Genomic DNA, 55,925 nt, shown 5'->3' with positions numbered 1-55,925 from the left:
GCTGCTGATGGACGATGATGCCGTGGTCGGCTATCTGGCCGCCGGTGCCAACACCCTGCCGCATGCGGATGCGCGCGAGGGCGACATCGAACTGAAGCGGTTCTACATCCTGGCCGCACACCAGAACGGCGGCCATGGCGCGCGCATGATGGACGCGTTCATGGCCTGGCTGGACCAGCCACACCGCCGCACCCTGTGGGTGGGCGTGTGGGAGGAGAATTTCGGCGCGCAGCGCTTCTACTCGCGTTATGGCTGCAGCAAGGTTGGCGAGTACGACTTCATCGTCGGCGACAGCCGCGACCGTGAATTCATCCTGCGCCGCCCGTGATCACGCGCCTTTTGTGGAGTCGAGCGCAGCTCGACTCCACAAGTTAGAAATCGAACAGCTCGGAGAGGAAGCTCTCCTTCTTCTTTTTCTTGTAACCGTGGCCGTGCTGTTGGCCGCGATTGTCCTCGTAGCGCTGGCCCAAGTGGCGGGTATCACGGTGCATCACCGGCGGCGGAGAGGATGCCGGATGCTGCTGCACAGGCGCGGGCGGCGGCACGGCCGCACCGGCACCGGCGCGCTCGATGATCTTGTCCAGTTCACCACGATCCAGCCACACGCCTCGGCAGCCGGGGCAGTAGTCGATCTCGATGCCATGGCGCTCGGCCATCTGCAGGGTCTGGGTCTTGCACACGGGGCACAGCATCGGCATTGCTCCTGTCGGTCTGACCTCGACTGTACCTGCGCGGTGATGACTGTGCGGCAACGCATGACCGATGGCACAGGGACTTCCGACGCGTGCCGGTATTGCCGAAGGGCCCGACACTGCAGGCTTGTTCCGCAGGGAGTGCGTACATGACAATTCTGTCCCGCTTGCCCTCCGCCACACGCCTGTTGCTGGTCCTGCTGGGCGTTGGCCTAGGCCTGAACCTGCGCGATATCGCCGCAGCCGCGGGCACTCCGATTCCTGCCCTGCCCATGCCCTACGGCGGCAGCCTGCTGGACAACGCACTGGCAGTGCTGGTGGCGCTGCTGCTGGCCGCGCTGCTGCGGCCCCGTGGCATGGGCCTGCTGGCCAGCCTCGGCCTGCGTGGAAACGGCTGGCGCGGTCCGATGTGGGTGCTGCTGGCCAGCCTCCCCTGCTGGCTGGGACTGGCGCTGCTCGGTACTCCGAACACGGCGCTGACCGCGCTGGACGCCACAATGCTGGCCGTACTGTTCCCGCTGGCCGAGGAAGTGCTGTTCCGCGGCCTCGGCTTCGTGCTGCTGGTGAAGCTCGTGCGCGGCCCGTGGCCGCTGCTCGCGCTGCCGCAGGCGCTGCTGTTCGGCATGGTGCACTGGCTGGGCTTCGGTGGGTTCGACGGTGGCGGCATCGCGCTGTTCATCGGTGCGATCATCGCATTCGGCGGCTTCATCTTCGCCTGGCTCGACCGCCTCGACGGTGACACCCTGTGGTGCGGCCTGGTGCTGCACGTTTCGATGAACCTGGCCTGGAACGTGTTCAGTCTGGATGACGCTGTTGCGCTGGGCTGGCAGGCCACCAGCCTGCGCATCGGCACGACCCTGCTGGCGGTTGCGGTACTGGCCTGGCACGTGCGCCGCCAGCGCCGCAACCGGGTGTAACGCCCACTTAGCTTGCCGTGCACGCCGGGATCACCCCCGGCTTGCGCATACTTGCGCGCCTTCCGCTCCCCCTGTTGTCCGGAGTTGCCGCGTCATGTTGCTGTCCAAGCGTTTTGTGGAACCGCGCGTCCTGCTGATCGAGGACGCCGAGGAAACCCAGGAACTCAGTCGTCTCGCCCTGGAAAGCCAGGCCTGCCAGGTCACCGCTGTCAGCAGCGCCGAGGCCGCACTGGGCCTGCTCAACGCCGGCGAACCGTTCGACCTGCTGTTCACCGACGTCTGCCTGGGCGGCATCAGCGGCATCGAAACCGCCAACCGCGTGCGCGAGCACCTGCCGCAGCTGCCGATCCTGGTCACCTCCGGCATGGACCAGCACCGCGTGCTGCCGCAGCTGCGCGCCGGCATCCACTTCCTGCCCAAGCCGTACAGCATGAGCGAACTGCTCGATGCCATCCGCCTGTGTTTCCGCCATGCGGCGGATGCCACGTTGATGCCGCCGCCGCAGGCCAGCGCGGCCTGAGGCAATCATCCACGCATGGCGTGGATGCGACCGGCCATCAATCGCCGGTGTACGGCCCATCGCCCGGCATCACCTCCAGCAGTGCACGAGTGATCACCCGCGGGTAGACCGTGAGATGGTCCTCGCCGTCAATCACCACGTTGTCCACCTGCAGCTTGCGGCCACTGCGCTGCAACTGGGTGGTGAAGTCCGCGGTCTGCCGCAGCATGTCGTTGCCGGTTGAATAGCGCGGCCCTGGCTTGTCCGTCTCGTAGCTTCCTACCGACAGCAGCACGCGCGTAGGCTGCGAGGGAATCACGGCGGCATCCTGCATGCGCGGCAGCAGAAGCTGGTCGAACCACAACGAAGGACTGGACAGGATGTAGGTACTGAACAGGTCCGGCTGGGTGGTCAGCACGTAGGTACCGAACAGCGCGCCATAGGAATGACCGGCGAACACGCGCCGGGCCGGATCGGTGCGGTAGCGCGCATCGATCATCGGCAGCACCTGTGCGGCCAGGAAATCGCGGTAGTGTGCGGCGCCGCCGTAGGTGACGTCATCGCTGTAATAGCCCTCGGCGGTACGCGCCGGATTGCTGGGCGTGTAGTCGCGCGAGCGACTCTGCTTCGAGGTCAGGCCTTCCTGTGGAGGCAGCCCAACCAGGATGAAATTCTCGATGTTGACGCCCTGCTGCCCCACCAGATTGCGCACGCTGCGCACCAGCGGGAAGCTGTACAGCGCATCGGTCACGTACAGCACCGGGTAGTGCTTCTCAGGGTGCGCGGCATAGTCGGCCGGCAGCGCCACCCATATCGGGTAATCGCGGCCCACAGGATCGTGCACGCGCAATGCTTCGGTATCCGGCAGCACCACGCCCGGCGCAGCGGTGGCCGCGCTTTCCTTCGCTTCATTCTGCGTTGCCGGTGGCGCCACCGACATCGCGCAGCCACTCACGGCCAGGCAGGCCGCCACACTCCATCCACGCACACGCTGCATCCGCGCTCTCCCGTTGCGGGCGGCGCACCCGGGTGGCGCCGCTACCGCATCCTCACACGTCGTGCGATGCAGTGCCACGCCAGGTCAGGGCGAGGCCGGCGGCGCCGCAGGGAACAGCGTGCGCAGCGCCTGCAGGGCGGCCGGGTGATAGATCGTGGCGTGGGTTTCCTCCGGCAACGGCAGGTACTTCACCAGCGGTGACGGCGAGGCCTGCTGCAGCAACGCGGCCAGTCGTGCAGTGGATGCGGCCAGTTCCGGCTGTCCGCTGCTGGCCAGGAACACACGGGTCTGCGCCCGCGTCACAGCCGGCAGCTGCTTGGCCGCAGCGGCCAGCATCGTGCCCCGGTTCCACCACAGACTGGGGTCCAGCGCGATGTAGCTGTTGAACAGTGTCGGTTCCTGCAGCAGCGTCTCGATCACGAACAGGCCGGCCAGCGATTCACCGATCAGCGCGCGCTCGTCGGTGGTCGGGTAGCGCTGGCGTACCTGCGGCATCAGTTCATCGCGCAGGAAGCTGCGGTAGGCCGCCGATCCACCGATGCGCGGCGCGATCTTCTGGTCCTGCGGGTCGTTGCTGGGGCCGGTCATGTCGCGACGGCGCTCGGTGTTCTCGATGCCAACCAGCAGGAACGGACGCATGCTGCCGTTGCCGCTCAGCACCTGTACCAGCCCGGCCACATGCAGGAAATCCTCGCCGATGCCGCCATCGGCCATGTACAGCACTGGCAACGGTGCCTTCGGGTCCAGGCCCCAGGGTTGCGGGCGGTAAACATTGATGCGGCGGGTCTCGCCCAGCGCCTTCGATTCGATGGTGAAGGTCTCGCCGATGACCAGTGAGGTTGCCGGCGCAGCCTGCGTGGTCGTTGCCCGTTCGGCGGCCATCAACGGGGAGACGGAGACAGCGGACAGCAGAAGCGACAGCACGATCAAGCGCATGGGGCGGCCCATCTAGAGAAAGTGCCGAGCATAGCGTCAGGGCCTCGAGCCGGGTGGGTCGCACTGCAATGCGATGGATTCACGTGAAGGCACATCCCTGCCGAATGCTCGATTCTGGTCCATGCCTGCTGGAACCATGATGATCCCGCCGAACGACGACGGGCCGGGATGGCGCTATGCTCGAACCTGGCAGCCCCAGCCGCCCTAGCCGACCACTACAAGGAGGTTTCGATGTTGAGTGCATTGATTGCTGTTGCCCTTGCTGCAGGCTCACCGCAACCCACAGGGAGCCAATCCACATCTGCGTCGTATGCGGACTGCCTGCTGGGTCATATCCAGCCGGGGTTATCCGATCACGCAGTGCAACTGGTGCAACAGGCCTGTGCGTCGAAGTATCCGGAAAGCTTCGTCGCATCGATGGAACTGGAGCGCAGGATGAGTGCACAGCGCCTGGCCGCCTTCGAGGCGGAACGCGTCGCGATCGAGCGCTCTGCGAATGCGGCAGCAACGGCCGCACAGGAAGCTGCCGACGCAGCATCCGCAACGGCAAAAGGAGCGCGGACGAAGTAGGAGCCCGACGCTGGAAGCAACAAAAAAGGCACCGCTGAGCGGTGCCTTCCTGAATGACCTGGGTCATTGAGTGCAATGGTGGGCCGTGAAGGATTCGAACCTTCGACCAAAAGATTAAAAGTCTTCTGCTCTACCGACTGAGCTAACGGCCCATTGCACTGCCCCGGCCTTTCGGCGGGGTGGGCATTCTACCCTACTTTGCCGGGCGGGGTGAAACCCCGGCGTGTCGAGGTTGCCGGCCAGCGGCCGGCACTACCCGATCTGGTGAGCCCGCTTAAACCTTCCGGGCCTCCGTCGCATCCCATCTGTGATCCTTCCCCGGAGCCACGGATGCGCCTGCCCTTCTGCCTCATTGCCGCCCTGCTGCTGCCCTGTGCAGCACTGGCCGCCCCGCCCCAGGTCGTCACTGAAGATATCGGCCGCTTCTGGGCCACCTATGACGCGGTGCGCGCCGAGCCTGATGCCGAGCGCCAGGTGGCGCTGGTCCAGCAGCACTACATCGATCCGGGCAGCCCCGGTCTGCACGCGCTGATGCAGGTCCGCAACTACACCGCCCGCGAGTACGCCGAAGCGATGCGCTCCTGGCCGCGCTTCTGGAACTCGGTACGACCGCTTACCGCCAACGCGCAGCAGGCCAGCGCCACGCTGGAACGGGATCTTTCCGACTTCCGCGCGCTCTACCCGGCTTTGCGCCCGGCCACCATCACCTATGCGGTAGGCGTGCTGCGCACCGGCGGCACCACGCTGGGCGACAAGGTGCTGATCGGGGCGGAGATGGCGTTGGGCGATGAGCGCGTGGACGTGAGCGAGCTGCCGGAACCGATGCGCAGCCGCCTGCGGATCTTCTACGACAGTCGGCCCGGTGCGAACAACGCGCAGAACAACCTGCACGAATACGTGCACACCCAGCAACGCGAGACCACGGGTAGGCTGGCCCAGTACGTGGTGCGCGAGGGCGTGGCCGAGTATGTGGCGGAGCGCATCAGCGGACGCCGGCCGGCGTTGCCTCTGTACACCTACGGGCCCGCGCACGAAGCGGAAATCCGCACGCGCTTCATTGCTGAGATGGATGGTGATGACCTGGACAACTGGCTGTACAACAGCGCCCGCAATCCGTTCGGGGTGAGTGATCTGGGCTACTACGCTGGCTACCGCATCGCGCAGGAGTACATGCGGCAGCAGGCCGATGAGAAGGCGGGCATCGCGCGGATGATCGAGCTGGACTATGCCGATCCGAAGGCGGTGCGTGCCTTCATCGAGGCGTCGGGGTGGTTGCGGGAGCGATAGCGCCGAGTCGTGCCCGGCGAGTCAGGCAGTGCGAACCAACGGTTCGCACCCACCAGAGTCAGACCTTCCCGGTAGCGTCGGGCCGTGCCCGGCGAAGAGCGTGCGAACCAACGGTTCGCACCCACCATGCCATGGGCCGTCAGGCGTACAGCGTCGGGTCGGCTACGCCGGCCTCGGTGAAGCCCTGCGCGCGCAGGCGGCAGGCGTCGCAATGGCCGCAGGCGGCGCCGTTGGCGTCGGCGTTGTAGCAGGACACGGTCAGGCCGAAGTCCACGCCCAGGCGCACGCCTTCACTGACGATCTGGCCCTTGCTGAGGAACTGCAGCGGTGCATGTACCTTGATGCCCGCGCCCTCCACGCCCGACTTGGTAGCCAGGTTGGCCAGCGCCTGGAACGCGGCCACGAATTCGGGGCGGCAGTCCGGGTAACCGGAGTAGTCCACGGCGTTGACGCCGCAGAAGATGTCGTTGGCGCCGAGCACTTCGGCCCAGCCCAACGCCAGCGACAGCATGATGGTGTTGCGCGCCGGCACGTAGGTGACCGGAATACCAGCACCGCCGGCCTCGGGCACGTCGATATCGTCGGTCAGCGCCGAGCCACCAATGCTGCGCAGGTCCACGTCCACGGTCTTGTGCGCGATTACGCCCTGGGCCTTGGCCACACGGGCGGCGGCGTCCAGTTCAGAGGTGTGGCGCTGGCCGTAGCGAACGCTCAGGGCATGCACGGCAAAGCCCTGTTCCTGGGCCATGGCAATGACGGCGGCTGAATCCATGCCGCCGGATAGAAGCACGACTGCCTTCTTCATGGGTCAATCTTCCGGTTTGGGGGAAAAGCCAGCACGCTGTCCCGCGCCGGAGCTACATCAGGGAACGCTGCGTGGGCTCATCGGCCCGGCTCGTCGTTCCACAGGATTTTATGCAACTGCATCTGGAAGCGCACCGGCAGCCGGTCTTCGACGATCCAGTCGGCCAGCTGGCGCGCAGTGATCTCGCCTTTGCTTGGCGAGAAGAACACGGTGCAGCGCTTCACCAGGTCGTGTTCGTCCAGCATGCCCTTGGCCCAGTCATAGTCCTCACGGCTGCAGATGACGAACTTGATCTGGTCGCGGGCGGTCAGCAGCGGCAGGTTTTCCAGGCGGTTACGCGCCGCCTCGGCCGAACCGGGCGTCTTGATGTCGACCACGCGCGACACGCGCGGGTCCACTGCGCTGACGTCCAGTGCGCCGGAGGTTTCCAGCGAGACGTCCATGCCGGCATCGCACAGCTTCTGCAGCAGCACCAGGCAGCGTTTCTGCGCCAGCGGCTCGCCGCCAGTAACGCAGACGTGGCGCACGCCCTGGGCCAGCACCTCGGCCACGATGTCGTCGATGTCCCACCATGTGCCGCCGTGGAAGGCATAGGCGGTGTCGCAGTACTGGCAGCGCAGCGGGCAGCCGGTCAGGCGCACGAACACGGTCGGCCAGCCGGCGGTATCGGCTTCGCCCTGCAGCGAGGTGAAGATCTCGGTGATCTTCAGGCGTGGCAGCGGCGACTGCACGATCTCGCTGGGTGTGGCGGCGGCGCTGGACGGGGTAACGGCGGTCATGGCGGGGACTTCTTGGTGGGGCACGTGGCGGGTGGGCTACCGTGGCCGGTAACGAAAGCAGCCGAGCATGGCTCGGCTCTACAACAGCAGCCGGTCGGGTGTGGCCCAGCCGGAAATGCACGCCGCCGGGCATGGCCCGGCGCTACCGGATCCGGGCGGGTTTGGCGGTCCGGAAACGAAAGCAGCCGAGCATGGGCTCGGCTCTACAGGACACGTATTGTACGCCCGGTCAGCGGATCAGCGGATCTGCTTGCCGAGGCGGATCGACTGCAGGCGGTCCTGCGCGGTGCGTGCGGCGTCCGAGCCGGGGTACTGCGCCACGACGGCCTCCAGCGTCTGCTGGGCCTGGTCGACCTTGCCCTCACCGTACTGCGAGAGGCCGACCTTGAGCAGGCCGCCTGCGGCCTTGTCGTGGGTCGGATAGCGCGAGAGCAGTTCACGGAACTGGGTCTCGGCCATCGGGAAATTGCGGGTGGCGTAATAGCTCTCGCCCAGCCAGTACAGCGCGTTCGGCGCATAGACGCCGTTCGGGTATAGCTGCAGGAAGCTCAGGAACAGCTGCGCCGAATCATCGTACTTGCCGGCCTTCAACGAATCGAAGGCGACGTTGTATGTGGTGCGCTCGTCGCCGGTGGCGGCAAGGCTGCCGGCATCACCATGGACGGAAGGCGGCCGCTCGGAAGTGGCCGCCGCTGCGGGTTTTGCCGGGGCCGGAGCGGCCTTCGGCGTGCTCGCCGGAACGGGCGGCAGGGCCGGGGCGGCATTGCCCCCTTCCAACCGGTTCAGGCGGCTGTCCAGATCCAGGTACTGGTCCTGGGCGGACTGCTTGAGCTGGGCGTTGTCGTGCTGCAACTGCTCGATCGAGGCCTGCAGGCTGGTGACCTGCTGCCGCAGCTGGTTGATCTGGTTCAACAGGTCCTGGTTGGCACTGTTGTTGTACATCTGCTGCTCGATCGCGCCGACACGGTCGGCCAGACTCTGTCGCTGTGCATGCGCCGGTGCGGCAGCCACGAGGGCTGCCGCAACGACCAGCATCAGTTTGATGCCAATGCGCATGGATTACTGCGCGGTGTAGACGATTTCGACGCGACGGTTCTGCGACCAGCAGGACTCGTTCGACTCGGTGCAGACCGGACGCTCTTCACCGTAGGACACGACGGTCAGCTGCGAAGCCGAACCACCGTTGGCCTGCAGGGCCGAGTTGACGCCGTTGCCACGACGCTCGCCCAGGGCCTGGTTGTACGCGCGCGAACCGCGCTCGTCGGTGTGGCCCTGCAGGGTGATGCGCGAGGACGGACGGTCACGCAGGTACTTGGCGTGGCACGCCATGATGGCCTGGAATTCCGGCTTCACGTCTTCCTTGTCCAGGTCGAAGTAGACAACGCGCTGGCGCAGGCAGGCATCGGTGTCCAGGTCGCCCGGGCCGTACAGGCCGGAGGTGGACGGACCGGTCGGGGTGGTGGTCGAGGTGCCGGTATCGACCGGAGCCTGCGGCTCTTCCTTGACCTTCTTCGAGCAACCGGCCAGGACGGCCACAGACAGCAGGGAAACAAGCAGAACGCGGGTGGACTTGTTCATGGCGATACCTTTGTGGCTCCTAGGCCGATGAGGGGATCAAGACAGCGAAAATATTAACACTCTTTTAGCGCTGGGTACGGTATGGGGACCATGCCGGTTCGCGCACATCTCCGTCAGCCAGAACCAACCGCTGGCGCACGCGCGCATCGGCGGAAACGGCGTACAGGACACCACGGCCACCCTCGCGGGCGGCGTACAACACCATGCTTGCGTTGGGCGCAAAGCTCGGAGACTCATCCAGCGAACCGGGGGACAGCGTGCTCCAGCGGGGCGAACCCAGCGAGCTGTCCATCATCGCAATCTTGTAGCTGTTGCCGGAGCCCTGGGCGACGGCGATCTTCTTGCCATCGTAGGACACCGAAGGCTTGGCGTTGTAGTTGCCCTGGAAGGTCACGCGCTCGGCGCTGCCGCCGCCCGCACCCACCTTGTAGACCTGCGGACGGCCACCGCGGTCGGAAGTGAAGTACACCGCGCTGCCGTCCGGTGCCCAGGTCGGCTCGGTGTCGATGGCGAAGTGGTTGGTCAGCTGGGCCAGCTGCTTGCTGCCCAGGTCCATCACGTAGATTTCCGGGTTGCCCGAACGCGACAGGGTCAGGGCCAGCTTGCGGCCATCCGGCGAGAACGCCGGGGCGCTGTTGATGCCACGGAAGCTGGTGACCAGCTCACGCGCGCCGGTGCCGATGTTCTGGATGTAGATGGCCGAGTTGCCACGTTCGAAGCTGACATAGGCCAGCTTGCTGCCATCCGGGCTCCACGACGGCGACAGCAGCGGCTCGGCCGAACGCACGATGGTCTGCGGATTGAAGCCATCGGAGTCGGCCACCATCAGCGCATAGCGCATGGCATCGCCCTTGCCGCTGGCGGTCACGTAGGCGATGCGGGTCCAGAAGGCGCCGCGCACACCGGTGATCTTCTCGTAGATGGCATCGGCCATCTGGTGGGCGACGTCACGCATGGCATTGCCACGGGCGGTCATCGCCAGACCCAGCAGGCGCTCGCCCTTGGGCACGTCGAACAGCTCGTACTCGACGCGGTAGGCGCCGGCACCGGCGTCGAGCACGCGGCCGACCACGATGTAGTTCTGCTTCAGCGCGCGCCAGGTGGCGAACTGGATGTCGCCGCCGCGCACCGGCTTTTCGACGATCTGCGCTTCCGGCAGCGTGCGGAACTGGCCCGAACGCTCAAGGTCGGCACGGACCACGCCGGCGACGTCGGTCTGCGGTGCGGCCGAAGACCCCTGGTAGGGCATCGGCACGATGGTGATCGGCAGCGCGGAGGCATTGCCGCCGATGATGTCGATATCCAGCCCCTTCTGCTGCGCAACGGCAGCAAAGGGCAGCAACAGGGCCGCAAACACGGCAAGCCAGCGAGGCATCTTTTTCATGGAGCGCTCAATAGGGGGAAACCGGAACGAGGGATAGCAAAGCGGAAGTGAACCGCTTCGCAATCATGAACCAAGGGTACGTGAATTCCGGGTCAGTTCCAGCCCGTCCTCTCACGCACCGTTAACGTCGTGGCTAACATCGCACCGCCTGCCCCGGTCACACCGCCCCATAGAGGGGTGTTCGACAGCAGCCCACAGCCTGCCCGGTCGAAACCGAGTACACCAGAGGCAAGAGCGACAGCCGTGGGCGTGGGCGGCCTGATGACCGCCCTGCCCCGCCCGATCAATCCTGCGCGGTAAAGGTCAGATTGAGCGTGCGGTTGAACACTGACTCGAAGCCCCGGTACGGCAGCGGCTGGGCGTTGAGCACGGCGGCCTCGATCGAGCGCTTGCCAGCCTCGTCATAGGGGCAATTTGCACCGACCTTGGCCTGCAGCACCTGTCCACCCGGGATCTGGGTGATGGTCACCTGGCACCTCTGTCCCAGCGGTACGCTGTCCGGGCGGGTCCACGTGTCGCGCACCTTGGCCTGGATCGCCGCAGCGTACTTGGCAGTCAGATCATCGCTGGTGCCACCACCACCGCCAGCCGGCTGTGCCGCACTGCTGGCACCGGCGGCGGCGCTGCCGGCGGCATTGCGCGCAGCGGCGACCTGGCGCAGCTTCTGCTCGGCCAGCTTGGCTTCCTTCTCGGCCTGCTCACGGCGGGCGCGGATCTCGGCGATCTTCTTCTGCTTTTCGGCCTCGGCCTTGTCAGCGGCCACGCGCTCCTGCTCGGCCTGCTTCTTCTTCTCGTCCGCTTCCTGCTGCTTGGCCAGGCGCAGCTTCTGCTCCGCTTCTTCCTGGCGCTTGCGTTCGGTGAGGTCGATCTGCTCCTGGCGGCGCTTGGCTTCCTGTTCCTGCTTGGCCTTCTCCTGCGAGATGGCCAGCGCGCTCACGGCGTCCTGATCCTTGGTATCGGGCTGCGCGACACGCTCCTGCGCCTGTTGCTGCTGCGGCGTCGGCGCGTCCTGTGGGCGCGGCTCGGGAATCGGCTGCGGCGGCGGAATGGTGTCTTCCGGCACCGGGATCGGCTCGGCGACCGGCGGCGGCAGGTCTTCCAGCTTCTCCGACTGGCGCAGGGCCTGGCGCGCGGCAGCGGCCTCGGACGAGGACAGCGCCAGGCTGGCCTCGACCGACGGATCGCCGGCGGCAGCGTCGGTGTTGCGCTGGGGCGACCACAGCCAGGCGCCGATGAAGATCAGCGCGACCAGCAGGTGCACCAGCACGGCCAAGGCCAGGGGCAGGCCCCAGCCGGGTTCGCGCTGATGCGGGGGTGGCAGGGCGTCAGCGTGCATCGGTGGCCAGGCCTACCTTGTCTACCTTGGCGCGCTTGATCACATCCATCGCGGCAATGACCTTTTCATAGGCCACGGCACGGTCGGCGGCGACGATCACGCGCACACCCTTGTCCTGGGCGGCGATGCCGGCCAGGCGGCCTTCCAGTTCCTCGGCCGACACGGCGGTCGGCTCCTTGGCGTCAGGCAGCTTCAGGCTGAGCTGGCCGTCCTGGCGTACCGAGACGATCACCGGGTCCTGCTTGCTTTCCAGCGCCTTGGCGTTGGAGTTGGGCAGGTCGACGTCGAAGCTCAGGGTGAGCAGCGGTGCGGTGACCATGAAGATGATCAGCAGCACCAGCATCACGTCGATGTAGGGAACGACGTTGATTTCCGATTTCAGCTTGCGGCGCTTGCGGCGACCGATGGCAGCGGACATGGCTTGGACTCCCGGGTCGGTCGCTTACTCGTCGCCAGCGCTCTGGCGCTGCAGGATGGAGCTGAACTCCTCGGCGAAGGTCTCGAACCGCACCGACATGCGCTCCACGCGAGTGGTGAAGCGGTTGTAGGCCCACACCGCCGGAATCGCCACGAACAGGCCGATGGCGGTGGCGAACAGCGCTTCGGAAATACCCGGGGCGACCGCTGCGATACCGGCCTGTGCACCGCTGCTGATCATGTCGTGCATGGTCACCATGATGCCGAACACGGTGCCGACCAGGCCCACGTAGGGGGCGGTCGAGCCGATGTTGGCCAGCAGTTCCAGGTTGCGCTCGAGCTGGTCGACTTCGCGGGTGTAGGTGGTGCGCATGGCACGCTGCGCGCCTTCCAGCTGCGCACGGCCGTCCAGCCGGCGCTTGTCGCGCAGGCGGCTGTATTCGCGGAAACCGGCTTCGAAGATCGCTTCCAGGCCGCCGACATTACGGCTGCGGTCGGTGGCCGAGCTGTACAGCTTGCCCAGGTCCGCACCGGACCAGAAGCGGTTCTCGAACTCGTCGGCTTCGCGCGTGGCCTGCTTGAAGATGCGGGCCTTGCGGAAAATGATCACCCAGCTGACGAACGAGCCGACCAGCAGCGCCAGCACGATGATCTTCACCGGCAGGCTGGCCTTGGCCATCAGTTCGAGGTAGTTGATGCCGCCGCCGGTGGTGGCCTGGGCAAGGGTCTGTGTCGCGGCGTTGCTGACGTCGGCCGGCAATGCCTCGGTGACCGTGGCCTGCAGGGCCAGGAGCGTTGCGATCATCCGTTGTTCCTCAATGTTCGGATTCGGGGTGGAGGTGGGGTTTCAGCACGGCAAGGACGGCTTCGTCCATGCCACGCGGGCGAAAACTGGCCGCTTCCAGTGCGGCGATGCGGACCTGGGCCGACAGCAGTAGTTCGCCGTCGCGCAGGATCTGCTGGTCGAAGGCCATGCTGGCCTTCTTCAGCTGGACCAGCGTGGCGCTCACCTGCAGGGTGTCATCCAGCCGTGCCGGCTTGATGAAATCCATCTGCATCGAACGCACCGCGAAGACCATCCCGTGCTCGGCACGCATGCGCTCCTGGCCATAGCCCAGCGCACGCATCCATTCGGTCCGGGCCCGTTCCATGAAGGCCACGTAGCGGGCGTGGTAGACCACGCCACCTGCGTCGGTATCTTCCCAGTAAATGCGTGTCGGCCAACTGAATCGGGGCTCAACCGACATCGGGAACCTCGGCGAACAGGTCCTGCGGCGGGTTCTTGGGCTTCAGGCCCATGTGCCGGTAGGCCTTGTGGGTGGCCATGCGGCCACGCGCGGTGCGCACCAGGAAGCCCTGCTGGATCAGGTACGGCTCGACCACGTCTTCCAGCGTGCCGCGCTCTTCAGACAGCGCCGCAGCAAGCGATTCGATGCCGACCGGGCCGCCATCGAAGTAGTCGACCATGGTCTTGAGCAGGCGACGATCGAGCTCGTCGAAGCCTTCCGGGTCGACCTTGAGCATCTTCATCGCAGCCTGGGCCACGGCCTCGTCGATGTGGCCGCCGGCCTTCACCTGCGCATAGTCACGCACGCGGCGCAGCAGGCGGTTGGCGATACGCGGGGTGCCACGCGCGCGACGCGCGATCTCCCCTGCCCCATCGGCGGTGCAGTCGATGGCCAGGATCGCAGCCGAACGGCGCACGATCCGGGTCAGCTCCTCGACGCTGTAGAACTCCAGGCGCTGGACGATGCCGAAGCGGTCGCGCAGCGGCGCTGTCAGCAGGCCGGCACGGGTGGTGGCACCGATCAGGGTGAACGGCGGCAGGTCGATCTTGATCGAGCGGGCGGCGGGGCCCTCGCCGATCATGATGTCGATCTGGAAATCTTCCATCGCCGGGTACAGCACTTCCTCGACCACCGGCGACAGGCGGTGGATTTCGTCGATGAACAGCACATCGTGCGGCTGCAGGTTGGTCAGCAGCGCGGCCAGGTCGCCGGCCTTTTCGATCACCGGGCCGGAGGTCACCCGCAGGGCCACGCCCAGTTCGTTGGCGATGACATGGCTGAGCGTGGTCTTGCCCAGGCCGGGCGGCCCGAAGATCAGCACGTGGTCCAGCGCGTCGCCACGCCCCTTGGCCGCCTGGATGTAGATCTCCATCTGCTCGCGCACCGGCACCTGGCCGAGGTAGTCGGCAAGGCGCTTGGGGCGGATGCTGGCGTCGGCGGCGTCATCCTCGCGGGTGGCGCCGGCGCCGATGATGCGGTCGTCGGTCATGTGCTGATTATGCGGCAAAAGTACGGGTTTCGGCCGGGCCGCGCCCGGCACCCGCAGATGCAACGGCAACATCCAAAGCAACAGCCGAAGCGGGCATGCCGTGGGATGGTGGGGTGGGTCCGGTTGAGGGGGACGCCGTAAACCCATCCATGGGGGCTTGGTCGCGGCATCCATGCCGCTCACACCCCCTCAACCGGACCCACCCCGCCTTCGACAGTTTCCTGCGATCTGCGGAAACGGCGTTCTGCTCGTGGGTGTCGACCTTGGTCGACACGGTAGATCCACGCCATGCGTGGATGGAGCCATGGCGGTATCGAAGAAGGGAAAGGACCTAGATCTCGACCTGGGCCCCGAGCTCCACCAACCGATTGCCCGGAATCCGGAAGAAGCCGGTGGCCGGGGCGGCGTTGCGATGCATCAGCGCGAACAGCTTGTCGCGCCAGATCGGCATGCCGCGGTTGGCGGTGGCGACGATGGTTTCGCGGCTGGCGAAGAAGGTGGTGTCCATCGGGTCGAAGTAGATGCCGCCGTGGTCGCACGAACGCATCAGCGCCAGCGGTACGTCCGGAGTCTCCATGAAGCCGAAGCGCACGTAGACCCGGTAGAACTCGTCGCCCACCGATTCGATCTTCAGCCGCTGCCCCTCCGGCGCATACGGTACCGGCAGGGTCACCACGTGCAGGAACACGTTGCGCTCGTGCAGCACCTTGTTGTGCTTGAGGTTGTGCATCAGCGCGTGTGGGGCCACGGTCGGGTCGGCGGTGAGGAACACCGCGGTGCCCGGCACGCGTACCGGCGGTGCCAGCATCAGGCCCGGCAGGAAGGTATCGATGCGGATACCGTCCTTGCGGATTTCATCGCGCAGCAGTTCGCGGCCACGACGCCAGGTACGCATCATGGTGAACAGGAAGATGCCCAGCACCACCGGGAACCAGGCGCCCTGCAGCAGCTTGGCGCCGTTGGCGATGACGAAGCCGAGGTCGATGACGAAGAACACCACGCAAAGCGGCAGGATCCAGTTGCGGGCCTTGGGCCACAGCGAACGCGCGACCAGGGCCAGCAGCAGGGTATCGATCAGCATCGTGGCCGACACCGAGATGCCGTAGGCCACGGCCAGGTTGGACGAGCTGCGGAAGGCCAGCACCAGGCCGATCACCATCACTGCGATACCCCAGTTGATGCCTGGGATGTAGATCTGGCCGATGGTGTCGTGCGAGGTGTGCTTGATGCGCATGCGCGGGATGTAGCCCAGCTGCATGGCCTGGCGCGAGACCGAGAACGCGCCGGTGATGACCGACTGCGAGGCAATCACCGCTGCCATCGTGGCCAGGATGATCATCGGGTACAGCGCCCACGACGGCACCGCTTCGAAGAACGGGTTCTTCACTGCCTCGGGGTGGTTGAGCACCAGCGCACCCTGCCCCAGGTAGTTCAGTACCAGGCACGGCAGCACGAAGAAGTACCAGGCGTGGCGGATCGGCTTGGCACCGAAGTGGCCCATGTCGGCGTACAGCGCCTCGCCACCGGTCACTGCCAGCACCACCGCACCCAGGATGAAGATGCTGTGCCAGCCATGTTCCATGAAGAAACGGATTGCCCACCACGGGTTGAACGCCTTCAGCACTTCCGGTGCGTCGACGATGTTGTAGATGCCGATCGCGGCCAGTGAAATGAACCAGATCGAGGTGATCGGCCCGAACAGCTTGCCGATCTTCGCGGTACCGAAGCGCTGTACCGCGAACACGGCCAGCAGCACCACCACGGTGATCGGCACGATGAAGGCATGCAGCCCCGGCGCAGCGACCTCCAGGCCTTCGACCGCACCCAGCACCGATATCGCCGGCGTGATCACGCCATCGCCGAAGAACAGCGAGGCACCGAAAATGCCGAGGATGCCGACCACATAGGCCGAACGCGACCCATTGCGCAGCGTGCGCTGGGTCAGCGCCATCAGCGCCATGATGCCGCCTTCGCCGTCATTGTCGGCGCGCATGATGATGGTCACGTACTTCAGGGTGACCACGATGTTCAGGGCCCAGAACGCCAGCGACAGCACGCCCAGCACGGTGTCATGGTCGCTGGTGAGCCCGTAGTGCGGCGAGAACGCCTCCTTCAGGGTGTACAGCGGGCTGGTGCCGATATCGCCGAAGACCACGCCGATCGCACCGATGATCAGCGCCAGGCCTCCGGCTGGAGGGGCGTGACCGTGGCCGCCGGGGGCAGCTGCGTGCGGGGTTTGACTGCTGGACATGGGACTCCTGGCGGGGCTCAGGCGGTTCGTTGGAGGAAAGGAAAGCGGGTCAGCGCAGCGCCGACTGCAGCGCCTTGCGGATCACGGTGGCCACTTCATCACCTTCATTGAAGGCTTCGCGGGCCATCCGCGCCGCTTCAGCCGGCTTGTAACCCAGCTGCTGCAGGGCCACGGTGGCATCGGACAGCGGATCAGCCGGGGCCGGGCCACTGCCGGTCGGCAGCGCGCCACCGGCACCGAACTGGGCAGCGCGGTCGCGCAGCTCCAGCACCATGCGCTCGGCGGTCTTCTTGCCGATGCCGGGGATGCGGGTCAGCGCGGTGATGTCGCCAGCCTGGACCATGCGCGCGAACTCCTCGACGGTGACACCGGACAGCACGGCCAGCGCGATCTTCGCGCCGATGCCGCTGACCTTCTGCACGTCGCGGAACAGGCGCCGCTCGCCCTCGCGCAGGAAGCCGTACAGCGAGACGCTGTCTTCCTTCTGCGAGTAATGGGTGTACAGGGTGACCTCGCGGCCGAGTTCGGGCAGGTCGTAGAAGGTGCTCATCGGCGCCTCCAGCTCGTAGCCCACTCCGTTCACGTCCACCACCAGCCACGGCGGCGCCTTGTAGGCGACGATGCCGCGCAGTCGACCGATCATTGCGTGCAGCTCCTCATTTGCGGCCCCACGCCTGGCGGGCACTGAGCCCCAGGCGGTTGGCCGTTGCCCTTACGTGGGCATGGGTGATCGCCACTGCCAACGCGTCGGCCGCGTCGGCCTGCAGCTTGGTTTTCAGGTTGAGCATGAGCCCGACCATGTGTTGAACCTGTTGCTTTTCGGCGCCGCCGCGCCCGACCACCGCCAGCTTGATCTCGCTGGCGGCATATTCGTGCACCGGCAGGTCGCGCAGCACCACGGCCGAAATCGCCGCGCCACGGGCCTGGCCCAGCTTCAGCGCCGAATCGGGGTTGCGTGCCATGAACACGCGTTCGATGGCCACTTCCTGCGGTTCGTACTCACGGCAGAGGTCGGCCAGGCCCAGCACCAGCAGCTTCATCCGCTGCGGGAAGTCATCAGCGCCCAGCAGCACCAGCGGTTGATGATGCACATGGCTCACCCGGCCGGTGGCATCGACATCGATGATGCCGACCCCGGTCCGCTGCGAACCCGGGTCGATGCCAAGAATGCGGGTCATGCGGCACACACGCGGCTGCCGAAGGCCCGGGACGGACGCTGGCAGCGGCAATGGCAGGAAACGGCTGGGGTCATCATGGTGCGCATTGTCCGCTCACCGGCCGCCAAAGGCGACCGGTGATGCGTCCGTTCAGGCGTACGCGTCCGCGCCGAGATCGGCGTTGGAGTACACATCCTGTACGTCGTCGAGGTCTTCCAGCATGTCCAGCAGCTTCTTGACCTGCAGGACGATGTCGCCTTCGACCTTGATGTCGTTGTCGGCCCGGAAGGTCAGTTCCGCATGATCCGGCGTGCGTCCGGCCGCTGCCATCGCTTCCTTGACCGCGTGGTAGCTGTCGGCGGCGGTGAGCACGTCGATCGCGCCATCTTCGGGATAGACCACGATGTCGTCCGCACCGGCCTCGATGGCCGCTTCGGAAATGGCGTCCTCATCGGCACCTGCGGCGAAATGCAGCACGCCCACGCGCTTGAACATGAAGCTCACCGAGCCTTCGGTGCCCATGTTGCCGCCGCACTTGCTGAACGCATGGCGGACATCGGCCACCGTGCGCACGCGGTTGTCGGTCAGGCAGTCGACGATGACCGCCACGCCACCCGGGGCATAGCCCTCGTAGCGGATTTCCTCGTACTCGACACCTTCCAGCTCGCCGGTGGCCTTCTTGATGGCGCGCTCGATCACGTCCTTGGACATGTTCGCGGTCAGGCCCTTGTCCATCGCCACGCGCAGCCGCGGGTTGTTGTTGGGGTCGCCTCCACCGCCGCGCGCGGCAACGCCGATCTCACGGATGATCTTGGTGAAAATCTTGCCGCGCTTCGCGTCAGACGCGTTTTTGCGGTTTTCGATGGAGGGGCCTCTACCCATGGGTCTTTCCGTACGTGCGTTGATGGATAAGGCCGCGGATTCTACCTGATCGGGCCCCGTGACCGTGTCGAGGCCGGCCAGATGCCGCCGGGCATGGCCCGGCGAAGAGCGTGCGAACCAACGTTTCGCCCCCACCAATGGAGGACGTTCGCGCCCACCGACTTACGCGGCGGCGGCGTCGCGACCGTGCTGGAACTGGCCGTGATGGAGGAAATGCGCGGTCTGCCGGGCTGCATCCGGCGACACCACCAGGCCGCTGTGGCTGGTACGCACCACGCAGTGGTCAGCCAGCCCCGGCAGCCGGGTCTCGGCCAGCGCCACGGTACCGTCGGAGGCATCGTCAATGGCGCCGAGCAGGCTACCCAGCCCGTGCGGGACCGAACCAGCGATCAGGCCGACCTCGGCTTTGCCCTGCCAGTCCGGCAGGCCGTCCAGCAGCAGATCGCTGCTGCGGCCCAGGGCCAGGCCCCAGCCATGTTCGGACAGCGAACGCGCCGTACCACTGCCGCGCAGCGGTGACCCCAGGCAGACCACGCGTTGCACCGGCAGCTGCGGATTGCGACGCAATGCCTCCAGCGCCAGCAGTCCGCCCAGGCTATGGCCGACCAGCGACAGCGGGCCGGCATCGGCCAGCCGCTCCAGCAGCTGCGGCACGGCCACGTCCGGGCCGCCGAACACCGAGGAGTAACCAAACGCATGCACCTGGAAGCCACGCGCGCGCAGGCGCCAGGCCAGCGGCCCGACCCAGGCGCGGGCGTTCCAGATGCCATGCAGCAGTAATACGGGGGGAGTCATGCAAACAGCCTGGCAGTCAGCGGGGCAGGAACGTACGGTGATTGGACACGCGCGCGCAGCAAGCGGCGGTGAACGTCAGGCCTCGCGCGGTGCGCGGCGCAGGATGAATTCAAGATCGTTCGTGTCGCCGACCGGGAACAGGTACTCGCCGACCTTCTCGAAACCATAACGGGCGTAGAAGCGCTGCGCACCAAAGTTTTCCGACCACACGCCCAGCCACAGCGTGCGCGGGCCCGGCTGTTCCAGCCAGGCCAATGCGGTTTCCAGCAGCCGGCTGCCCCAGCCGCAGCTCTGCTGCGTCTTGATCAGGTACAGCCGCTTGAGTTCGCCGTCACCAGGCTTCACCTCGGGATGCGGCAGGCCACAGGGGCCGGCGGCGGCATGGCCGACCGCCTCCCCATCCAGTTCCAGCAGCCACACCGCGTAATCGGGGTGGGCCAGGATCGTGCGCTGGCGCTCGACCGTATAGGACTCATCCAGGAACGCCTGCAGGTCCTGCGGCGGATAAAGATGTCCGAAGGTTTCGGTGAACGTGCGGGCGGCCAGCGCCGACAGGGTCGGCGCGTCGTCCACAGTAGCGCGGCGGATCGAATACATGGGTCGAGTTGACGTCAGGACAACGGTTCGGGTCAAGCCCGTTCCGCCGCTGCCTTCTCGTCTTCTTCCTCTTCCTCTTCGTATTCCTCGTCGTCCTCTTCTTCCTCGCCGTCTTCCTCTTCTTCGCCTTCCTCGTCCTCGTCGTACTCTTCCTCTTCGTCGTCCTCGTAATCCTCGACGCCGAAGTCTTCACCATCCCAACGGCCTTCGCCGTCGGCGACGAAGGTCAGGGCCATCGCCGCCGGGTTGGTACCGACACGGACCAGCCAACCACCGAACACGCGTGCACGCTCGGTGACCAGGGTGGCCTCGGAGCCTTCATTGCCCAGCTTTTCCCACTCCAGCGAAAACGCAAACTCGGTCATTGCCTGGATCTCCTGATCAGTTGGTCTTGGGGCGAACCTGGATGTGTACTTCGGCCAGCTGCACGTCGACGATCGGCGACGGCGCGTCGGTCATCAGATCCTGTGCACCAGTGGTCTTCGGGAACGGGATGACGTCGCGGATCGACTCGGTGCCGGCCATCAGCGCGGCGATGCGGTCGATACCGAAGGCGATGCCACCGTGCGGCGGCGCGCCGTAGTTCAGCGCGTCGAGCAGGAAGCCGAACTTGGCGCGGGCCTCTTCGGCGCCGATGCCCAGCAGTTCAAACACCGCGCTCTGCATGTCCGGACGGTGGATACGGATCGAGCCGCCGCCGATTTCATTGCCGTTGAGCACCATGTCGTAGCCGCGCGAAACGGCGGTACGGGCATTGGCACGCAGGTCGGCGATGTCGTCCACCGCCGGTGCGGTGAAGGGGTGATGCAGGGCGACGTAACGCTGCGCTTCGTCGTCCCACTCGAACATCGGGAAGTCGGTGACCCACAACGGGGCCCAGCCGTCGGCGACCAGGCCGAAGTCCTTGCCGGCCTTCAGGCGCAGCGCGCCCATGAAGTCGGAGACCTTGTTGTAGCCACCAGCACCGAAGAACACGATGTCGCCATTGCCGGCACCGACGTGCGCGACCAGGGCGGCGAAGGATTCCTCGCTGAAGAACTTCTGGATCGGCGAGCTGACTTCGCCGTTGTCGGCGATCTTGATGTAGGCCAGGCCCTTGGCGCCGTACTTGGCAGCATGCGCTGCATACTCGTCGATCTGCTTGCGGCTGAGCGACGCACCGCCCGGAATACGCAGCGCGGCCACGCGGCCGTCGGCATCGTTGGCCGGGCCGGTGAACACCGGGAACTCACTGTTCTTGACCAGCTCGGCCACGTCCACCAGCTCCAGCGCGATGCGCAGGTCCGGCTTGTCCGAACCGTAGCGACGCATCGCCTCGGCCCAGGTCATGCGCGGGAAGCTGGCATCCAGCTCGACGTTGACCACTTCCTTGAAGATGCCGCGGATCATGTCCTCGACGAAATCCTGCACGTCACGCTCGCGGACGAAGGCGAACTCCATGTCCAGCTGGGTGAACTCCAGCTGGCGGTCGGCACGCAGGGCCTCGTCGCGGAAGCAGCGCGCGATCTGGTAGTAGCGGTCGAAGCCGGCCACCATCAGGATCTGCTTGAACAGCTGCGGGCTCTGCGGCAGGGCGTAGAACTCGCCCGGGTGCATGCGCGCCGGCACCAGGAAGTCACGTGCGCCTTCCGGGGTGGCCTTGGTCAGGATCGGGGTCTCGATATCCTGGAAGCCCTTCTCATCCAGGTGGCGGCGCAGGGCCTGCACCAGCTTGATGCGGGTGCGCTGCATGCGCTGCATTTCCGGACGGCGCAGGTCCAGGTAACGGTACTTCAGGCGGGTTTCCTCGCCCGGGTTCTCGTGGGCGTGGAACGGCAGCGGCGCGGCCTTGTTCAGCACGGTGATGGCAGTGGCGATCACTTCCACCTTGCCGGTACGCATCTTGTCGTTGACCGCGTGGCGGGCGCGCACCACGCCTTCCACCTGCAGCACGTCCTCGTAGCCCAGCGACGCGGCCACGGCGAACACTTCGGCGTTGTCGACCTCCACCGTCACCTGCACGATGCCTTCATGATCTCGAAGATCGATGAAGCAGACGCCGCCCTGGTTACGGGCCACGTCGGTCCAGCCGGCGAGGGTGACAGTCTGGCCAATCAGGGTCTCATCGACCAGGCCGCAGAAGTGGGTACGCATGGGGGGAAGCTCCGCTGGAGAACGCCGGCGCCCGATGGGGGCCGGAAAGCCTCGTATTCTGCGGCCGAGGCCCCGGCCGGGGCAAATCCTGCCAGTCACATCGGCTTGATCGCCCCCCTCCCTATAGTCGGGCACTTGCCACCGTATGGGATGCCGCCATGAAACCGCTGTCCCTGGCCAGCCTGGCCGTGACCCTCACCCTGGGTGCACTGGGCACCCTCGCCCTGCCCGCCCCGCAAGCCGCTGCGCAGAACGGCGTCATCCGCTGCGAAAGCCAGAGCAACCGCGAACGGGTCTGCAACACCGGCTGGCGCGGAGCGCAGCTGGTCCGCCAGCTGTCCGGCAGCCCCTGCGAGGAGGGACGCAGCTGGGGCAGCCGCAATGGCAGCATCTGGGTCACCAACGGCTGCCGCGCCGAGTTCGTCGAGGCTCGCGGCGGCTGGGGCGGTGGCAACGGGGGTGGCTGGGGCGGCAACAACGGCCGACCGGGCGAAACGATCCGCTGCGAAAGCCAGAACAACCGCGAGCGCAGCTGCCAGGTCGGCTGGCGCAATGCCCGCCTGGTCCGCCAACTGTCCGGCAGCCCCTGTGATGAAGGCCGCACCTGGGGCGTGCGCAATGGCGCGATCTGGGTCAGCGGCGGCTGCCGCGCCGAGTTCGCCGAGGCCCGCGGCTGGGGCGGCGGTGGCGGCGGCGGCTGGGGTGGCGGCGGTGATCGCAACTACTCCATCACCTGCAGCAGCAACAACAACCGCTCGCAGACCTGCGACTGGGATGAGCGCCAGGGTCGGCCGGTGCTGCAGCAGCAACTGTCCGGCAGCGCCTGCCAGGAAGGCCGCAGCTGGGGTTACTCGCGTGGCCAGGTGTGGGTAAGCAACGGTTGCCGGGCCCGATTCGGCACGCGTTGAGTGAATGGGCGCGGACGCGGCCGATTCGTGGGTAGCGCCGGGCCATGCCCGGCGAGCGCAGCGGCAGAAGACGGCCGCCGGGCATGGCCCGGCGCTACCGGCCTGCGAGGTCAGGGTGCCGGTGGCGTGTCGTCGCCCCACGGCGCTGGCGGCAGGTCCACCGGCTTGCTCAGATCGAACTGCACGCGGAAGCGACGGCCGTCGGGCCGGGTCAGCTCGTAGACGAAGGTCTGATCGGGATCGATCTCCATCGCCCAGGTGTTGTGGGTCGACGCCAGCATGTCGGCACGGCGGAACATCGCCACCGAATCCGTATCGGCCGGGAACTGCTGGCGCTCGGCGGTCCCCGGCGGCGTGCTGTCGCCGCCATACAGCGTGATCGCATCGGGGCTGCCGTCTGCATGACGATGATCGTGCTTCAGCCGCAGGCCGCTCGCGGTACGGGTCAGCACCCAGGTGCGCGAGTGGTCATCGCCGACATGGAACGGGATACGCAGCTCATGCGCCGGGTCGGCACAACCGCGAACGTGCATGACCAGGCGCTGGCCGGCGAACGGGTCCTTGCCGGTGGGTGCCGGGGTGTCCTCCACCACCTTGCCAGCGTAGGCCTGGCCGCAATGTGCGGCCACGGCGGCCATGAAAGCGTCGGCCGGTGCGGTCGCCAGATCATGGGCGACCGTATCGGAGCGCTGCGTACACGCAGCGAGGCTGAGCAGGAGGGCGGAGGCGGTGACGGCGGCGGGCAGTTTCATACCCCAACCCTAACGGCCATGGCCGGTGGGCGCAAACCGCGCACGCTCTCCGATCAACGTTCAGCCGTCTGCGCCACCGGCAACGTTTCGGTGGCGGCCACCGGTGCCGCCTCGCCCTCGCCCGCCGGCTCCTGTTCAACCGGATCGACATCGAACGGCGTGCGGAACACCAGCGACGGCAGCAGCGTGGTCAGTGCCGCATACAGCAGCAGCGCACCGAACAGTACCGCCGGAATCTGGAAGCGCTCGCGCATGATCGCCGCCAGCACCAGGGTGAAGATCAGCGTCGGGGCCAATGCCAGCGAGACCCGCAGGCTGCTGCGGAAGCTCTCGCCGAACATCACCCGGCGCTGCAGCCAGACCACGCCGATGCGCAGCGGCAGCACCACCAGAGTGATCACAATGCCCAGCCCCAGCGCCTCGAAGCTGAGTGCTTCGCTGGGCACCTTGGTGCCGGCGTTGAAGAAGTAGAACGGCACGAAGAACGAGGCGAACAGGCGCAGCGCGTGCAGGTTCTCGTGCGAAGCCAGCAGTGGCATGCGCTGGTGCAGCAGGCGGGCGACCAGACCGGCGATGAACGCACCCACCAGGTAATACACGCCCAGCAGGTAGGTGATGTAGGCGGCGACCATGCCGACCATCACCAGCAGCGAGAACTCCGAGCCCGGCGCGTGCGGTGCCACCCAGCGCCCCAACGCAATGAACAGCAGCGGCAGGCCGATCATCATCGCCAGCAGGGCCAGGCTGGACAGCGCCATATGCCCCGGATCGCCGGCCTGCAGCACGATGAACAACGCGGCCAGCGCCAGCAGTTCACCGGCAATGGCCTTGCTGGTGACCCAGAACCGCTCGTCCTCGCTCAGGCCAAGCCGCGACAGCGAATCCATGATGAAACCAGTGGAGGGGGTCAGCAGCGCCAGCGCCAGCAGGCCGGCGGCCTGCCACGGCAGCCCCGCGTAGCGCCAGGCCAGCCAGCCGACCCCGAACAGGGTCGCACTGCGGATCACAAGGTGCGCCAGCAGCGGCCACATGCCCCGGCGCAGCGCCTGCAGGTCCACTTCCAGGCCGGCAAACAGGAACAACGAGGAAATGCCCAGCGTGGCCAGCAGGCCGATCACTGCGTCGTGTGCCTGGTCGCCCAGCCAGAGCATGCCGATGATGCCGAACAGCAGACAGGTCAGCGGCGCCGGCAGGCTGAAACGCTGCAGCGCGCGCGGGATCACCAGCAACGCGAAGATCAGCAGCAGGTAGATCAGCTCATGGCTCATGGGGGACATCCATGTGGTTCGAAGGCGCGCAGGATGCGCGCGCCCGACCGATCCGGCAAGTCACTTTTGAATGACCCCGGTTACCTCAACCGATCAGGCGATCGGCGATCCGCCCGACCTGCGCCAGCACCGTGGCACGTTGTTCATAGCTGATCGCACCCGCCTGCAGATAGGCGGTCAGCACCCACGGTGCGCCGCCGGCCACTGGCCACAGCACGCCGATATCGTTGCGCGCGTCTTCGCCATTGCTGCCGGTCTTGTCGCCGACCCGCCAGCGCTTGCCCAGGCCCGCGCGCAGGCAGGCATCGCCGGTTTCGTTGTCGATCAGCCAGTCGGCCAACTGCTGCCGCGAGGCCGGTTGCAGCACTTCGCCCAGCACCACCCGTTGCAGGGTCGCGGCCATCGCTGCGGGCGTGGTGGTATCGCGCGGGTCATCCTTGGCAAAGCTGTTCAGCTCAGGCTCGAGCCGATCGCTGCGGCTGAGCGCATCGCCACTGGCGCGCAGGAAGGCGGTCACCGCGGGCGGGCCACCGACCACGCCGAACAGCAGATTGGCGGCGGTGTTGTCGCTGGTGATGATCGTGGCACGGCACAGATCGCGCACGGTCATGTCCTTGCCGGCGTGGCGACGGGTGACCGGCGCATGCGAGAGAAGATCGGCATCGCGAACCGGCACGCGCATGTCGAGCAACGCGGGCCTGCGCTCGGCCTGGCTGAGCACGGTGGCGGCCAGCACGCTCTTGAACGTGCTGCACATCGGGAAACGCTCGTCCTGGCGATGACCGATGCGGCGGCCGCTGGCGGTATCGAGCAGAGTTACGCCAAGGCGGCCCGCACAGGCTTTTTCCAGCGCCGCGAAGTCGGTGGCGGCGGTGATCGCAGCTTCGGCGGGCACGTTGGCGGTGGCCTTGCCCGTCGCACGTGCCAGCAACGGAAGGGCAAGCGAGGAAGCCACGGCGGCACCACTGAACTGCAGGAATCGGCGACGGGCGAGCATGCGGGGTTCTCCTGGGGGACCGTTCGATTATTGAAGCCTCGCACGCAGGCGACCAGCGCGAAAAATCAGCGGGAGGCATTAGCTGGATTAATGGCTGTCGCAATCAACCCCTTAATTTTCCTGAACTGGGCGCGAGGCAGGTAGGATCAGTCATCACCCTGGCTCACGACTCCCCCGATGCTGCACCCGACCCTGCCGCTGAACGCCCTGCGTGCCTTCGAGGCGGCCGCACGCCACCAGAACTTCACCCGCGCCGCGCTGGAGCTGTGTGTCAGCCAGGCCGCACTCAGCCACCAGATCCGCGGCCTGGAAGACCGCCTCGGTATCCGTCTGTTCCATCGCCTGCCGCGCGGCGTGGCGCTCACCGAGGAGGGCGCGGCACTGTATCCGGTGCTCAACGAATCATTCGAGCGCATCTCGGCCAGCATCGCGCGCTACACCGGTGGCCCGGCCCGTGAAGTACTGACGTTGGGCGTGGTCGGCACCTTCGCCACCGGTTGGCTGCTGCCACGGCTGGCCGCGTTCGAGGCCGCGCATCCGGATATCGAGCTGCGACTGCAGACCCACAACAACCGCATCGATCTGGCCGGCGAGGGCCTGGACCTGGCGATCCGTTTCGGCGACGGCGACTGGCAGGGCCAGGCCTGCACGGCGATCCTCGATGCGCCGTTCGCACCGCTGTGCGCGCCGGCATTGGCGCGACGGCTGAAACAGCCACGCGACCTGGGCACGCTGCCGCTGCTGCGCTCCTACCGCAGCGACGAATGGCCGCGTTGGCTGCAGGCGGCAGGAGTGAGTGGCGTGGAAGTCCGTGGGCCGGTGTTCGATTCGTCGTTGACGGTGGCGATGGCCGCGGTCGGTGGTGCCGGCGTGGCGCTGCTGCCGCTGCGCATGTTCGAGCAGGAACTGGCTGAAGGCCGGTTGCTGCAGCCATTCAGCACCACGCTGGAACTGGGCCGCTATTGGCTGACCCGGCTGCGCTCGCGTGCCGAGCGCGAGCCAGCGAAGCGGTTCCGCGAGTGGTTGCAGGCGCAGGGATGATACACGCGCGCCGTGGGTAGCGCCGGGCCATGCCCGGCGAGCGCAGCGGATGGAAAAAGCCCGCCGGGCATGGCCCGGCGCTACCGATGGAATCAGGACTCCAGCAGTTCCATCCACGCTGCCTCAGCTTTTTCCAGCTGCGCGGCGGTGGTTTCGCGGTCGCGGCCGATCACCGCCATGCGGGTGGCATCGGCGTAGTTGGCCGGGTCGGCCAGCTGCCGGTCCAGCTCGGCCAGGGCGCCTTCCAGCTCGGCCACCTTGGATTCGGCCGCGGCCAGCTTGTGCGGATTCACCGGCTTCTTCTGCACCACCTGCGCCACCGGCGCAGTCTTGACCACCACCGGCTCTTCCACCTGTTCCATGCGCGCCTTGGTGCCCTGCGCCTGCGGACGGGTCCGCAGCCAGGCGGCGTAGGCGTCGAGGTCGCCGTCGAACGGTTCGACCACGCCATCGGCCACGCGCCAGAAGGTGTCACAGACCAGGCCGATCAGATGGCGGTCATGCGACACCATCACGATCGCGCCGTCGAAATCGGCCAGTGCCTCAGCCAGTGCTTCGCGCATTTCCAGGTCAAGGTGGTTGGTCGGTTCGTCCAGCAGCAGCACGTTCGGCTGCTGCCAGGCGATCAGCGCCAGCGCCAGGCGCGCGCGCTCACCGCCGGAGAAGCCATCGACCGGCTCGAACGCGCGGTCGCCCGGGAAGTTCCACTTGCCGAGGAAATCGCGGAACGACTGGTTCGGTGCGTCCGGGGCGATCTCGCGGAAATGCTCCATCGGCGACTGGCCTTCGTGCAGCGACTCCACCGTGTGCTGGGCGAAGTAGCCGATCTTCAGGTCCGGGTGCGCCATGCGCTCGCCGACGATCGGTGCCAGTTCACCCACCAGGGTCTTCACCAGGGTGGTCTTACCGGCACCGTTGGGGCCGAGCAGGCCGATACGCTGGCCCGCTTCCAGGCCGAAGCCGACGTTGTGCAGGATCACCGCGTCCTTGCCGTAGCCGGCCTCGACGTGGTTCAGGCGGATCAGCGAGAACGGCAGCTTGGCCGGCGGCGCAAACTCGATGCGGAACTCGCGCTCGGCGCGCACCGCTTCGGTGCCGGCCAGCTTGGCCAGGCGCTTCATGCGGCTCTGCGCCTGCGCGGCCTTGCTGGCCTGCGCCTTGAAGCGGTCGATGAAGCTCTGCAGGTGGGCGCGCTCGGCCTGTTCCTTCTCGTGCGCGATCTGCTGCTGGCGCAGCTGTTCGGCGCGCTGGCGCTCGAAATCGGTGTAGCCGCCCGGGTAGAGCTTGGCGCCGCCACCGTGCAGGTGCAGGGTGTGGGTGGCCACGTTGTCGAGGAACTCGCGGTCATGCGAGATCAGCAGCAGGGTGCCCGGATACTTCAGCAGCCACTGCTCCAGCCAGTACACCGCGTCCAGATCCAGGTGGTTGGTCGGTTCGTCCAGCAGCAGCAGGTCGCTGGGCATCATCAGCGCGCGGGCCAGATTCAGGCGCACGCGCCAGCCGCCGGAGAACGAGGACACCGCGCGGTGGTGGGTCTCTGCCGGGAAACCGAGGCCGTGCAGCAGCTTGCCGGCGCGCGCTTCGGCGTCGTAGGCATTGAGCTCGGCCATCTTCGTGTGCGCCTCGGCCACCGCTTCCCAGTCTTCGCGGGCGGTGGCCTCGGCCTCGGCGGCCAGCACGGCGGCCACTTCGGTATCACCGCCCAGCACGAAGCTCAGCGCCGGGTCCGGCAGCGACGGGGTTTCCTGGGCAACGCTGGCGATGCGCACCTTGCCGGGCAGGTCGACGTCGCCCTTGTCCGCCTCCAGCTCACCCTTCACTGCCGCGAACAGGCTGGACTTGCCGGCACCGTTGCGGCCGACCACACCCACCCGGTAACCGGCATGCAGGGTCAGGTCGACATTGGACAACAGCAGCCGCTCGCCGCGGCGCAAGGCGAAATTACGAAGGGAGATCATCGGGGGAGGGGTCCATATAACCGAATGGAATGTGCTGGTGAGCACTGTTCCTGCGACGCAATTCTAACGTTAACGAATACTTGACGGGCCCCGGGATGCGCAGCGGCCGACGTTCCTCTCTCCCACGTTCTCGCCGCGCGCCTCCCGGGTCCCCTCCCCCGTCAGTGCCGATCCGGGCTAAATGGTTGCTGCTGCAACGTTTTTTCTGATGACCGGCATTTGACAGGCGCTGAATATCCCGTTAATTCCTGTATTGCGCACCGCAACAACCGCCGTCCGCCTCACCCCCGTGATGTCGATTCCGGTGCCGCCCCCGCCAACCGGAGCCCCATCCCGATGACCCGCAAGACCAGCCTGATCGCCGCCGCCGTCGCTGTCGCACTCGGTGGTTCTCCGTTCGTTGCCGCTGCCCAGCAGGCCGGCACCGCAGCCAATACCCTGGACACGGTGATCGTCACCGGTACCCGCGTAGCCGACCGCACGGTGGCCGAGTCGCAGTCGCCGATCGACATCATCACCCCCGAAGCCCTGCAGTCCACCGGCACCAGCGAGCTGGCCACCGCGCTGTCGCGCGCCCTGCCCTCGCTGAACTTCCCGCGCCCTGCCCTGACCGATGGCACCAGCGGCGTGCGCCCGGCGCAGCTGCGCGGCCTGTCGCCGGACCAGGTGCTGGTGCTGGTCGACGGCAAGCGCCGCCACACCTCGGCGATGATCAACGTCAACGGCAGCATCGGCCGTGGCTCGTCGGCCGTGGACATCAATGCGATCCCGATCGCCGCCATCGAGCGCGTGGAAGTGCTGCGTGACGGTGCGTCGGCGCAGTACGGTTCGGACGCCATCGCCGGCGTCATCAACATCGTGCTCAAGGGCAGCGGCAGTGGCGGCAGCCTGGCGGTGGACTACGGCCAGTACTCCGCTGGTGACGGCAACAAGTACCAGCTCTCCGGCGATACCGGCGTCGAGTTCGGCAACGGCCGTGGCCGCGTGCACGTGGCCGGCCAGATCAGCCAGCAGGACGAGAGCAACCGCGCTGGCCCGTATCGCGGCAGCACCCCGAATACCGGCAACTACCCGAGCATCGGCCAGAAGACTTTCATCGTCGGCGACCCGCGCGTGGACGCCACCGCCGCCTCGGTCAACGCCAGCTTCGATTTCAGCGACCACGTGACCGGCTATGCCAGCGCGCTGCTCAGCAACCGCGACATCACCTCGTTCGCGTTCTACCGCTCGCGCAACCATCTGAACCAGACCGCGCTGCTGGCGCAGACCTACCCGGACGGCTTCGTGCCGGAGATCAACCAGTACTCCAAGGACCGCTCGCTGGTGGCCGGGGTCAAGGGCAACACCGACAGCGGCTGGACCTGGGACCTGAGCCTGAACCACGGCGAGAACACCCTCGACTTCCACACCCGCAACAGCATCAACTACAGCCTGGGTGCGACCAGCCCGCGCTCGTTCTACGACGGCACGCTGAAGTACCAGCAGGACATCTTCAACGCCGATCTGACCAAGTCGCTGGACTGGGGCCTGGCCTACCCGGTCACGCTGTCCTTCGGCGGTGAGTACCGCAAGGAAAAGTGGGACCAGAAGCCGGGCGAACTGAACTCTTACACCGGCAGCGGCGCACAGGGCTTCGGTGGCTTCACCCCCACCAATGAAGTGCATGCCGACCGCCACAACTACGCGGTCTATGCGGGCCTGGAAGCGGACCTGACCGAGAAGTTCTCGGCCGGCATCACCGGCCGCTACGAGGACTACTCGGACTTCGGCGACCGCTTCTCCGGCAAGCTGTCGGCACGCTACGCGTTCACCGACAAGGTCGCGCTGCGTGCCACCGCCTCCAGCGGCTTCCGTGCACCGTCGCTGGCGCAGCAGGGCTACCAGGCGGTGACCAGCCAGTTCACCAACGGCGTGTTCGTCGAGCGCGGCACCTTCCCCACCACCAGCCAGGCCGCGCAGGCGCTGGGCGCTTCGCCGCTGAAGGCCGAGACCTCCACCTCCTACAGCCTGGGCCTGGTGCTGCAGCCGGTCGACCGCCTGTACATCACCGTCGACGCCTACCAGATCGACATCGATGACCGCATCGCATTGTCGTCCAGCATCACCACCAACGCCGCCACCAGCGCGCTGCTGGGCACCCTGGGCCTGCCGCAGGTGACCGCGTTCTCGTACTTCACCAATGGCCTGGATACGCGTACCCGTGGCGTCGACTTCGTCTCCAGCTACACGGTGCCGTTCAGCGCCAGCAGCCTGGAACTGACCGCTGCGTACAGCTACAACGACACTGAAGTGCGCCGCGTCGGCGGCACCCCGGCGGTGTTCGGCACGCTGGGCCTGAACCAGTCGCTGATCGGCCGCGATGAAATCGGCCGCATCGAGGACAGCTACCCGCGCGACAAGGCGATCCTGAGCGGCACCTGGCGTTCGGATCACTGGGAGCTGGGCCTGGCGGCGACCCGCTACGGCAAGTTCACCGTGCGCAACTCGGCCACCGCGCTGCGCGACCAGACCTACGGCGACGCCTGGGTGGTGGATGCCTCGGCCAGCTACAAGCCGAGCAGCAACTGGACCCTGACCGTGGGCGCCGACAACCTGCTGGACAAGTACCCGGACCGCACCGAAGACCTGCAGAACTCCACCTTCGGCATGCTGCCGTACAGCAACTACTCGCCGTTCGGCTTCAACGGCGCGTACGTGTACGGCCGGGTCAAGTACACCTGGTAAGCGCTGGCGGGCGCCTCTCTGGTAGTGCCGGCCGCTGGCCGGCAACTCCCTGGTGGGGTCAGATCCTTTTTCCTGCGGGAGAGGGATCTGACCCCATTCGCATTTAAGGTTTGCCGTATCTGGCGTCATCGGTGAAAATCGGGATACCCCCGTTTTTCTGCGAGAGCCGATGCACCATGACACCGACCTGATCAACATCGTTGCCGTTGGCCTGGGGCTCGCCTTCATCTTTGGCGCGCTGGCCAACAAGCTGCGTTTGTCTCCGCTGGTCGGTTACCTGGTTGCTGGCATCTGTGTAGGTCCGTTCACCCCCGGCTTCGTCGCCGACCAGGCGCTGGCCAACCAGCTGGCCGAGCTGGGCGTGATGCTGCTGATGTTCGGCGTCGGCCTGCACTTCTCGCTGAAGGACCTGATGGCGGTCAAGGCCATCGCCATTCCCGGTGCGATCGGCCAGATCCTGGTCGCCACCCTGCTCGGCTGGGGCCTGGCAGCCTTGATGGGTTGGCCGGTCATCCACGGCATCGTGTTCGGTTTTGCGCTGGCCACCGCCAGTACCGTGGTGCTGCTGCGGGCGATGGAAGAGCGGCGCCTGCTGGAAACCCAGCGCGGCAAGATCGCGGTCGGCTGGCTGATCGTCGAAGACCTGGCCTGCGTGCTGGCACTGGTGATGATGCCGGTGATGGCCGGCGTGTTCGGCCCCGATGCCGCCAACGAAACCCATACCTTCGGCAGCGTGCTGGCCAGCATCGGCTGGACCTTCGTGCAGCTGGGCCTGTTCGTTGCGGTGATGCTGGTGGTCGGCCGCCGGGTCATTCCGTGGATCCTCGAACGCATTGCAGGTACCGGTTCGCGCGAGCTGTTCACCCTGTCGGTGCTGGCAATCGCGCTGGGCGTGGCATTCGGCTCGGCGATGCTGTTCGGCGTGTCCTTCGCGCTGGGCGCGTTCTTCGCCGGCATGCTGCTCAACGAATCCGAACTCAGCCACAAGGCGGCCAACGATTCACTGCCGCTGCGCGATGCGTTCGCAGTGCTGTTCTTCGTCTCGGTGGGCATGCTGTTCAACCCCAGCATCCTGATCGAGCACCCGTGGCAGGTGCTGGCCACCGCCGCGATCATCATGTTCGGCAAGTCCGCCGCCGCGTTCTTCATCGTGCGCGCGTTCGGCCACCCTACCGGTACCGCACTGACCATCTCGGCCAGCCTGGCGCAGATCGGTGAGTTCGCCTTCATCATCGCCGGCCTCGGCGTGACCCTGAAGATCCTGCCGCCCACCGGGCAGGCTTTGGTGCTGGCCGGCGCGCTGATCTCGATCATGCTCAACCCGCTGGTGTTCGGCCTGCTCGACCGTTGGCTGATGAAGCACCAGGAAACCACGCCGGCCGCAGTGGAAACCGAATTGCCGCCCGGGCCGTCGCTGGACCTGCACGACCACGCCATCGTCATCGGCTACGGTCGTGTTGGCAGTGCGCTGGCGCAGGTGCTGCGCGACCGCGGCGTGCCGGTGATGATCATCGACGACAACAAGGAGCATGTTGCCGAAGCGCATGCGGCCGGCCTGCCCGGCATCCGCGGCAGTGCCGCCTCGGACAAGGTGCTGGCCGAAGCCCATCCCGAGCGCGCCAAGATCGCCGTGCTGGCGATCCCGCAACCGCTGGAAGCCGGCGAGACCCTGGCCAAACTGCGTGCGCTGAACCCGAATCTGACCCTGCTGGCGCGAGCACACAGCGATGCAGAGGTGAAGCACCTGCTGGAGCATGGTGCCGATGGCACGGTGATGGCCGAGCGAGAGCTGGCCTATTCGCTGGCAGAGATGGTGATGGCCACGCCGCCGTATCGCAACCTGGGCCAGCACAGCATTCCTGTGGTGTGAGAGTTCTGCGGCAGGGCTGCGCCCTGCACCCGCCGAAACAACGGCAACGGCAAAAGCTGGCATTCCGTGGGATGGCGCGGTGGGTCCGGTTGCAGGGGACGCCGTGAATCCCCAGGCCGGCCCAGCCGCTGGCGGCTGTGCGTTCGGGCGCTTGCGAAGCAGTGCTTCGCAAGCAAAGCTCCCTCACCCATGGAGGCTCGGTCGCGCCATCCATGGCGCTCACGCCCCTGCAACCGGACCCACCCCGCCTTCGACAATTTCCTACTGCTGTTGGTAGGTGTCGACCTTGGTCGACACGGCGGCGCATGCGGTCAGATCCGTTCTCCGCAGGAAAACGGATCTGACCCCGGAAACAAAAAAATCCCCGGTCGACCCGCATCGACCGGGGATCTGGATCGCCACGTTGCCATTGCCTTGGAGAGGCAGCTCCACCGTAGCGCATTGGGTGACCGGTGGTGATCGCCTGTGGCGATGAGGACCAAGCGCGTGGCTATCAGGCGCCGGCCAGGGCCTGCTCCAGGTCGGCACGCAGGTCGCCGATGTGCTCGATGCCGATCGACAGCCGCACAGTGTCTTCGCTGACACCGGCCCTGGCCAGCTCGGCGGCGTCCAGCTGGCGATGGGTGGTCGAGGCCGGATGGGTGGCCAGTGACTTCGCATCGCCCAGGTTGACCAGGCGGGTGAACAGCTTCAGCGCATCGAGGAAACGTGCACCCGCCTCACGGCCGCCCGGCAAGCCAAAGGTCAGTACGCCCGAGCCGTGCCCGCCCAGGTAGCGTTGCGCGGCGGCATGCTCGGGGTCGTCGGCCAGCCCGGCATAGCGCACCCAGGCGACCTTTGCGTGCGCCTGCAGGAACTGTGCGACCGCCAGCGCGTTGGCGTTGATGCGCTCCATGCGCAGGGCCAGGGTTTCGATGCCCTGCAGGATCAGGAACGCATTGAACGGCGACAGCGCCGCGCCGGTATTGCGCAGCGGCACCACCCGCGCGCGGCCGATGTAGGCCGCAGGCCCCAGCGCTTCGGTATAGACCACGCCGTGATAACTGGGGTCGGGCTGGTTGAGCCGTGCGAAGCGCTGGGGTTGTGCAGCCCAGTCGAAGCGGCCGGAATCGACGATCGCGCCGCCGAGGCTGTTGCCGTGGCCGCCGAGATACTTGGTCAGCGAGTGCACCACGATGTCGGCGCCATGCTCGAACGGGCGCAGCAGGAACGGCGTGGCCACCGTGTTGTCGACGATCAGCGGCACGCCGGCGGCATGCGCGACCTCGGCAATCGCCGCGATGTCGGTGACGTTGCCACGCGGGTTGCCGATCGACTCGACGAAGACCGCCTTGGTGCGTTCATCGATCAACGCGGCGAACGCGGATGGATCGGCCGGATCGGCGAAGCGGGTCTGGATGCCGTACTGCGGCAACGTATGCGCCAGCAGATTGAGGCTGCCTCCATACAGCGCGCTGGAGGCGACGATGTTGTCGCCGGCTTCGGCGATGGTCTGGATGGCGTAGGTGATCGCAGCCTGCCCAGAGGCCAGCGCCAGCGCACCGATGCCGCCTTCCAGCGCCGCCACGCGCTGCTCCAGCACATCGGTGGTGGGATTCATGATGCGCGTGTAGATGTTGCCTGCCACCTTCAGGTCGAACAGGTCGGCGCCGTGCTGGGTGTCATCGAAGGCATAGGCCACCGTCTGGTAGATCGGCACCGCCACCGCGCGGGTGGTCGGGTCGGGACGATAGCCGCCATGCACGGCCAGGGTTTCCAGTTGCCACTGCGGGTCGCTCATTGCGCCAGGCTCCATCCGGGGAAACGGCCACGATAGGCCAGCCGGCAGCGACCGCTGAGAGCCACTGGCGATGACGCCCGTACCGGTGGTTATCAGGTTGGCCGCGATTCAGGCAGCCGTCATGGGCCGTTGCTAGGCTTCGCCGCCGGGCGCTCCTGCCCGGGCACGGAGGCCCAAGCGCATGCAGTCATCCCCCTGGACACCCGCCGCCAGCGGCTCGCCGACCCCGGTGCTGCTGGTGGAGGACGACCGCCGCCTGGCCGAACTGGTCAGCGACTACCTGCACGAACATGGCTTCGCCGTGCAGCATGTGGCCCGTGGCGACCTCGCCGGTGCGGCCTGCCGCCAGCACGCGCCGGAACTGGTGGTGCTGGACCTGATGCTGCCCGGCCTTGGCGGCATCGATGTGTGCCGGCAGATCCGCAGCTTCTCCGATGTGCCGATCCTGATGCTGACGGCCTGCGAGGACGACATCGAGCAGGTGCTCGGCCTGGAATCAGGCGCCGACGACTACGTGCACAAACCGGTCGAACCGCGCCTGCTGCTGGCCCGCCTGCGCGCCCTGCTGCGCCGCCGCCACGGCAGCGGCAGCACCGGCTCGCCCTGCCGGCTGATGCACGGCGGGCTGCTGATCGACCGCATGCAGCGCGACGTGCACCTGCACGGCGTGGCGGTGGAACTGGGTACCACCGAATTCGAGATCCTGTGGCTGCTGGCCAGCCAACCGGGACAGATCCTCTCACGCGACCAGATCCTGCAGGCGGTGCGTGGCATCGGCTTCGATGGCCTGGACCGCAGCGTCGATGTCAGCATCGGCAAGCTGCGCCGCAAGCTGGGCGACGACGCGCGCGAACCTCGACGGATCAAGACCGTGTGGGGCCGGGGTTACCAGTTCAATCCCTCGGCCTGGTCGGCGTGAAGCGCCTGTTCCTGTGGCTGTGGTTCGTCACCGGTGCCTGTTTGCTGGTTTCGGTGTACTTCCTCAATCACATCCTGGATGGCATCTACACGCCCGTGCAGGACCGCGTGTTCGTGCAGCAGGTGCGCGGGCAGGTGTACGCCCTGCGCAGTGGCCTGGCCGGCCTGGATGCAGAACAGCAGCGTGAGCGCCTGCAGCAGTGGCAGCCGCACTACGGCATCGCCCTGACCCTGCTCGACAAGCCTCCCTCGCTCGACCCGCAGGAACAGGTGGCGGTGCGGGCCGATGGCTTCATCGTGCGCGACCTCTACCAGCAGCTACTGCTGCCCATCGACGGCGTTGACGGCCGCTGGCTGCACCTGCGCCTGCCCGGTGCGGTGTCGATGACAACGTACATGACCATCGCTGCCTACCTCGGCATCCTGCTGCTGGTCGGCGCCAGCCTGTATGCCTGGGTACGCCTGCTCTGGCGCGATCTGGAGGCACTGCGCATGCATGCCGATCGCATCGGTGCCGGCGACCTGCAGGCGCGCGCGCAGGTGTCGCCACGCTCGCAGATCCGGGTCATTGTCGATCATTCCAACCGCATGGCCGCGCGCGTGGCTGAGCTTGTGCAGCGCCAGCGTGACCTCACGCATGCCATCTCGCATGAACTGCGCACGCCGATCGCACGCGTGGCCTTCGGCCTGGACCTGATGCGGGACAGCGACGATCCGGCACGACGCGCGCGCTTGGCGCAGGGGCTTCACGGTGACCTGGCCGAGCTCAACGGACTGGTCAGCGAACTGCTGGCCTACGAGCGCCTGGAACATCCCAACGAAGCCGAGCCCCTGCAGCGCATCGAAGCCAATGACTGGTTGCATGCCTGCCTGGCCGATGCGCGCCGCGATGCCGAACGCGCCGGCCTGGTACTGCGCGTGCAACCCAGCGCACTGCCACGGGTGGACGCCGAACCGCGCCTGCTGCAGCTGGCACTGAGCAACCTGGTCGGCAACGCGCTGCGCCATGCGCGTTCGCAGGTGGAGGTTTCGCTGGTAGGCGTCGGCGGCCGTGCCTGCCTGCGCGTGGATGACGACGGCCAAGGCATCGCCGAAGCCGACCGCGAGAAGGTGACGCGCCCGTTCACCCGCCTGGACGACAGCCGCAGCCGCGATACCGGTGGCTTCGGACTGGGCCTGGCCATCGTCAGCCGCATCGCGGCGCGCCATGGCGGGGAACTGCACATCAGCCGCGCCACGATGGGCGGCGCACGCGTCGAAATGCACTGGCCGCTGGCTGCCAGCTGAACGCCCACGGGCGCGATTACAGTTGATTACAACTCCCGCACAACTGCGGAGGGATCGGTCGCCGGCATATCGCCACGCTGGCGACCCTGCAGCACTCGCCGGATGCGCGCGCTGCTTTCCTCCCATTGTCGAGAGATTCCATGTCCCAGCTTCGCCGTACTCCGTCCCTGCTCTGCCTGGCCCTGCTGCCGCTGTTTGCCGCACCGATCGCCCACGCCAAGGATGACCACTGGACCTTCGAAGTCGCCGCCGGTGCCGGCGCGACCCCGCGCTACAGCGGTAGCAAGGAGTACCAGGCGTCGCCCATGCTGTCCTTCGATGCCAAGTCGCCTGGTGGCTGGTTTCTGGGCACCAGCGGTGTCGGCTGGGGTACGGCCATCGGTGAACACACTCACCTGCGCGCCTACATCGGTGCCAGCGGCAGCCGCCGCGAAAAGGACTCCCCCCTCGGCGGTTCGGACTTCCTGCGCGGCATGGGTGATATCCGTACCCGTCCCCTGGTCGGCCTCTCGGCTGGCTATACGCTGGGAGAAGCCGTGCTGAGCGGCAGCTGGCAGTTCACCCGCAAAGATGAAGACAAGGGCGACAACGGCCTGGCCACCCAGCAGATGCAGCTGAGCCTGTCGATGCCGCTGTTCGATTTCGCCGGCGGCGTGGTCAGTGGCAGTGTCGCCACCGAATACGGCAATCGCGGCTACATGCAGACCTGGTACGGCGTGAGTCCGGAACAGGCGGCGCGTACTGGATTTGCCCAGCACAAGCCGAAAGCCGGCCTGGTCAGTGCCGGGCTTGGCCTGAAGTGGAGCCACCGCGTGGGTCGCAACGGCAACTGGTACATCTCGGCGGAAGGCACGCGCCTGCTCGGCGATGCGGCCGACAGCCCGATCGTGCAGAAGCCGAACCAGTTCGGTTTGATGAGCGGGTACACGCACCGCTTCTGAGGCGACGCCGGGCATGGCCCGGCGTTCCTGGCAGGACACGGGGTGCTGCGGTAATGCAGCGCCCCGTGTGGATCACGCCTTGGCGAACACCAGGTGGCCGCCGTCGTTGCCGACTTCGATGGTATCGCCGTTGACGAAAGCGCCGGAAAGGATCTTCTGCGCCAGCGGATTCTCCAGCTGGGCCTGGATCGCACGCTTCAACGGGCGCGCACCATACACCGGATCGAAGCCGACGTTGCCGAGCAGGTCGAACGCCGCATCGGACACCACCAGCTTCAGCCCGCGCTCGGCCAGCCGCTTCTCCAGGCCACGCATCTGGATGCGCGCGATCTGCTTGATCTGCTGCTTGTCCAGCGGGTGGAACACCACGATGTCGTCCAGGCGGTTGATGAACTCCGGGCGGAAGTGCGCCTGCACCACGCCCATTACCGCCGCCTTCATCTGCGTGTAGGCCTCCGGGCTGTCATCAGCGCTCATGTCCTGGATCTGGTGCGAGCCCAGGTTCGAGGTCATCACGATGACGGTGTTGCGGAAGTCCACGGTGCGGCCCTGGCCATCGGTCAGGCGGCCATCGTCCAGCACCTGCAGCAGGATGTTGAACACATCCGGATGCGCCTTCTCCACTTCGTCCAGCAGGATCAACGAATACGGACGGCGACGCACGGCCTCGGTCAGGTAGCCACCCTCTTCGTAACCGACGTAGCCCGGGGGCGCACCGATCAGGCGGGCGACGCTGTGCTTCTCCATGAACTCGCTCATGTCGATGCGGATCATCGCGTCGGCACTGTCGAACAGGAACTCGGCCAGCGACTTGCACAGCTCGGTCTTGCCGACGCCGGTCGGGCCGAGGAACAGGAACGAACCGGCCGGGCGATTCGGATCGGACAGGCCCGCACGCGAACGGCGCACGGCATCGGAGACGACCTTGATCGCTTCCTCCTGGCCGACCACGCGGTTGTGCAGCACCTCTTCCATCCGCAGCAGCTTGTCGCGCTCACCTTCGAGCATCTTGTTGACCGGAATGCCGGTCCAGCGCGACACGACCTCGGCGATCTCCTCGTCGGTAACCCGGTCCTGCACCAGCTTGAAGTCCCTGTGTTCGGCTTCCTGCGCGGCGGCCAGCTGCTTTTCCAGCTGCGGCAGCAGGCCGTACTGGATCTCGCTCATCTTGGCGAAATCCTGGCGGCGCTGCGCGGCTTCCAGCTCCAGCTTGGCCTGCTCGACCTGCTCCTTGATCTTGGTCGCACCCTGCAGCGCTGCCTTCTCCGACTTCCAGATTTCATTGAGGTCGGAGAACTCACGCTCCAGCGCATCGATGTCGTTCTCCAGATCGGCCAGGCGCTGCCGCGAGGCTTCGTCCTTTTCCTTCTTCAGCATCTCGCGCTGGATCTTCAGCTGGATCACCCGGCGTTCCAGGCGGTCCAGCTCCTCCGGCTTGGAGTCGATTTCCATGCGCAGGCGCGAGGCCGCCTCGTCCATCAGATCGATGGCCTTGTCCGGCAGCTGGCGGTCGGTGATGTAGCGGTTGGACAGGGTCGCCGCCGCCACGATGGCCGGGTCGGTGATCTCTACGCCGTGGTGCACCGCGTACTTTTCCTTCAGCCCGCGCAGGATCGCGATGGTGTCTTCCACCGAAGGCTCACCCACGAACACCTTCTGGAAGCGGCGCTCCAGCGCGGCGTCCTTTTCGATGTACTTGCGGTACTCATCCAGCGTGGTCGCGCCCACGCAGTGCAGCTCGCCACGGGCCAGCGCCGGCTTGAGCATGTTGCCGGCATCCATCGCGCCGTCGGCCTTGCCGGCGCCGACCATGGTGTGCAGCTCGTCGATGAACAGGATGATCTGGCCTTCGCTCTTGGCCAGGTCATTCAGCACGCCCTTCAGGCGCTCTTCGAACTCACCGCGGAACTTGGCACCGGCGATCAGCGCGCCCATGTCCAGCGACAGCACGCGCTTTCCGCGCAGGCCTTCGGGCACTTCGTCGTTGATGATGCGCTGGGCCAGGCCTTCGACGATCGCGGTCTTGCCCACGCCCGGCTCGCCGATCAGCACCGGATTGTTCTTGGTCCGGCGCTGCAGCACCTGGATGGTGCGGCGGATTTCCTCGTCACGGCCGATCACCGGATCGAGCTTGCCGCTCTCGGCGCGCGCAGTCAGGTCAATGGTGTACTTCTCCAGCGCCTGCCGCTGTTCCTCGGCATTTTCCGACTGCACGTTCTCGCCGCCGCGCAGCTTGTCGATGGCGGCCTGCAAGCGGGTCTTGTCGGCGCCGGCGGCGCGCAGCGCCATGCCCAGCGTGCCGCTGTCTTCCAGCGCCGCCAGCACGAACCACTCGCTGGCAATGAAGGCATCGCCATTCTGCTGGGCCAGCTTGTCAGTGTGATTGAGCAGGCGTCCGAGGTCGTTGCCCATCGAAACGTTGCCAGCCTGGCCGGACACCTTCGGCAGCGCATCCAGTGCCTCGGTCAGGCGCTCGCGCAGCACCGGCACGTTCACCCCGGCCTGGGCCAGCAACGGGCGCGTGCTGCCGCCCTGCTGGTCCAGCAGTGCGCTGAACAGGTGAACCGGTTCGATGATGCTGTTGTCGCGGCCCACGGCCAGCGACTGTGCGTCTGCCAGCGCCTGCTGGAAACGCGAGGTGAGCTTGTCCATCCGCATTGCGAATCCTCATCGGTCATCAGGGCCGGCCCGCGCCGGCGATGCTGGAAAGATGCGGTTGCCCCACCCCGTTTCAAGGGTGGCTGCGACTGCACCCCGAGGCCAGTCAGCCTGCGGCCAGCATGCCGGAGCGGGTGTGGTCGGCGCGTTGATCCCGATCAGTTTCGCCCGCTGGATGGGCTCAGCGGGTGATGGCAGTACGGATCGCCCGCAGCTGCTGCTTGATGGCCCTTGCCTGCGCCACATCCATGCGCAGCAGGGCTTTCTGCCCGATCGAGCGCGACTGCAGGGTGGCGTCGACGAAGCGGTAGCGGCCACGCTCGTCGCGTTCCACCAACGGCGGCTGGGCCGGCTCCGGGGTGTCCAGCAGGTGGTCGATCACCGCCACCAGACGGTCGTTGAAGTAGCCGTCGGGCCGGCCAAGATCGACATAGGCCTGCTGGATCAGCGGATAGAAGCGCTTGTAGGCGCTGGCGGTCGCCGCCGGATCCAGCGCGGTGAAGGCCTGCACGTAGGGTGCATAGCGCGCCGCGTTGCTGGCGGCGATCCGCTCGCCGCCCTCACCGGGCTCGACCTGCAGGCTGCCTGGCAGCGGCCGCGCGGCCAGCGCGGTGGGTGGCACGCTGGGCTTGTCCAGGTTGTCGACCTGGGTGACCAGGCGCTGGATCAGATGGTCGCGCAACAGCAGGGTCAGTGGTCCTTCGCCCTGGAACAACTGGCTCAGTGCGCCCCAGGCCGCGGCATCGCTGTCAGCCAGTTTCGGCAGCGCTGGATCAGCGGCCGCCTCTGTCTCCAGCGGGTGCCTGATCGGTGGCGGTGCCGGGGCCGGTTGCTCGGCCGTCATTGGCTGTGGAGGTGCAGCGCTGCTGGCGGGAGTGGATTGCACCGGCACCGAAACGCCGTCCGCCAGGCTCTTCAGCTGATCGCGGAACAACCACCCGCCCGCACCGCCGATCACCACCACGCCCAGCACCCAGGGCCATACCGCCTTTCCACTCTGCATGATGCAGCACCTCGTTTTCACACGCATGGAGAAGGTGTGACCCCCCGTGTCTGCGAGGGTTCCCCCTTCGTTCGGCTGCGGTTTGGGTTGGGCAGGACATGCAGCCATGCTCACGCCTGCTTTGCACGCCGCGCGCGAGGCTGTTGCTCTTGTCGTATGGAGACACTGCCATGCAGTACGCGCTGTATTACTGGACCGGCATCCAGGGCCGCGGTGAATTCGTGCGGCTGGCGCTGGAAGATGCCGGCGCCGACTACATCGACATGGCGCGGGTACACGGCGATGCAGTGATGCAACCTTTCCTTGATGGGAAAAGCGAGGGGACGCAGCCATTCGCACCGCCATTCCTGAAGGCCGGCCGCCAGGTCATCGCACAGGTCGTGGCGATCCTGGATTTCCTTGGCCCGACATTGGACCTGGTGCCACAGGCGGCCTCGCGGCGGATGCAGGCGCTGCAGTTGCAGCTGACCATCGCCGATCTGGTGGCCGAGGTGCATGACACCCACCATCCGATCGCCGTATCGAAGTACTACGAAGACCAGAAGAGCGAAGCCAAGGCACGCGCCGCCTCTCTGCGCAGCGAACGGCTGCCGAAGTTTCTCGGCTACTTCGAGCAGGTGCTGGCCGCCAATGGCGGCCGCCATACGCTGCGCGAGCATTCCTACGTGGATCTGTCGCTGTTTCAGCTGCTGAGTGGGCTGGATTACATGTTCCCACGCCGTATGCAGGCACTGGGCCAAACCCTGCCCCTGCTGCGTGCGCTGCAGGAGCGGGTAGCCAAGCGCCCCAACATCGCCGCCTACCTGGCCTCGGAACGACGGTTGCCGTTCAACACCAACGGCATCTTCCGCCACTACCCGGAACTGGATGGGGAGCGGTAGTGCCGGCCGCTGGCCGGCATCTGCACACTGCGTCCGAGGTCCATGAGGATGCCGGCCAGCGGCCGGCACTACCGTGGGGTCAGCTGTTGTCACTCAGCGGCTTCACCGCCTGCTTCTGCAGCGACAGCAGGCCCAGCAGCACTGCCAGTGCCACGTAGGCGCCGGCGAACTGCCAGCTGATGATACGTGCCAGCCCTTCCAGCTCCCAAGGCAGGTAGATGCCACCACGCGGGTCCACCGAGTGGATCAGGCCGAACAGGGTCAGCACCGCGGCCACCAGCAGGAAACCGCAGGCCCGGCGCAGGCGGCCATCGACCATTGCCGCCACCGCCGAGATCCACAGCATCGAGGTGATGATGAAGCCATTGCCGAGGGTGAAGATCACCGCCAGTTCCGGCAGGCCGTGGCCGTCGAGCTTGGTCAGCAGCTGCGGCAGCTGGTCCGGCGCGATCCAGCCCGGCGCCTTGATCGCCAGCAGATAGGCCACCGACGGCAGGAAACCGAACACCATCGCACCGGTGTGGTGGCGCGGCGTGGCCTGGAACGCCTGGGTGGTGATGTCGATGGCCACGTACACGATGATCGGTGCCAGCACCGCCAGCGGCAGCCACTGCACCAGCCCGGAGATGATGCCGAGCATGCCGCCGATGCCGACGAACAGGCCGGTCAGCAGCGTGTAGCCGCTGCGAGCGCCCATGTGCTTGTAGGCCGGCTGGCCGATGTACGGCGTGGTCTGCGCGACGCCGCCACAGACACCGGCCACCAGCGTGGCCACCGCCTCCACCAGCAGGATGTCGCGGGTGCGATAATCATCGCCGGCTGCGCGTGCGCTTTCGGACACGTTGATGCCACCGACCACCATCAGCAGGCCGAACGGCAGCAGCAGCGGCAGGTAGGTCATCGCGGTAGGCAGGCCCTCGAGGAAGCCCAGCGTCGGCAGCGGCAGCACCACCTGCGGCGGCACCCACTCCGGCACGTGGAAGCCCGGTGCGCCCAGCCCGGCCAGGCCAAGGCCGTAATACAGCACGGTGCCGAACACGAAGGCCAACAGCACGCCCGGGCCACGCACCGGCAGCTTGCCCTTGGCGATCAGCACGTACAGCAGCAGGCCCAGCGTGGTGAAGCCGACCAGCGGCGAGCGCAGCGTTTCCAGCAACGGCAGCAGGCCCATCAGCACCAGCGCGATGCCGGCGATGGAGCCCAGCAGCGCGGCCCGCGGCAGCGCGCGGGTGACCGCTTCGCCGAAGAACGACAGCACGAACTTGAGCACGCCCATGATGACCAGCGCGGCCATGCCCAGCTGCCAGGTCGCGATACCCGCAGCATGCGGGTCCATGCCCTGCTGCTTGAAGGCGATGAAGGCCGGACCGAGCACCAGCAACGCCATGCCGATGCTGGTCGGTGCATCCAGGCCGAGCGGCATGGCGGTGACATCATCGCGGCCGGTACGCGCGGCCAGCCGGCGTGCCATCAGGGTGTACAGCAGGTTGCCGACCAGCACGCCGAAGGCGGTGCCGGGGAACATGCGGCCGAACACTACGTCGGCGGGGAACTGGAAGATCCCGACCAGGGCCATGGCGATGAAGCCGAGGATGGAGAGGTTGTCGACGACCAGGCCGAAGAAGCCGTTGAAGTCGCCGGCGACGAACCAGCGACGCGGTGCGGCGGAAGCGGGAGCGGACATGGAAGGGGCGGTGGGGGTGGGGACCGCCGATGGTAGGCCCAGCGGAGCCGGTGCGCCAATTCCGTCGTGGAATGATGGGTTCCAGCCAACGGCGGAGCCCCTCGTGGCTGGGGGTTGGTCGCGGACAGCGGGTTTATCGGAATGGGCCGTGCGGGGTGGCCTGCGCAGGACACGCCGTGAACCCGTCCCTGGGGGCTCGATGGCGCCATCCATGGCGCCAACGGTCCTGCGCAGCCCACCCCGCACAGCCCCTGACAGTTTCCTGCGCGTGCCAGCCACGGAAGAGAATCAAAAGATCAGAAGCAAAGGCAGGCGCTCGTTGTAGAGCCGAGCCCATGCCCGGCTGCTGTACGCGAAGCCTCTCAGCCGAGCATGGCTCGGCTCTACAGAAGATCATTTCGATCATTCCTGCGTTATCCACGCATGGCGTGGATCTACCGTGTCGACCAAGGTCGACACCTACCAACAGCAGCGATGATCTGTCGAAGGCGGGGTGGGTCCGGTTGCGGGGGTGTCCGCGGCATGGGCCCGAGGCATGCCTCGGGCGGGTTGGGCAGGACGCCCAACCCCGGTCTTGCCGTGTGCGCAGGACAGCGCACACGAGCAAGCCGCGGCCAAGCCCCCAAGGACGGGTTTACGGCGTCCCCCGCAACCGGACCCGCCCCGCCATCCCACAGGAAGCCAGCTTTTGCTGTTGCTTTTGAGGTTGCCGGCCAGCGGCCGGCACTACCGTTTCGGCGGGTGCAGGGCGCAGCCCTGCATCGACCAACCCCCTACTTCTTCAGGAAGTTGTCCACCAGCAGATGCTTCACGTCGTCGAAGCGGCCGTTCAACACCGCCTTGGCGGCATACAGCGCCGTACCGGCCACCTGCTTGGCCTCGATCTGCGGCGGCATCACCAGCTCGGCGCGGCTGGTGTGCACATCCAGCAGCGCCGGGCCGCGTTGGGCCAGGAAGTCCTGCACCGCTTCCTCCAGATCCTCGCTGCGGGTCACGGTGCGGCCGTGGAAGCCGATCACCTCGGCCAGGCGGCCGAAGTCCGGGTTCTTCAGGTCGGTGTAGTGATCCAGAAGGCCTTCCACCTTCTGCTCCAGCTCGACGAAATTCAGCGAGCCGTTGTTGAACACCACCACCTTGATCGGCAGATTCTCCTGCACAGCGGTCAGCAGATCGCCCAACAGCATCGCCAGGCCACCATCGCCGGACAGCGAGATCACCTGCCGGCCGGGGAACGCCTTCTGCAGGCCCAGTGCCTGTGGCATCGCATTGGCCATCGTGCCGTGCAGCAGGCTGGTCAGCGTGCGGCGGCGGCCGTTGACGCGGATGTGGCGCAACACCCACACCATCGGCGAGCCTCCGTCGGCGGTGAACAGTGCATCATCGGTGGCGTACTTCGACAGCAGCGCGGTCAGGTGCTGCGGATGGATCAGCTCGCCCTCACCGGGCTGCTCTTCCTTCTCGCGCTTCTTCAGTGCCTTGTCACGGCGCTCGATGCACTCGTCCAGGAAACTGCTGTCCTCGCGCGGCAGCAGCATCGGCAGCAAGGCGTCCAGCGTCGGCGCGATATCACCGACCACGCCAAGGTTCACCGGATGGCGGCGGCCGAGGTGGCTGCCATCGCGGTCGACCTGGATGATCGTGGCCTTGTCCGGGTAGAACTGGCCCCAGGCGAAGTCGGCGCCGAGCAGCAGCAGCGTGTCGCACTCCATCAGCGTGTGGAAGCCGGATTCGATGCCGAAGATGCCGGTCATGCCCATGTTGTACGGGTTGTCCGGCTCGACGAAATCCTTGGCGCGCGAGGTGTGCGCCACAGGCGCCTGCAACCTGCGCGCAAGTTCCAACAACTGCACATGCGCGCCCTGGCAACCGGCACCGGCATAGATGCCGATGCGCTTGCCCTGCCCCAGCAGCTCGGCAATGTGCTGCAGCTCGGCATCGGACGGACGCAGCACCGGCTGGGTGTAGTGCACCGAGAACGGCACATCGTGCTTCACCTCGGTCTCGCTGATGTCAGCCGGCAGGATCACTACGGCGACGCCGCGACGGCTGATCGCGGCCTGGCAGGCCAGCGCCACCACGCGTCGCGCCTGTTCGGCACTGTGCACCTGCTCGCAGAACACCGTGCAGCTGCCATACACCGCCTTGAAATCCACTTCCTGCGGGAACTCCATGCCCAGCTCGCTGGTGACGATCTGGCTGGCGATCAGCACCATCGGCGCCCGGTTGCGGTTGCTTTCGAAGATACCGTTGATGAAGTGCAGGCCACCGGGCCCGCAGGAACCGGCGCAGGCGGTCAGTTCGCCACTTACCAGCGAATCGGCACCGGCGGCAAAGGCCGCCACTTCCTCATGGCGTACGTGCACCCAAGCGATCTCGCTGCCATGCATCGCATCGGTCACATGGTTGAGCGTATCGCCCACGATGCCGTAGCAACGGCGGACACCAGCCTGCTGCAGGGCGTCCACCACGATTTCGGCCACGCGCTTGCTCATCGGATACATCCTCGAACGGGGGAACGTTCGAGGCTAGACCTGATGAAGTGATGCTTCCGCAAAAAAAGGGGACGGAGGGAATTAAGTCGTTTGTGCCGTTAACGACTTAATTCCCTCCGTCCCCTTTTCTTAATCGTTGACGTTGATCCAACCTTCCACCGCGCCCTGCTTCGGGTTGCGGTAGCGCAGCTTCATCCAGCCATCCTGTTCATCCAGCATCTCCACACGGTCGCCCTGCACCAGATAACGCTTGGTGCTGGATGCACCGGGCCGGTCGAACAGGAACAGGCGCGCCGCCAGCACAGAGGCCTGCTGGCCACGCAGCGGTCCGTCGGCGGGTGCACCCAGGCCATCGGCGATGGCGCTCTCCAGCACACGACCAGTGGGATCATAGGTGCGCCAGACTGCCAACGGGCCCTGCTCGTCGGTCTGTTCCCATTGCAGCGCGGCGTTCAGCGTGTCGCCCAGCATCAGCACGCTCTCGCTGCGGTAGAGATAAAGCTTCGCACCTGCAAACCGGTACTGGTCTGCGTACCACATCGGGCCGCTGCGGCAGCTGCTGGTCAGGGTGCGGCTCAGACGATCGACAGTCAGCCCCATCAGGTCACCGCAGCTGTCCTTGCCGTGGGTGTCGGCCTGCAGCGCGCGGAACCCGGCACTGGACGGATCGAAGCGGTACACCGTCACCGCTTCGTTGACCATGCCCACCGAGGCGCGCGCGACCAATTCCGGGTAGCCATCGAAATCGACATCTTCAAGAGACCATCTCGAATTGCCGTCGGCATCGGCCGCGCCCTCAAGCGTCTGGCGCTTGCCTGACGGTGACATCTGCACGGCGATGCTGCCGTCCTGCTGGGGATCGGCGTGCGCCTGCACGTGAGCGGCGACCTGGAACCGTAGCGTCTCGCCGCCGTCCTCATTCGCCTCCGCCGTCGGCAGCCATAGGCCTGCCAGCAGCAGGCCCAACACGTAGTCCCTGTGTTTCATCGTCTATCCCTGTGGCGCCACGATGGCCCCTTCAGGTCAGAACGATACCTCGACCGGCTGCCGCGACCACAGCACCGACTGATGCTTGGTCTGCTGCTTCCACGCCAGGCGGATCGCTTCAATGTCAGCACGGCGCTGCGGGGTGTCCTCGTGCAGCACCACCAGCACCTTGGTGCGCAGGCGATTGGGCGAGGCATCGCCGCGGAACAGCCACTGGCCATAGGCATCGAACACGGTCAGGCCATCCGGGAAACGCGGGGTCACTTCCTTGTCCAGGAAAGCGCGCCACTGCGCCTCGCTGATGGTGTCGGCCTGCGGGCGGTTGCCGGCACCCTGCTCTTCACCCACGCCGAAGTACAGCTCGCTGCGCACCCAGCCGTGGCCGGCGGAGGGGCGGGCGGCATCGCCCTTCAGTTCGGCGGTGGTGGCCGTGGCATAGGCGCTGGGCGCCTGCGAGGACAGGCTGGCACAGCCGCTGGTGGCCAGCAGCACGGCGAAGACGAGGCCAAGGTGTTTCATCGGTACAGCTCCGGGGAAGGGGGACAGAGGCGAGCCGGCAGCGTACAGCGCCACTGGCCCGGCGTGCTGATGCCAGCAGGGCATCAGCTCATGCCGGGACGGCAGGGACTTGCATCGGCACCGGCCATCACGCGAAGATAATATATCGCTTCATCCGGATGGATGTAAGTGAAACTATCTACCCCTTCCCCGTCGTCGTTGTTGCTGGAGCCCCCATGTCCATCCGCCTGCCCGCGTCGCCGCTCGGCCTCGCCATCGCCCTCGCGCTTTCCTCCACCGCCGTCCCGGCTCTGGCCCAGGACGCTACCAACCTCGACACCGTGATCGTCACCGGCACCCGTGCCGCCGACCGCACCGTGCTCGAATCCACCTCGCCGGTGGATGTGCTCACCGCCGAGGACATCCGCAAGGCGGGCGTGGTCAACGGTGAGCTGGGCAGTGCGCTGCAGGCCCTGCTGCCGTCGTTCAACTTCCCGCGCCAGTCCAACTCCGGCGGCGCCGACCACGTGCGCGCCGCACAGCTGCGTGGCCTGTCGCCGGACCAGGTGCTGGTGCTGGTCAATGGCAAGCGCCGCCACCACACCGCGCTGGTCAACACCGACAGCAAGATCGGCAAGGGCACCACGCCGGTCGACTTCAATTCGATCCCGGTCAGCGCGATCAAGCGCATCGAAGTGCTGCGCGACGGCGCCGGTGCGCTGTACGGCTCCGATGCGGTGGCCGGCGTGATCAACGTGATCCTCGACAACGGCGGTGACGGCGGCGAGATCGAGGCCAGCTACGGTGCCCACCACACCGACCTCAAGCCGATCGGCCGCACCCTCACCGACGGCCAGACCGGCAACATCAGCGCCAAGGTCGGCACCTCGCTGGGCGAGGACGGCGGCTTCCTGCGTGTCGGCCTGGAGTACAAGCACCGCAACGGCACCAACCGCGCCGGCTTCGACCAGATTCCGCCGTGGGACCAGACGCCGGACAACCTGGCGCTGCAGGGCAAGCGCAACTATGTGCTGGGCGATGGCAAGAGCAAGGACATCAACCTGTGGCTGAACACCGAAATTCCGGTGGGCCAGACCTCGACGTTTTACGCGTTCGGCACCTTCAACCAGCGTGATACCGAAGGCGCGAACTACTTCCGCTATCCCGATGGCGATGCCAACTGGAAGCAGGTCTATCCGAACGGTTACCGGCCGATCTCCGAAGGCGAGAACCGAGACGTGCAGGCCGTGGCCGGCGTGCGCGGCCAGTGGGGTGAGTGGAGCTACGACGGCAGCCTGGATTACGGCCAGAACGACTTCACCTACCGCCTGCGTGATTCGCTCAACGCGTCGCTGGGCCCAACCAGCCCGACCCGCTTCAAGACCGCTGACTACAAGTACGCACAGACTGTGGGCAACCTCGATCTGAGCCGCGTGTTCACCCAGAGCGACAGCATCAGCCACACCCTGGGCCTGGGCGTGGAAGCGCGCCATGAGCGCTACCAGACCCGCCCGGGTGACCCGGCCAGCTACGCCGCAGGCCCCTACACCGATCGCCCGACCGGCTCGCAGGCCGGTGGCGGCCTGACCCCGCAGGATGCGGCCCGCCTGTCGCGCGATGTCGCCAGCGCCTACGCCAGCCTGTCCAGCCAGTTCGGCGAGAAGTTCTCCACCGATCTGGCCGCGCGCTACGAGCACAACGACGATTTCGGCGGTGAACTGACCGGCAAGCTCGGCCTGCGCTATGAATTCACCCCGGCGTTCGCGCTGCGTGGCGCCATCTCCAACAACTTCCGTGCGCCGTCACTGGCGCAGATCGGCTACGAATCCACCTCCACCGGCTACAACGCCGGCGGCCAGCTTGTGCAGGGCCGCCTGTTGTCGGTCAACAATCCGATCGCACGTGGCCTGGGTGCGCAGAATCTGAAGCCGGAAAAGTCGATCAACACCTCGCTGGGCTTCACCAGCCGCATCGGTGAGCACTTCGACCTGTCGCTGGACTTCTTCCAGATTGACATCGACGACCGCATCGCGCTGTCGGAAAGCATCACCGGCGCTGCACTGACCGACTACGTGGCGGCCAACTACGGGGTCACCGGCCTTCAGAGCGCCAGTTTCTTCGTCAACGCCGCCGATACCCGCACCCGCGGTGCCGAGCTGGTGAGCAACTGGCGGCAATCGCTGGGCGATGGCCAGCTGCTGCTGACCGGCACCTACGCGTACACCAAGACCACACTGAAGAACGTGCTGGCCACGCCGGCACAACTGCGTGCACTGAATCCGGACTACGTGCTGTTCGGTATCGAAGAAACCAATACCCTCACCGATGCCACGCCGCGCACCCGTGGCAGCTTCTCGGCCGCCTGGAGCAACGACCACTGGTCGCTGAGCACCCGCGTGAACCGCTATGGCAGCGCCACCCGCGTGTTCAACTTCGGTGACGGCTACATCCCGCGCCAGACCTACCAGGCCGAATGGCAGCTGGATGCGGAAGTGGAGTACCGCATCACCCCGCAGTGGAGCGTGGCCATCGGTGGCCAGAACCTGACCGACAATTACCCGGATCGATCCAACAGCGATATCCACTACTTCGGCAACCTGCCGTACGACGTGCTGTCGCCGATCGGCAGCAACGGCGCGTATTACTACGGCCGCGTCCGCTATACGTTCTGATCGCATTGGGTGTGATTGCCTTGGGTGAGTGCGGACCGTTGGTCCGCACTGTCTGCGTTCCATGCAGGCTGCCCTTCGTGCCGACCAACGGTCGGCACCCACCGGAGGTGATCGCTCTGGGCGGGTGCGGACCGTTGGTCCGCACGACACGGTAGTGCCGGCCGCTGGCCGGCAACCGCAGGGTGCATCCATGGACCATGACGTTGCCGGCCAGCGGCCGGCACTACCAGATCCGTAGCCTGCCCTCGACCCCACGTACACGCCCGCGCTGGCAAGCTGGGCGTCATGGCTGAACCGCTCCCCCTGCGTCCGCCACCTCCATTGCTGGACGATGCCTGCGCGTTGTTCCTCGATGTTGATGGCACCCTGATCGAATTCGCTGCACGCCCGGATGCCGTGCAGCTGCTGCCCGATGTGCGCGAAGCCATCGGCCGCATCAGCGACCGCCTGGAAGGTGCCGTGGCACTGGTCAGTGGCCGCCCGCTCGAGCAACTGGACCAGTTGTTCGCTCCGCTGCAGCTTCCCGCCGCCGGCCTGCATGGCCACGAACTGCGTGGCGAGGATGGTCGCGTGCTGCGCGACACGCATGATGACGACACCGCCGACTGGCTGCATGCGCTGCACCAGCAGGCAATGCGTTTCGCACATGGGCACCCCGGCGTGCTGGTGGAGGACAAGGGCGTCGGCCTGGCCCTGCACTGGCGCGGCGCACCGAACGCAGCGGCCGATGTGCGCGCCTTTGCCAACCGCCACCTGCGCGGTCGCAGCAGCCATCGCCTGCAACCCGGCGACCATGTGGTCGAGTTCGTGCCGGTCGGCTCCGACAAGGGGCGCGCGGTGCGACGGATGATGCAGTACCTGCCGTTCCGTGGCCGCCTGCCCGTGTTCATGGGGGACGACCTCACCGATGAGTTCGGCTTTGACGCCGCCAATGGCCAGCATGGCTGGAGTGTGCTGGTGGGTGAACGCGAACCCAGCGCGGCGGTGTTCGCACTGCCCGACATACGCAGCGTGCACGCCTGGCTGCGTGAGAATGCCTATTGACCCGGCCAACCCCCACGGCCGCAACCGAGATGTAGCACGTGATGACCCAACCCGATCTTGATCTGGGCGTGGTCGGCAACGGCAGCTTCGGCGCCCTGGTCGACAAACATGCCCGCGTTGTCTGGAGCTGCCTGCCCACCTTCGACGGCGACCCCACCTTCTGTGCCCTGCTCGGCCCCAACCAGCAGACCGGCGGCGACTTCGCCATCGAGCTGGAGGATTTCAGCAGCAGCGAGCAGGAATACCTGACCAACACCGCGATCCTGCGCACCGTGCTGCACGACAGCCACGGCGGCTCGCTGGAAATTCTCGACTTCGCTCCGCGCTGGCGCCAGAACGATCGCTTCTACCGCCCGGTGAGCCTGATCCGCCAGGTGCGTCCACTGGCGGGCAGCCCGCGCATCACCGTACGCGCGCGGCCGCTGGCCGACTGGGGCGCACGCGTACCCGAGTCCACCTGGGGCAGCAACCACGTGCGCTGGATCCTGCCCGAACACGTACTGCGGCTGACCACCGACGTGCCGGTGCGCCTGGTGCGCGACGGCCTGCCCTTCGTGCTCAACCATCCGGTCCACCTGATCCTGGGCGTGGACGAATCGCTCGACCGCTCGATCAGCGGCTACGTGCAGGACGCCTTCCAGCGCACCCGCGACTACTGGCGCGAATGGGTGCGCTACCTGTCCATTCCGCTGGAATGGCAGGACGCGGTGATCCGCAGTGCGATCACCCTCAAGCTCTGCCAGTACGAGGACAGCGGCGCGATCATCGCGGCGATGACCACCTCCATTCCCGAAGCGCCCGGCAGCGTGCGCAACTGGGACTACCGTTACTGCTGGCTGCGCGATGCCGCGTTCGTGGTGCGTGCGCTGAACCGCCTCGGCGCGACGCGCACGATGGAACAGTTCCTCGGCTACATCTTCAACCTGGCCAGCAACGACGGCACCCTGCAGCCGCTGTATGGCATCGGCTTCGAAGCCAAGCTGGACGAGGACGAAGTGCCCAGCCTGTCCGGTTACCGCGGCATGGGGCCGGTGCGCCGCGGCAACCTGGCCTGGGTGCAGCGCCAGCACGATGTCTATGGCAGCGTGGTACTGGCCTCCACCCAGCTGTTCTTCGATCGTCGCCTGCAGGATCCCGGCGACGCGCACACCTTCGCGCGGCTGGAACCACTCGGCGAGCAGGCCTTCGCCCTGCATGACGTACCGGATGCCGGCCTGTGGGAGTTCCGCGGCCGCACCGAAGTACATACCTACACCAGCGCGATGTGCTGGGCCGCCTGCGACCGCCTGTGCAAGATCGCCGTGCGCCTGAAGCGCGATGACCGCGCACGCTACTGGCGCGAGCGCGCCGACACCATCCACGCCCGCATCATGGCTGAGGCCTGGAGCGAAGAACGGGGCCACTTCACCGATACTTTCGGTGGTCACCGCCTGGATGCGTCGTTGCTGTTGCTGGCCGACATCGGCTTCATCGACGCGATGGACGCCCGCTTCGTCGCCACCGTCGAGGCCATCGGCCGTGACCTCAAGCATGGCAACTCGCTGTACCGCTATGTCGCCCCGGATGACTTCGGTGAACCGGAAACCAGCTTCACCATCTGCACGTTCTGGTACATCGACGCGCTGGCCGCGATTGGCCGCATGGAAGAAGCGCGCGAGATGTTCGAGCTGCTGTTGAAGCAGCGCAATCATCTGGGCCTGCTGTCGGAGGACCTGGCCTTCGACAGCGGCGAGGCCTGGGGCAATTTCCCGCAGACCTATTCGCACGTCGGCCTGATCACCGCCGCGATGCGCCTGTCGCGGTCGTGGCAGGAGGCATCGTGAGTCGTCTTGTGGTGGTTTCAAACCGCGTGGCCGTGCCGGGCGAGAACCGCGCCGGCGGCCTGGCGGTGGGCCTGCTGGCCGCGTTGAAGGAACGCGGCGGCATGTGGTTCGGCTGGAGTGGCAAGAGCGTGCGTGATGGCAGTGGCACGCTGCACCGGCAGAAGGACGGCGACATCGAGTTCGTCACCCTGGACCTGAGCAAGCGCGAGGTCGATGGCTACTACAACGGCTTCGCCAACCGCACGCTGTGGCCGCTGCTGCATTTCCGCCTGGACCTGGTCGATTACGATCGCGGCACCCGCGAGACCTACCACAAGGTCAACGCGCTGTTCGCCGACAAGCTCGCACCGCTGCTGCGCGAGGACGACATCGTCTGGATCCACGACTACCACCTGATTCCGCTGGGCGCGATGCTGCGCGAACGGGGCATCGGCTGCCGCATCGGTTTCTTCCTGCACATCCCGATGCCCTCGGCCGACCTGCTGCAGGCGATGCCGGACCATCTGCGGTTGTTCTCGGCGCTGTATGCCTACGATCTGGTCGGCTTCCAGACCCAGCGTGACGCCGACCGTTTCCAGACCTACCTGCGCCTGTTCGGTGGCGGCAAGGTACTCGAGAACGGCGAACTGGAAGCACCGGGGGGACGCCGCTTCCGCGCGGCCGCCTTCCCGATCGGCATCGATACCGAACTGATCGCCCGCCAGGCTGGCACCGCCGCCACCAAGGCAGCGGTGAAGAACCTGCGCGGCAGCCTGCGCGACCGCCAGCTGGCGATCGGCGTGGACCGCCTGGACTATTCCAAGGGCCTGCCCGAGCGCTTCCTCGGCTTCGAGCGCTACCTGGAACGGCATCCGGACCAGCACGGCTCGCTGACCTACCTGCAGATCGCCCCGGTCTCGCGCGGCGATGTCACCGAGTACCGCCAGCTGCGCAGCCAGCTGGAACAGATCGCCGGGCACATCAATGGCGGCCACGCCGCACCCGACTGGACCCCGCTGCGCTACGTCAACCAGAACTTCACCCATGCCACGTTGACCGGCTTCTACCGCGCTGCGGCGGTGGGCCTGGTGACGCCGCTGCGCGATGGCATGAACCTGGTGGCCAAGGAGTACGTGGCCTCGCAGGATCCGGAAGATCCCGGCGTACTGGTGCTGTCGCTGCTGGCCGGTGCCGCCGACGAACTCAAGCAGGCGTTGCTGGTGAACCCGCATGACCTGGACGGCGTCGCCGATGCCATCGCCACCGCAGCAACGATGTCACTGCACCGGCGCAAGGAGCGCTGGCACGCAATGATGGAGCACCTGCGCACCTACGACATCAATCATTGGCGCCGCAGCTACCTGGACGCGCTGGAAGGCTGAGGGAAAAAGGGGACGGAGGGGATTAAGTCGTTTGTGCGCAAACGACTTAATCCCCTCCGTCCCCTTTTTTCTTCAATCCAGGAACCGCG

The 55,925-nt window shown here is 66.6% G+C and carries 50 protein-coding genes and 1 tRNA gene (2 of these 51 running past the window's edge); 17 read left to right on the top strand and 34 right to left on the bottom strand.

Annotated elements, in window-relative coordinates:
* A protein-coding gene (locus AC0Z6F_RS18240; RefSeq protein WP_100435130.1) for a GNAT family N-acetyltransferase crosses the window boundary here: on the top strand, window positions 1–328 show its 3' portion. The gene continues 185 nt to the left of window position 1, outside the view; 328 of the gene's 513 nt are visible here — the last part of the coding sequence; its start codon lies off the left edge, out of view; its stop codon occupies window positions 326–328.
* A 43-nt stretch (window positions 329–371) separates the two neighbouring features.
* Here AC0Z6F_RS18240 and AC0Z6F_RS18235 read toward each other — a convergent pair whose 3' ends face one another.
* Window positions 372–692 carry a TFIIB-type zinc ribbon-containing protein gene (locus AC0Z6F_RS18235; RefSeq protein WP_006385814.1) on the bottom strand — a complete coding sequence of 107 codons (321 nt, stop codon included), beginning with the start codon at window positions 690–692 and terminating at the stop codon, window positions 372–374.
* A 149-nt stretch (window positions 693–841) separates the two neighbouring features.
* Between AC0Z6F_RS18235 and AC0Z6F_RS18230 the strand changes: the two genes are divergently transcribed.
* Both AC0Z6F_RS18230 and AC0Z6F_RS18225 read left to right on the top strand, forming a co-directional pair.
* Complete coding sequence (locus AC0Z6F_RS18230) at window positions 842–1,609, top strand: CPBP family glutamic-type intramembrane protease (RefSeq protein WP_485616999.1); 768 nt, start codon at window positions 842–844, stop codon at window positions 1,607–1,609.
* Between the two features lie 94 nt (window positions 1,610–1,703).
* Window positions 1,704–2,129, top strand: a complete 426-nt coding sequence (locus tag AC0Z6F_RS18225) for a response regulator (protein ID WP_006385818.1) — start codon at window positions 1,704–1,706, stop codon at window positions 2,127–2,129.
* Between the two features lie 37 nt (window positions 2,130–2,166).
* Here AC0Z6F_RS18225 and AC0Z6F_RS18220 read toward each other — a convergent pair whose 3' ends face one another.
* Window positions 2,167–3,105, bottom strand: a complete 939-nt coding sequence (locus AC0Z6F_RS18220) for an alpha/beta hydrolase (protein ID WP_485616998.1) — start codon at window positions 3,103–3,105, stop codon at window positions 2,167–2,169.
* 84 nt (window positions 3,106–3,189) lie between these two features.
* A complete protein-coding gene (locus AC0Z6F_RS18215; protein WP_032972340.1) occupies window positions 3,190–4,041 on the bottom strand; it encodes an alpha/beta hydrolase in 852 nt (283 codons plus the stop codon).
* A 231-nt stretch (window positions 4,042–4,272) separates the two neighbouring features.
* Between AC0Z6F_RS18215 and AC0Z6F_RS18210 the strand changes: the two genes are divergently transcribed.
* Window positions 4,273–4,611, top strand: coding sequence for a hypothetical protein (locus AC0Z6F_RS18210; RefSeq protein WP_006385824.1), 339 nt, complete (start codon window positions 4,273–4,275; stop codon window positions 4,609–4,611).
* 76 nt (window positions 4,612–4,687) lie between these two features.
* On the opposite strand, the gene AC0Z6F_RS18205 is transcribed toward AC0Z6F_RS18210, so the two are convergent.
* Window positions 4,688–4,763 (bottom strand) — tRNA-Lys (locus AC0Z6F_RS18205).
* A gap of 178 nt (window positions 4,764–4,941) precedes the next feature.
* Between AC0Z6F_RS18205 and AC0Z6F_RS18200 the strand changes: the two genes are divergently transcribed.
* Window positions 4,942–5,898 (top strand): DUF2268 domain-containing putative Zn-dependent protease, encoded by a 957-nt coding sequence (locus AC0Z6F_RS18200; protein WP_006385826.1) that lies wholly within the window; start codon window positions 4,942–4,944, stop codon window positions 5,896–5,898.
* Between the two features lie 139 nt (window positions 5,899–6,037).
* On the opposite strand, the gene queC is transcribed toward AC0Z6F_RS18200, so the two are convergent.
* The 18 genes from queC to aspS form a co-directional block, all read right to left on the bottom strand.
* Complete coding sequence (gene queC, locus AC0Z6F_RS18195; protein ID WP_049422913.1) at window positions 6,038–6,703, bottom strand: 7-cyano-7-deazaguanine synthase QueC; 666 nt, start codon at window positions 6,701–6,703, stop codon at window positions 6,038–6,040.
* A gap of 77 nt (window positions 6,704–6,780) precedes the next feature.
* Complete coding sequence (gene queE, locus AC0Z6F_RS18190) at window positions 6,781–7,482, bottom strand: 7-carboxy-7-deazaguanine synthase QueE (protein ID WP_197584752.1); 702 nt, start codon at window positions 7,480–7,482, stop codon at window positions 6,781–6,783.
* A gap of 237 nt (window positions 7,483–7,719) precedes the next feature.
* Complete coding sequence (gene ybgF / locus AC0Z6F_RS18185; protein ID WP_485616997.1) at window positions 7,720–8,538, bottom strand: tol-pal system protein YbgF; 819 nt, start codon at window positions 8,536–8,538, stop codon at window positions 7,720–7,722.
* A gap of 3 nt (window positions 8,539–8,541) precedes the next feature.
* Entirely contained in the window at window positions 8,542–9,060 is a 519-nt protein-coding gene (gene pal, locus AC0Z6F_RS18180; protein WP_006386160.1) for a peptidoglycan-associated lipoprotein Pal, read from the bottom strand.
* Window positions 9,061–9,124: 64 nt separating this feature from the next.
* Window positions 9,125–10,444 (bottom strand): Tol-Pal system beta propeller repeat protein TolB, encoded by a 1,320-nt coding sequence (tolB, locus tag AC0Z6F_RS18175; RefSeq protein ID WP_100435134.1) that lies wholly within the window; start codon window positions 10,442–10,444, stop codon window positions 9,125–9,127.
* A gap of 283 nt (window positions 10,445–10,727) precedes the next feature.
* Complete coding sequence (gene tolA, locus AC0Z6F_RS18170) at window positions 10,728–11,780, bottom strand: cell envelope integrity protein TolA (RefSeq protein ID WP_100435135.1); 1,053 nt, start codon at window positions 11,778–11,780, stop codon at window positions 10,728–10,730.
* Window positions 11,770–12,198, bottom strand: coding sequence for a protein TolR (gene tolR / locus AC0Z6F_RS18165; RefSeq protein ID WP_006386166.1), 429 nt, complete (start codon window positions 12,196–12,198; stop codon window positions 11,770–11,772). The genes tolA and tolR overlap by 11 nt, the downstream gene beginning before the upstream one ends.
* Before the next feature lie 24 nt (window positions 12,199–12,222).
* Window positions 12,223–13,002 (bottom strand): protein TolQ, encoded by a 780-nt coding sequence (gene tolQ, locus AC0Z6F_RS18160; protein WP_006386168.1) that lies wholly within the window; start codon window positions 13,000–13,002, stop codon window positions 12,223–12,225.
* 10 nt (window positions 13,003–13,012) lie between these two features.
* Window positions 13,013–13,444, bottom strand: a complete 432-nt coding sequence (gene ybgC, locus AC0Z6F_RS18155; RefSeq protein WP_006386170.1) for a tol-pal system-associated acyl-CoA thioesterase — start codon at window positions 13,442–13,444, stop codon at window positions 13,013–13,015.
* Window positions 13,434–14,474 (bottom strand): Holliday junction branch migration DNA helicase RuvB, encoded by a 1,041-nt coding sequence (ruvB, locus tag AC0Z6F_RS18150; protein ID WP_010481595.1) that lies wholly within the window; start codon window positions 14,472–14,474, stop codon window positions 13,434–13,436. The genes ybgC and ruvB overlap by 11 nt, the downstream gene beginning before the upstream one ends.
* A gap of 331 nt (window positions 14,475–14,805) precedes the next feature.
* Entirely contained in the window at window positions 14,806–16,725 is a 1,920-nt protein-coding gene (locus AC0Z6F_RS18145; protein ID WP_100435136.1) for a potassium transporter Kup, read from the bottom strand.
* Between the two features lie 49 nt (window positions 16,726–16,774).
* Window positions 16,775–17,368 carry a Holliday junction branch migration protein RuvA gene (gene ruvA, locus AC0Z6F_RS18140; RefSeq protein ID WP_006386266.1) on the bottom strand — a complete coding sequence of 198 codons (594 nt, stop codon included), beginning with the start codon at window positions 17,366–17,368 and terminating at the stop codon, window positions 16,775–16,777.
* 13 nt (window positions 17,369–17,381) lie between these two features.
* Complete coding sequence (ruvC, locus tag AC0Z6F_RS18135; protein WP_006386268.1) at window positions 17,382–17,903, bottom strand: crossover junction endodeoxyribonuclease RuvC; 522 nt, start codon at window positions 17,901–17,903, stop codon at window positions 17,382–17,384.
* Between the two features lie 129 nt (window positions 17,904–18,032).
* Window positions 18,033–18,764, bottom strand: coding sequence for a YebC/PmpR family DNA-binding transcriptional regulator (locus AC0Z6F_RS18130; protein WP_485616996.1), 732 nt, complete (start codon window positions 18,762–18,764; stop codon window positions 18,033–18,035).
* Window positions 18,765–18,926: 162 nt separating this feature from the next.
* The gene (locus AC0Z6F_RS18125; protein ID WP_006386272.1) at window positions 18,927–19,559 is read right to left on the bottom strand and encodes an esterase/lipase family protein; all 633 of its coding nucleotides are present in this window, start codon (window positions 19,557–19,559) and stop codon (window positions 18,927–18,929) included.
* Between the two features lie 75 nt (window positions 19,560–19,634).
* On the bottom strand, window positions 19,635–20,156 hold the full coding sequence (locus tag AC0Z6F_RS18120) for a GNAT family N-acetyltransferase (protein ID WP_012511901.1): 522 nt from the start codon (window positions 20,154–20,156) through the stop codon (window positions 19,635–19,637).
* 32 nt (window positions 20,157–20,188) lie between these two features.
* The gene (locus AC0Z6F_RS18115) at window positions 20,189–20,521 is read right to left on the bottom strand and encodes a hypothetical protein (RefSeq protein ID WP_012511902.1); all 333 of its coding nucleotides are present in this window, start codon (window positions 20,519–20,521) and stop codon (window positions 20,189–20,191) included.
* A gap of 16 nt (window positions 20,522–20,537) precedes the next feature.
* Entirely contained in the window at window positions 20,538–22,289 is a 1,752-nt protein-coding gene (gene aspS, locus AC0Z6F_RS18110) for an aspartate--tRNA ligase (RefSeq protein WP_006386344.1), read from the bottom strand.
* 158 nt (window positions 22,290–22,447) lie between these two features.
* On the opposite strand from aspS, the gene AC0Z6F_RS18105 reads away from it, so the two are divergent.
* Window positions 22,448–23,197: a DUF3011 domain-containing protein gene (locus AC0Z6F_RS18105; protein ID WP_485616995.1), complete on the top strand. Its 750-nt coding sequence runs from the start codon at window positions 22,448–22,450 to the stop codon at window positions 23,195–23,197.
* A 110-nt stretch (window positions 23,198–23,307) separates the two neighbouring features.
* Here AC0Z6F_RS18105 and AC0Z6F_RS18100 read toward each other — a convergent pair whose 3' ends face one another.
* The 3 genes from AC0Z6F_RS18100 to blaL2 form a co-directional block, all read right to left on the bottom strand.
* On the bottom strand, window positions 23,308–23,949 hold the full coding sequence (locus AC0Z6F_RS18100; RefSeq protein ID WP_065723873.1) for a hypothetical protein: 642 nt from the start codon (window positions 23,947–23,949) through the stop codon (window positions 23,308–23,310).
* 53 nt (window positions 23,950–24,002) lie between these two features.
* Entirely contained in the window at window positions 24,003–25,217 is a 1,215-nt protein-coding gene (locus AC0Z6F_RS18095; RefSeq protein WP_012511906.1) for a cation:proton antiporter, read from the bottom strand.
* A gap of 85 nt (window positions 25,218–25,302) precedes the next feature.
* A complete protein-coding gene (gene blaL2 / locus AC0Z6F_RS18090; protein WP_006386580.1) occupies window positions 25,303–26,214 on the bottom strand; it encodes a L2 family extended-spectrum class A beta-lactamase in 912 nt (303 codons plus the stop codon).
* 177 nt (window positions 26,215–26,391) lie between these two features.
* On the opposite strand from blaL2, the gene ampR reads away from it, so the two are divergent.
* Complete coding sequence (ampR, locus tag AC0Z6F_RS18085; protein ID WP_485616994.1) at window positions 26,392–27,255, top strand: LysR family transcriptional regulator AmpR; 864 nt, start codon at window positions 26,392–26,394, stop codon at window positions 27,253–27,255.
* A 92-nt stretch (window positions 27,256–27,347) separates the two neighbouring features.
* On the opposite strand, the gene AC0Z6F_RS18080 is transcribed toward ampR, so the two are convergent.
* Window positions 27,348–29,213, bottom strand: coding sequence for an ABC-F family ATP-binding cassette domain-containing protein (locus tag AC0Z6F_RS18080; RefSeq protein WP_012511909.1), 1,866 nt, complete (start codon window positions 29,211–29,213; stop codon window positions 27,348–27,350).
* Between the two features lie 336 nt (window positions 29,214–29,549).
* Between AC0Z6F_RS18080 and AC0Z6F_RS18075 the strand changes: the two genes are divergently transcribed.
* Both AC0Z6F_RS18075 and ybaL read left to right on the top strand, forming a co-directional pair.
* Window positions 29,550–31,937 (top strand): TonB-dependent receptor plug domain-containing protein, encoded by a 2,388-nt coding sequence (locus tag AC0Z6F_RS18075; protein WP_006386625.1) that lies wholly within the window; start codon window positions 29,550–29,552, stop codon window positions 31,935–31,937.
* Window positions 31,938–32,106: 169 nt separating this feature from the next.
* Complete coding sequence (ybaL, locus tag AC0Z6F_RS18070; RefSeq protein WP_012511910.1) at window positions 32,107–33,807, top strand: YbaL family putative K(+) efflux transporter; 1,701 nt, start codon at window positions 32,107–32,109, stop codon at window positions 33,805–33,807.
* A gap of 493 nt (window positions 33,808–34,300) precedes the next feature.
* Here ybaL and AC0Z6F_RS18065 read toward each other — a convergent pair whose 3' ends face one another.
* Window positions 34,301–35,587 carry an O-acetylhomoserine aminocarboxypropyltransferase/cysteine synthase family protein gene (locus tag AC0Z6F_RS18065; RefSeq protein ID WP_012511911.1) on the bottom strand — a complete coding sequence of 429 codons (1,287 nt, stop codon included), beginning with the start codon at window positions 35,585–35,587 and terminating at the stop codon, window positions 34,301–34,303.
* Between the two features lie 181 nt (window positions 35,588–35,768).
* Between AC0Z6F_RS18065 and AC0Z6F_RS18060 the strand changes: the two genes are divergently transcribed.
* The 3 genes from AC0Z6F_RS18060 to AC0Z6F_RS18050 all read left to right on the top strand — a co-directional run bounded on the left by AC0Z6F_RS18060 (window position 35,769) and on the right by AC0Z6F_RS18050 (window position 38,733).
* The gene (locus AC0Z6F_RS18060) at window positions 35,769–36,506 is read left to right on the top strand and encodes a winged helix-turn-helix domain-containing protein (RefSeq protein ID WP_100469401.1); all 738 of its coding nucleotides are present in this window, start codon (window positions 35,769–35,771) and stop codon (window positions 36,504–36,506) included.
* On the top strand, window positions 36,503–37,792 hold the full coding sequence (locus tag AC0Z6F_RS18055; protein ID WP_485616993.1) for an ATP-binding protein: 1,290 nt from the start codon (window positions 36,503–36,505) through the stop codon (window positions 37,790–37,792). The genes AC0Z6F_RS18060 and AC0Z6F_RS18055 overlap by 4 nt, the downstream gene beginning before the upstream one ends.
* Window positions 37,793–37,932: 140 nt before the next feature.
* Window positions 37,933–38,733: a MipA/OmpV family protein gene (locus AC0Z6F_RS18050; protein WP_006386820.1), complete on the top strand. Its 801-nt coding sequence runs from the start codon at window positions 37,933–37,935 to the stop codon at window positions 38,731–38,733.
* 72 nt (window positions 38,734–38,805) lie between these two features.
* Here the strand turns inward: AC0Z6F_RS18050 and clpB are convergent, their stop codons facing one another.
* Entirely contained in the window at window positions 38,806–41,391 is a 2,586-nt protein-coding gene (gene clpB, locus AC0Z6F_RS18045) for an ATP-dependent chaperone ClpB (RefSeq protein WP_006386822.1), read from the bottom strand.
* Between the two features lie 181 nt (window positions 41,392–41,572).
* Window positions 41,573–42,394 (bottom strand): DUF3014 domain-containing protein, encoded by an 822-nt coding sequence (locus tag AC0Z6F_RS18040; RefSeq protein WP_448123358.1) that lies wholly within the window; start codon window positions 42,392–42,394, stop codon window positions 41,573–41,575.
* Between the two features lie 170 nt (window positions 42,395–42,564).
* Between AC0Z6F_RS18040 and AC0Z6F_RS18035 the strand changes: the two genes are divergently transcribed.
* A complete protein-coding gene (locus AC0Z6F_RS18035) occupies window positions 42,565–43,275 on the top strand; it encodes a glutathione S-transferase (protein WP_485616992.1) in 711 nt (236 codons plus the stop codon).
* A gap of 79 nt (window positions 43,276–43,354) precedes the next feature.
* Here AC0Z6F_RS18035 and AC0Z6F_RS18030 read toward each other — a convergent pair whose 3' ends face one another.
* The 4 genes from AC0Z6F_RS18030 to AC0Z6F_RS18015 all read right to left on the bottom strand — a co-directional run bounded on the left by AC0Z6F_RS18030 (window position 43,355) and on the right by AC0Z6F_RS18015 (window position 48,957).
* On the bottom strand, window positions 43,355–44,959 hold the full coding sequence (locus AC0Z6F_RS18030) for a SulP family inorganic anion transporter (protein ID WP_485616991.1): 1,605 nt from the start codon (window positions 44,957–44,959) through the stop codon (window positions 43,355–43,357).
* Between the two features lie 773 nt (window positions 44,960–45,732).
* Window positions 45,733–47,451 (bottom strand): thiamine pyrophosphate-dependent enzyme, encoded by a 1,719-nt coding sequence (locus AC0Z6F_RS18025; RefSeq protein ID WP_485616990.1) that lies wholly within the window; start codon window positions 47,449–47,451, stop codon window positions 45,733–45,735.
* 129 nt (window positions 47,452–47,580) lie between these two features.
* Window positions 47,581–48,438, bottom strand: a complete 858-nt coding sequence (locus tag AC0Z6F_RS18020; protein WP_012511918.1) for an XAC2610-related protein — start codon at window positions 48,436–48,438, stop codon at window positions 47,581–47,583.
* A 36-nt stretch (window positions 48,439–48,474) separates the two neighbouring features.
* Entirely contained in the window at window positions 48,475–48,957 is a 483-nt protein-coding gene (locus tag AC0Z6F_RS18015; RefSeq protein WP_012511919.1) for a DUF3574 domain-containing protein, read from the bottom strand.
* 215 nt (window positions 48,958–49,172) lie between these two features.
* On the opposite strand from AC0Z6F_RS18015, the gene AC0Z6F_RS18010 reads away from it, so the two are divergent.
* The 4 genes from AC0Z6F_RS18010 (at window position 49,173) to otsA (ending at window position 55,836) form a co-directional block, all read left to right on the top strand.
* Window positions 49,173–51,608 carry a TonB-dependent receptor plug domain-containing protein gene (locus tag AC0Z6F_RS18010; protein WP_485616989.1) on the top strand — a complete coding sequence of 812 codons (2,436 nt, stop codon included), beginning with the start codon at window positions 49,173–49,175 and terminating at the stop codon, window positions 51,606–51,608.
* Between the two features lie 285 nt (window positions 51,609–51,893).
* Entirely contained in the window at window positions 51,894–52,652 is a 759-nt protein-coding gene (gene otsB, locus AC0Z6F_RS18005; RefSeq protein WP_006386900.1) for a trehalose-phosphatase, read from the top strand.
* Between the two features lie 41 nt (window positions 52,653–52,693).
* A complete protein-coding gene (locus AC0Z6F_RS18000) occupies window positions 52,694–54,475 on the top strand; it encodes a glycoside hydrolase family 15 protein (protein WP_006386902.1) in 1,782 nt (593 codons plus the stop codon).
* Window positions 54,472–55,836, top strand: a complete 1,365-nt coding sequence (gene otsA, locus AC0Z6F_RS17995) for an alpha,alpha-trehalose-phosphate synthase (UDP-forming) (protein ID WP_006386904.1) — start codon at window positions 54,472–54,474, stop codon at window positions 55,834–55,836. The genes AC0Z6F_RS18000 and otsA overlap by 4 nt, the downstream gene beginning before the upstream one ends.
* A 72-nt stretch (window positions 55,837–55,908) precedes the next feature.
* Here the strand turns inward: otsA and AC0Z6F_RS17990 are convergent, their stop codons facing one another.
* Window positions 55,909–55,925: the end of a thiol-disulfide oxidoreductase DCC family protein gene (locus AC0Z6F_RS17990; protein WP_065723852.1), read on the bottom strand. Its footprint extends 421 nt past the window's final position; 17 of the gene's 438 nt are visible here — the last part of the coding sequence; the start codon falls outside the window, past its right edge; its stop codon occupies window positions 55,909–55,911.

The organism is Stenotrophomonas sp. 1L-E-5-B-C3 (genome assembly GCF_057292075.1).
Note: the sequence above shows the minus strand (reverse complement) of the source record. Positions and strands in the feature narration are given on the sequence as shown.

What these genes read in the sequence shown, in the direction of transcription:
- ruvB (WP_010481595.1), bottom strand. Translation starts at nt 14,474, where the DNA reads ATGACCGACGACCGCATCATCGGCGCCGGCGCCACCCGCGAGGATGAC.
- AC0Z6F_RS18040 (WP_448123358.1), bottom strand. Translation starts at nt 42,394, where the DNA reads ATGCAGAGTGGAAAGGCGGTATGGCCCTGGGTGCTGGGCGTGGTGGTG.
- AC0Z6F_RS18050 (WP_006386820.1), top strand. Translation starts at nt 37,933, where the DNA reads ATGTCCCAGCTTCGCCGTACTCCGTCCCTGCTCTGCCTGGCCCTGCTG.
- AC0Z6F_RS18010 (WP_485616989.1), top strand. Translation starts at nt 49,173, where the DNA reads ATGTCCATCCGCCTGCCCGCGTCGCCGCTCGGCCTCGCCATCGCCCTC.
- AC0Z6F_RS18065 (WP_012511911.1), bottom strand. Translation starts at nt 35,587, where the DNA reads ATGAGCGACCCGCAGTGGCAACTGGAAACCCTGGCCGTGCATGGCGGC.
- AC0Z6F_RS18215 (WP_032972340.1), bottom strand. Translation starts at nt 4,041, where the DNA reads ATGCGCTTGATCGTGCTGTCGCTTCTGCTGTCCGCTGTCTCCGTCTCC.
- AC0Z6F_RS18075 (WP_006386625.1), top strand. Translation starts at nt 29,550, where the DNA reads ATGACCCGCAAGACCAGCCTGATCGCCGCCGCCGTCGCTGTCGCACTC.
- AC0Z6F_RS18145 (WP_100435136.1), bottom strand. Translation starts at nt 16,725, where the DNA reads ATGTCCAGCAGTCAAACCCCGCACGCAGCTGCCCCCGGCGGCCACGGT.
- AC0Z6F_RS18235 (WP_006385814.1), bottom strand. Translation starts at nt 692, where the DNA reads ATGCTGTGCCCCGTGTGCAAGACCCAGACCCTGCAGATGGCCGAGCGC.
- ruvC (WP_006386268.1), bottom strand. Translation starts at nt 17,903, where the DNA reads ATGACCCGCATTCTTGGCATCGACCCGGGTTCGCAGCGGACCGGGGTC.
- AC0Z6F_RS18225 (WP_006385818.1), top strand. Translation starts at nt 1,704, where the DNA reads ATGTTGCTGTCCAAGCGTTTTGTGGAACCGCGCGTCCTGCTGATCGAG.
- AC0Z6F_RS18130 (WP_485616996.1), bottom strand. Translation starts at nt 18,764, where the DNA reads ATGGGTAGAGGCCCCTCCATCGAAAACCGCAAAAACGCGTCTGACGCG.
- aspS (WP_006386344.1), bottom strand. Translation starts at nt 22,289, where the DNA reads ATGCGTACCCACTTCTGCGGCCTGGTCGATGAGACCCTGATTGGCCAG.
- clpB (WP_006386822.1), bottom strand. Translation starts at nt 41,391, where the DNA reads ATGCGGATGGACAAGCTCACCTCGCGTTTCCAGCAGGCGCTGGCAGAC.
- queE (WP_197584752.1), bottom strand. Translation starts at nt 7,482, where the DNA reads ATGACCGCCGTTACCCCGTCCAGCGCCGCCGCCACACCCAGCGAGATC.
- AC0Z6F_RS18105 (WP_485616995.1), top strand. Translation starts at nt 22,448, where the DNA reads ATGAAACCGCTGTCCCTGGCCAGCCTGGCCGTGACCCTCACCCTGGGT.
- AC0Z6F_RS18125 (WP_006386272.1), bottom strand. Translation starts at nt 19,559, where the DNA reads ATGACTCCCCCCGTATTACTGCTGCATGGCATCTGGAACGCCCGCGCC.
- tolB (WP_100435134.1), bottom strand. Translation starts at nt 10,444, where the DNA reads ATGAAAAAGATGCCTCGCTGGCTTGCCGTGTTTGCGGCCCTGTTGCTG.
- ybgF (WP_485616997.1), bottom strand. Translation starts at nt 8,538, where the DNA reads ATGCGCATTGGCATCAAACTGATGCTGGTCGTTGCGGCAGCCCTCGTG.
- AC0Z6F_RS18230 (WP_485616999.1), top strand. Translation starts at nt 842, where the DNA reads ATGACAATTCTGTCCCGCTTGCCCTCCGCCACACGCCTGTTGCTGGTC.
- ybgC (WP_006386170.1), bottom strand. Translation starts at nt 13,444, where the DNA reads ATGTCGGTTGAGCCCCGATTCAGTTGGCCGACACGCATTTACTGGGAA.
- ampR (WP_485616994.1), top strand. Translation starts at nt 26,392, where the DNA reads ATGCTGCACCCGACCCTGCCGCTGAACGCCCTGCGTGCCTTCGAGGCG.
- AC0Z6F_RS18000 (WP_006386902.1), top strand. Translation starts at nt 52,694, where the DNA reads ATGACCCAACCCGATCTTGATCTGGGCGTGGTCGGCAACGGCAGCTTC.
- pal (WP_006386160.1), bottom strand. Translation starts at nt 9,060, where the DNA reads ATGAACAAGTCCACCCGCGTTCTGCTTGTTTCCCTGCTGTCTGTGGCC.
- AC0Z6F_RS18095 (WP_012511906.1), bottom strand. Translation starts at nt 25,217, where the DNA reads ATGAGCCATGAGCTGATCTACCTGCTGCTGATCTTCGCGTTGCTGGTG.
- AC0Z6F_RS18100 (WP_065723873.1), bottom strand. Translation starts at nt 23,949, where the DNA reads ATGAAACTGCCCGCCGCCGTCACCGCCTCCGCCCTCCTGCTCAGCCTC.
- AC0Z6F_RS18015 (WP_012511919.1), bottom strand. Translation starts at nt 48,957, where the DNA reads ATGAAACACCTTGGCCTCGTCTTCGCCGTGCTGCTGGCCACCAGCGGC.
- AC0Z6F_RS18210 (WP_006385824.1), top strand. Translation starts at nt 4,273, where the DNA reads ATGTTGAGTGCATTGATTGCTGTTGCCCTTGCTGCAGGCTCACCGCAA.
- AC0Z6F_RS18020 (WP_012511918.1), bottom strand. Translation starts at nt 48,438, where the DNA reads ATGAAACACAGGGACTACGTGTTGGGCCTGCTGCTGGCAGGCCTATGG.
- tolR (WP_006386166.1), bottom strand. Translation starts at nt 12,198, where the DNA reads ATGTCCGCTGCCATCGGTCGCCGCAAGCGCCGCAAGCTGAAATCGGAA.
- queC (WP_049422913.1), bottom strand. Translation starts at nt 6,703, where the DNA reads ATGAAGAAGGCAGTCGTGCTTCTATCCGGCGGCATGGATTCAGCCGCC.
- tolQ (WP_006386168.1), bottom strand. Translation starts at nt 13,002, where the DNA reads ATGATCGCAACGCTCCTGGCCCTGCAGGCCACGGTCACCGAGGCATTG.
- otsB (WP_006386900.1), top strand. Translation starts at nt 51,894, where the DNA reads ATGGCTGAACCGCTCCCCCTGCGTCCGCCACCTCCATTGCTGGACGAT.
- tolA (WP_100435135.1), bottom strand. Translation starts at nt 11,780, where the DNA reads ATGCACGCTGACGCCCTGCCACCCCCGCATCAGCGCGAACCCGGCTGG.
- AC0Z6F_RS18030 (WP_485616991.1), bottom strand. Translation starts at nt 44,959, where the DNA reads ATGTCCGCTCCCGCTTCCGCCGCACCGCGTCGCTGGTTCGTCGCCGGC.
- AC0Z6F_RS18220 (WP_485616998.1), bottom strand. Translation starts at nt 3,105, where the DNA reads ATGCAGCGTGTGCGTGGATGGAGTGTGGCGGCCTGCCTGGCCGTGAGT.
- ruvA (WP_006386266.1), bottom strand. Translation starts at nt 17,368, where the DNA reads ATGATCGGTCGACTGCGCGGCATCGTCGCCTACAAGGCGCCGCCGTGG.
- ybaL (WP_012511910.1), top strand. Translation starts at nt 32,107, where the DNA reads ATGCACCATGACACCGACCTGATCAACATCGTTGCCGTTGGCCTGGGG.
- AC0Z6F_RS18060 (WP_100469401.1), top strand. Translation starts at nt 35,769, where the DNA reads ATGCAGTCATCCCCCTGGACACCCGCCGCCAGCGGCTCGCCGACCCCG.
- AC0Z6F_RS18120 (WP_012511901.1), bottom strand. Translation starts at nt 20,156, where the DNA reads ATGTATTCGATCCGCCGCGCTACTGTGGACGACGCGCCGACCCTGTCG.
- AC0Z6F_RS18200 (WP_006385826.1), top strand. Translation starts at nt 4,942, where the DNA reads ATGCGCCTGCCCTTCTGCCTCATTGCCGCCCTGCTGCTGCCCTGTGCA.
- AC0Z6F_RS18025 (WP_485616990.1), bottom strand. Translation starts at nt 47,451, where the DNA reads ATGAGCAAGCGCGTGGCCGAAATCGTGGTGGACGCCCTGCAGCAGGCT.
- AC0Z6F_RS18080 (WP_012511909.1), bottom strand. Translation starts at nt 29,213, where the DNA reads ATGATCTCCCTTCGTAATTTCGCCTTGCGCCGCGGCGAGCGGCTGCTG.
- AC0Z6F_RS18115 (WP_012511902.1), bottom strand. Translation starts at nt 20,521, where the DNA reads ATGACCGAGTTTGCGTTTTCGCTGGAGTGGGAAAAGCTGGGCAATGAA.
- blaL2 (WP_006386580.1), bottom strand. Translation starts at nt 26,214, where the DNA reads ATGCTCGCCCGTCGCCGATTCCTGCAGTTCAGTGGTGCCGCCGTGGCT.
- AC0Z6F_RS18035 (WP_485616992.1), top strand. Translation starts at nt 42,565, where the DNA reads ATGCAGTACGCGCTGTATTACTGGACCGGCATCCAGGGCCGCGGTGAA.